A 56,576-nucleotide genomic window follows, 5' to 3' on the forward strand; every position below is an offset into this window, starting at 1 on the left:
TCACGTCCCCGAGCAACTCGCCCAGGGAGGCGTTATCGGCCTTCACATGCGCCGCGTTGTTGACATCCGCTGACCTGGGCGGCGTCCCAGGAAACTGGCTGCTCACAGCTGGCGTCCTTCCCTCGACCCTTCCGTGCCGTACGCCTGGGTGCCGAAGGTCTCCCCACCCGCAGCGTCGCCGGCGATCCCGCCGCGGTAGGGATCGTCCTCGTACCGCAGGGGAGTGTCTTCGGCGGTGCCCGCCGGGAGGGTCGTGGTGGACACCGGTGCGGCACGTCCGACCGTCGGCTCATCGAAGAGGTCGTCGGTCCCCGCCGCCCAGACGGTTTCGTTGTGGATCGGCGCGACCGGGGCAGAGTGCGTGGCCGGCTGCGGCCGCGAAGCGGGGACCTGGCCCTGCGCCTGGGTCTGGGAATCGGGTGCTCCTGCGGTGAGGCCGCGGGTGAGGCGGCCTGCCAGGACGCCGGCGCCGGCGGCCAGGAGCAGGAAGGTGCCGGGGCGGTTGCGGGCGAAGCGCTGGACCTCGTTGAGCAGGTCGCCGGGTTCACGGTTTTCCAGCCAGGTGGCCATGGAGGAGGTGCGCTCCGCTGCCTGCCGGATCAGGTCGCTGGCCACGCCCTGCTGGTCCGGGGCGCTGGCCATGCTGTGCAGCTGGCCGGAGATGCTGCGGATGCCTTCGGCTGCTTTCTGCTGCTGCGTGCCGGCCTGGCTGCTCAGGCCCGTCCTGGCCTGCTGGAGGAGATCCTGCGCGCTGGCCTTCGCCTCGGACGCAACGTTCGCGGCTTCGCCTTTCGCCGTGTGGGCAACGCCCTGGGCGGCGGATGCGGCTTCGCCGGCTACATTCGAGGCTTCCTCCTTGGCCGTCTGCGTCTTGGAGTTTCCGGCAGCATCGGCAGGGTAGGCGGTGTACTGCTGCGATCCCTCTGCTGCTCCGTAGGACTCAGTGCCGTACGGATCACTGGGAGCAGGGGTGGGAGTCTGGGGCCATTGGTTCTCTGTCATCTTCGCTCTCTTTCCGGAAGGGTTAGCTGGCGATCAAGAACCAGCAAAGCTGGCAACTTAGTAAGCAAGGTTACTAACTCGATACTAAGCACACTTCGCATTTTGTCCGCAAGGGGTGCCACGCTCTTTTGCCCTCGATGCGCCTTCTGGGATGGGTGCTCGGTCCAAAATAATAAGCCTGCTTGCAAAACACTTGCTAAGCATGCTTATTGTAGGAGGGTAGCGACGCATGAAAGGGATGAGACCCGCACTTCGCCACCTACAGGAAGGCTGCGGACGATGACCAGCAACCTCGATCCGGATGCCCGGAGCAGTTACCGCCTGATCACCTTGGCAGCCCGCCTGATCCAGCGGCGGCAGGATGACGCGTTGGCACCACTCGGCCTGACCCGCGCCGCTGTTATCGCCCTTGAGGGGCTCACTGACGGACCGCTGAACCAGGAACAACTGGCGGACGCCATCCGCGTGCAGAGCCAGACACTGGGCCGGGTGCTCACCCGGCTGGAGGCAACCGGACTAATTACCAGGACCCGCCACGCGACTGACAGGAGGCAGCTCAAGGTTGAGCTGACCGAGGCGGGCGTGTCCGCCGTCGACGCCGCCCGGCAGGCAGAGGTCAATGCCTATCCGGATGATCCGGATATCGCGTGGAAGGCCCTGCGTGATGAACTGACGAAGTTCGTTCGCGCCGTGCCGCCAAACCGGGATACCGGCGTGGTGCCGTTTGTTGCGCCGGAACACCGGGCCGTGCACCGGCCCCAACCCAGCCGGACAACCCAGCCCGGCCGGGCAAGCGGCCTGAGGGGCTGGGAGCACCCACACCAGGACTGAAGCCCGGACCGTTGGGGGGCTCAGTCCGGCTGCGTGCTGTGCTTCGGTGCGGCGCCTAGGACGTGGGCGCAGGTCCCGCGGACCACCGCAGCAGGGCTGCGGCCTCCGCACCCGCGGGCAGCACCGGTCCGGGAACGAGGATGACTTCGGCGTCGGTCAGCGCTGCCGCCCGCAGCAGGGCCGCCGGAGCGTCGACCATCCCCAGGACTCCTGCCGCCAGCTGCTCCTCGCCGGCCAGGGCAACCCAGGGTTCGGCATCCAGTGCCACGAGGGTCCGCCCGGACAGTGCGGCGTCGTCCATGATCAGGACCTCCACCTGGGCCTGCTGCAGCGCGTGGACCACGGCGCCGATGCCGACGGCGGACTCCGGGTTCCCTTGCCCCTCCTGCACGGCCAGCCGGTCAATCACGTCCTGCTGGCCGGCTGCCCACACTTCCGCCACGTGCCGGCTGACCTGTTCCTCCAGCAGTCCGCTCCCGGCGCCGGAGGTGTGGGTGTGGGAATCCACCTCCGCCACGAGTGCGCGGCTCGCTTCAGCGAGCTGCTGTTGGACCAGGCCCCGGGCGCGGATGTCCCCGGCGAGGACAATCAGGCGCGCGCCGCTGTCACGGACCACCCTGTCTATCTCGCCGGCCACCTCATCAGCGTTCCGGCGCCAGACGTCCTCGGTGTGGTGCTGGAACCTGAGCTGCGACCAGCCGCCGCCGTGGAACTTGTGCAGGTGTCCGGACTCGCCTTCCACCTCCTCCACCGATGCGGCACTGCCGGCCCCGGCGTGGTAGAGCCTGATTTCCCCATGGTCGCGGCTGACCTCCACCACCACGTATGGGAATCCGTCCGGGCGGTGCTTGACCAGGGGCAGCAGGTCCGGGACCGGTCCCACTGACACGCGCTCCGGCAGCACCTGTTCTCCGGGCAGCACTTCATTGAGGACAGCCTTGCCGTCGCGGACCAGGACAAACCGCGCTACGGGGGCGGGAACTCCCGCCGCGGGCCGGATGGCCTGTTCCATGGCGTCGAGGTCGGCCGCGGCTGCCCCCTGGGCTTCAAGCCGGGAGCGTACGTTGCCGGGCCTGACGTCGCCGGCTTCCAGCGTGTCCACTGTTCCGGTTCCGGCGTCCACGTACGCCGTGCACCAGGGGCCGGAAAGGCGGCACAGGTCCGCATAGGCTTTCAGGCTGGAGCTGCCGCCGGGGGTGCCTCGTTCTGCCATGACGATCTCCTTCGCGTGTGGGGGGTAGCACAGGCTGGTTGGTCCGTCATTTCACGGTAGTGCGAGCAGAGGGCGTGCCGAAGGGCCTTCCGGCCCCTCCTGCTCAGGCTTTGCAGGCGTCCTGGAGGGCCCGGACTGAGTCAGCAGGCACCTGGTCCCCGGATGCCGCGATCTCGCCCAACGGCGTCGTGATTTCCGCCGGCACGCCGGCCGTCCGGGCCGCGGAAACCAGCCCGGCCAGGACCTGCTTGTCCTCCACGCTGACCAGGCCGTCCTGGATCACCGCGCAAATCTGCCGGTTGACTTCCTGCGCCGCTGCCGAAGCGGCCTTCGAGGCGGCGTCGCTGGCGGCGTTCCCTGCAGCCTCGCCCACGGCGCCGCAGCCGGTCAGCAGCAGCAAAACGGACATGGCGGACAGGGCGGCGAGGCGGCGGGTCATGACCCCAGCCTACCGGGGGACGGCGACGCCCAGAATGCTGTCCAGCAGGCCGTTGCGGAACTTCCCTTCCGGATCCGTTGCCGCCGCAAGCGAGCGGAACTCAGTGAAGCGGGGGTAGAGCTTTTCCCAGTCGTAGCCGTCGGGGGAGAAGAGCTTGCCCCAGTGCGGACGGGCACCGAAGGGCCGCAAGGCGTCTTCCAGCTCCGGAAGGAAAGCCTCCACCTCGCGCTGCAGCGGCTTCCACGTGAAGTGCAGGGCGACGCTCTGCTGCCGGTAGAACGGGCTCAGCCAGAACTCATCCGCGGCTCCGGTACGGACCTCCGAAACGAACAGCAAAGGCGCCAGGCGGTCCGCCAGATCCCGGACCGCCTGCAGTGCCGCCGGGGCATGCGCCAGCGGAAGGATGTATTCGGTCTGCAGTTCTTCGCCCTTGCTCGGAGTGAACTCGTGGCGGAAGTGCGGCAGGCGGTCCAGCCACAGCCCGGGCTCGTCGAGCTGGAGGGTGCAGTTCTCCGCCGACATGTCGGGCAGGGGGTGCCGCGGACGCTCCGCGGCGGTGGCGCCGAAAAGGTTCTGCAGTGGCGGTTCCGCATCGAGGGCCTTGAGCCAGACCTGGCTGATCATCTCTCCGGCGTAGTCCGTGAACAGGCTGACGCTGTAGGCGCTGGAAAGGACGGCGTCGAGGTTTTCCAGGGCGCGGTCCCACGGCAGGTCCTCCAGGACGCGCTGGCGCATCCGGAAGCTCGGGCGCACCGCCAGTTCCAGGCCGGTGACAATGCCCAAGGCGCCCAGGCCCACCACGCTGGCGTCGAAGTCCGCGCCGTCCGTCCGGGACAGGGTTACCTGCTCTCCGGAAGCCCTGACCAGGTCGATTGACTCGACAGCTCCGGCCAGGGAGGGGTTGTTGACGCCCGAGCCGTGGGTGCCCGTCTGCACCGCCCCCGCCACCGAGATATGCGGCAATGAGGCCAGGTTGTGGATGGCAAATCCGGACTTCTCCAGGATCCGGCACAACGCCCCGTAGCTCACGCCGCCGCTGACGCGCACCGTTTGGCGCCCGGCATCAAGCTCCACCTGCTGTGGCAGGGCATCGAGCAGAACGTGCACCCCGTCCGTGTCGCCCACTGCGTTGAAGGAGTGCCGGGACCCCAGTGCCTTGATCCGGTCCGAGCGGGCCACCAGTTCCGCCAGCTCGGCGACGGACTCCGGCCGCTGGACGTCGGCCGAGGCGTATTCGAGGTTTCCTGCCCAGTTCTTCATTGAGTGCGGCTTTCGGTTCGGCGGTGCGGACCCTCCTATGTCAGCGCTCACACACGCGCCTGTCAAGGCGTTTCCGCCCTATGGGCGCACGTCCCGCCCATCTCCGGCGTCCGTGGTGCGCGGCGGCGGTATACGGCGGCTGCCGGTGGCTTCGAAGGCTGCCGCCAGCCGCAGCAGCTGCGTGTCGCTGTACGCCTTGCCCGCAATCGTCAGGCCCACGGGCATGCGGATGTCGCTGGCGGTGCCCATGGGAACGGTGACGGTGGGGATGCCGAGATGGCGGGGGACCAGGTTCCCGTTCGAGACCCAGACCCCGTTCCGCCATGCACGGTCCGCGGAGTGTTCATTGGTGTCGGCGTCGGCGGGGCCGATGTCCGCCGCCGCCGGAAACACCACGGCGTCCAGGCCCAGCCGGTCCATCCACTCCTCCAGATCCAGCCGGCGCGTCTCCTCAAGCCCGGCCAGGCCCTCTTCGATGTGGGGGATCCCGGCCAGCGACGGTACCCCGTTTACGCGGATCCATGCGGGGTAGTCGCTGATGTCGTCGTCGAACCCGTCATACCTGTCCGGCAGGGAACCATCGGGTGCCGGGAAGATCGCCGTGCCGTCCACGTCGGCGAGCCGGTTGAGCCGCGGATCCCCGTTGGCTTCCAGGAAGTCGTTCCACGCCCACGCCGAGAGGTCAACGATCTCGCGCCGCAGGTATTCGGGGGAAACCAGGCCGCGGGTGGCGATGGTTGGTGCGCCGGGCCGGTCGCCCTCGTAGTTGGTTACCACCGGGAAGTCGACCTCGACCACCTCGGCCCCGGCAGCTTCGAGGTCCCGCCGGGCCGCTTCCCAGAGTTCCAGGATGGAAGCGCGGGTTTCAATGCGTTGTCCTGTGGGGCCGCCGATGCCCGGGGCTGTTGCCGTGCCTGCTTCCGGGTCCGCGTTGATGTACATCCGGGGGACGCCCAGGCGTTTGCCGGCCAGCACATCCTTGGCCGCGGCACGGTTGGGGACCGCAAGGTCCATATACGACGGCGGCCGGACAGCGGATGCCTTGGGCAGTTGGATCCAGGGCTGCACCCGCCAGAAGTCGCCGCGGGTTTCGGGATCGTCCGCCACCACCACATCCAGGACCTCCAGCAGGTCCGCCATGATGCGGGTGTGCGGCACCACCACGTCCATGGTGGGCACCAGCGGCCAGTTGCCGCGCACGGAGATGACGCCCCGCGAAGGGGTGTAGGCGCACAGGGCGTTGTTCGACGCCGGGGCGCGGCCGGAGGACCAGGTTTCCTCAGCGAGGCCAAAGGCGGCGAAGCTGGCAGCGGTGGCGGTCCCGGAACCGTTGGAGGAGCCGGAGGCGAACGCCGCCGTGAGGAAAGCGGCGTTGTAGGGGCTCTCAGCCCGTCCATATACCCCCCGCTGCATACCTCCATTGGCCATGGGCGGCATGTTGGTCAGGCCGAGAAGGACAGCCCCGCCGGCGCGCAGCCGCTCGATGGTGAAGGCGTCGTTCTGTGCCACCAGGTCCTTGAAGGCCGGGGAGCCGGCGGCCACGGTAAGGCCCCGCGCCTGGTAGCTGTCCTTGGCGGTGTACGGGATGCCGTCCAGCGGTCCGAGCGTGAAGCCGGCGGCGCGGCGCCGGTCGGATGCCCGCGCGTCGGCGACGGCCTCCGGATTCCTGACCACCACCGCCTTCAGGCACATGCCTGAAGAGTCATATTTCTGGACGCGTTCGAGGTACAGGCGGACCAGCTCCTCACTGGTCACTTCACCCGATTCCAGCGCCGTCCGGAGCCGTGCGATCCCTGCCTCCACCACGTCGAACGCGGACGGGGCGGGTTGATGCCCGGCGTGCTCTGCACGTTTCATGCTGCGCCTCCTGCCGCGGCGGCGGGCTGCTGCTGGGTGATGCAGTGGATGCCGCCGCCGAACGCGAAGATGTCGCGGGCGTCCACGGGCTCCACGGTCCGGCCCGGGTAGGCGCGCTCAAGAATGCCCTGGGCGATGGCGTCGTTGGGGTCGCCAAAACTGCACAGCACCACCACGCCGTTGGCCACGTAGTGGTTGATGTAGGACCAGTCCACAAAGCCTTCGTCGTCCTTCAGGACCGTGGGCGCCGGCACGTCGATAATCCGCAGCGGCCGGCCCTGCGCGTCCAGCTGGCCGTGAAGCACGGCCCGGAGCTGCAGGTAGACGGCATGGTCGGGGTGCGCGGGGTCGTCCTGGCGGTGCAGCAGGATGGTGCCGGGCCCGGCGAAGGCGGCCACGATGTCCACATGCCCGCGGGTGCCGAACTCGTCGTAGTCGCGGGTGAGCCCGCGCGGGAGCCAGATGGCCTTGGTGGTTCCGAGCGCGGCATGGACTTCCGCTTCGACCGATGCCTTGGTGGCACCAGGGTTCCGCCCGGGATCGAGCTGGACCGTCTCGGTCAGGAGCACCGTCCCCTCGCCATCGACATGGAACCCGCCGCCCTCGTTGACCAAGGTGCTGGAGCGTATGGTCGCCCCGGTGTGTGCGGCAACCAGGGAAGCCACGGCCTGGTCCTTGTCCCAGGCCGCCCATTCCTGGGCCCCCCAGCCGTTGAAGATCCAGTCGACGGCGGCCAGCGAACCGTCATCGCGACGCGTGAACGTGGGGCCGCTGTCCCGCAGCCAGGCGTCGTCCAGGGGGACCTCGAGCACGGTGATGCCATCGCCCAGCCACTCCCGTGCGGCGGTGGCATCCCGCGGATCCGCGACGACGGTAACCCGCTCGTAGCGCGCAATCGTCCGGGCTACCCTGGTCCAGGCCGCCCGGGCCCGGTCCAGCGCGGGGCTTCCCACCGGGCCAAAGGTCTCGTTGGGCGGCGGGAACGCCATCCAGGTGCGCTGGTGGGTGTCCCATTCGGCGGGCATGCGGCCCGCGGGGTGCGCAGGAACCAGGTCAGGGGCCACGTTGTCCCCAACGGTGTTCGATAAAATGAATGCCATTCATTTAGTATGACGGGGAGCCTGCCGCCGCGCAAGAGGAGGTCGGCGATTCAGTCCATCCCGGGGCGGTCCACTGCTTGGAGGATGGCGCGGGCAAGTTGGTGCGGCCTGGTGAACTGCGGCCAGTGCCCCGTGGGCAGGTCGATGTATTCAACGTCGCGGATCTTTGCCAGCTCCGCGACGTAGGGGCTGCCGGCGGCGATCCATTCCCGGAGCATGGCGGACGGGAATTCGCAGGCGATCACCGTGGCGGGCACGCCATAGCGCCGCTCGTCATGCAGGTGCTGCTTGCCGTAAGCCACCCCCGCGGCTCGGGGACGGCCCGGGCCCGGAATGCCTGGCGGAGCCCGTCGTCAAGGTCCACCAGGTCGGCGTCGTCAAAATCGTCCCACTGAGGCAGCGGGACGTCGTCCCCGACCGAGGGCAACTCATCGTTGATCACCCCGTCTTCGCCCAGCGGTCCGCTGTCCACGTAGATGGCCCGTTCCACCTTGTCCGGCCGCGTGTCCACCGCCCCATGGATGATGGCTCCGCCGCCGGAATGCCCCACCAGGGCCGCCTTGCCGGGCAGGCGGTCCAGGACCTCCACCACCGCGTCAATGTGGTCCTGGAGGCTAATCCCGGCCCGGCTGGCGTCCACAGACTCCTTGCCCGGAAGAGTCAGGGGGTGGGGGTGGTGTCCGGCGGCTTCCAGGGCGGGCGTCACCTCCTCCCACGACGAGGCGTCCAACCAGAATCCGGGTACCAGGATGATGTCCATGACCGAACCCTACTCCCCGGCCCCGACGCGGAGTACGGGCGCTGCTACCGCTTCCGGTTCCGGTCTTTCCCGCCGTTCCGTTCCTGGCGTTCAACCCCCTCCCGTTCGGCCCAGCGCTGCGATTTTCCGGCGGACACCACTTTCTGGTGCCATTCGCGCTGGTACGCCCGTTGGGCCGCGGCGTCGGACCGGCGTGCCAGGGCGGCCAGTTCACGCTGCATCTTCAGGTAGGAGTTCCAGCGGCGCTCCGCGAGGAGCCCGGCGTCAATGGCTTCCCGGACGGCGCATTCGGGCTCGCTGCGGTGCGCGCAGTCGGCGAACCGGCAGTGCGCGGCCAGTTCCTCCACGTCCCCGAACATGCCGCCCAGGCCGTCCTCGGCGTCGAACAGTCCGAAGCCGCGCACTCCCGGTGTATCCATCAGCACCGTCCCGTTGGCCAGCGGCACGAGTTCCCGCGACGTGGTGGTGTGCTTGCCCTTGAAGTCACCGGACCGGACTTCGCCGGTATCCTGGACGCCACGGCCCACCAGGGCGTTGATCAGCGTGGACTTTCCGGCTCCCGACGGGCCGAGGAACACAATGGTGCCGCGGGGCGGGATGCGTCCGAGCAGTTCGTCGATGCCGTCACGGTGTTCGGCCGAGGTGGTGACCACATCGACACCGGCCGCCTGCAGGATGACTTTCCCGACGACGTCGTCCGCCACCCGGGCAAGGTCGGCCTTGGTGATGATCACCAGCGGTGTGGCGCCGGAGTCCCAGGCGGCCACGAGGGTGCGTTCCAGCCGGTTATGCGTCAGCGGCCGGTCCACGGGCACCACCACGCCCACCGTGTCCATGTTCGCCGCCAGGACCTGTTCAGCGGACGAGTCCTCGAACGCGCGCTTGCGGCTAAGCTCCGACCGGCGCGGCAGGACGGCAAGGATCTGCCGGTCGCCGGCGCGGTTGGGCCCGATCCACACCCAGTCGCCGGTGACGGCGACCTCGCCGCTGAGCGGATAGGGAAGGTGGAGCAGCCCGTCCGCGGCCGCCACGAGCAGCAGGTTGCGGTCCACCCGGACCACCCGTCCGGGAGAGGTGGCACCCGGGCAGCGCTGCCGCTGGAAAAGCTCAGCAACGGCGGGGGTAAACCCGTAGGCGGCAGGGCCTTCGGCGGGTAGGGGATTGCTGGGGTTTGTACTGTCCAGGGCTTGGCCTGAAGAAGAGTTCACGATGGTTCCTCGGGAAGGGGTTCCCGGTGCGACCGCGCGTATCAGGCAGCGATGCGGGCCGGGGGAAGGATGGGGTTGATGGGTGCGGGGCGCCCGTGGCGCGCGGCAACAGCAGTCATCAAAACCACCTCCATTCCCTCGTAGCGGTTCCCGCAGACCTGCCGGGGACGGCAGATGGGGAACGGGTCCTACTCTAGCCCCGGCCGCCGTCGGAGGCTATGGGTACCGGCAAAAGGCCGGTTTGCCGCGGTGGAAATGCTTCTGCACGCCGTGGTTGGAATGCGATACTTGCCGGGGCGGCATACGGGCTTTTGGGGGGACTTGCGGAGATGCTTCTGGATACGGCAACCCTGCGCTTTGCCTTTGCCCTGATGGCCCTGGTGCTCGTGGTTCTCTTCTACTTTTCCGCCTACCGGGTGACGCGCTCGCCGTATGCCGCCTGGTGGTGCGGTGCGCTCCTGTTTTTCCTCACCGGGTCCGGGTGTTTTCTGCTGAACGGCACGGCCCACCAGGTCTGGGCCAACCCGTTGGGGAACACGCTGCTGGTCCACGGCGCGGTGGCGGTCTGGGCCGGTGCCCGGTCGCTGCGGAACGAGAGGCCGCCCAGGTGGGCCTTCACCGGCATTTCCCTGGTGACGCTGGTGGCGTCCCTGCTGGACAGCCCCGCCACCAATACCTGGTCCGGCGGGGCAGTCTTCCTCGCCGCCATGAGCCTGACCATAGGGCTGGCTTCGCGGGAACTGTGGCGCCTGGAACCGGGCTACTCCCGGGTCCGCATTCCCATGGCCGTGGCAGCCGGCGGCCTGGCCGTCTTCTACTTCTTCCGCTGGCTGGCCTTCCTGGTGGAAGGCCAGGACGGTTCGGTCTTTTCCACCGTCTTCGGTTCTGCCGTGACCACGCTGGTGACCATGGTGCTGCTGGTGGTGGTGTCTTTCAGCATGGCGGCATTAAGCAGCGAACAGCAGACCAGGGCGCTTCGTGTGGTGGCCAGCCGCGATGACCTGACCGGCCTGCTGAACCGCAAGGCGTTCCTGGACCTGGCGGCGGAGCAGCTGGCCGACCTGAGCACTACCGGCGGCTCCGGCGCGCTGATCCTTGCGGATCTCGACCACTTCAAACGCGTCAACGACACATACGGGCACGCGGCCGGAGACTTCGCCCTGCAGGCCTTCGCCGACGCCTGTACCGCCACGGTGCGTTCCACCGACCTGACCGGGCGGTATGGCGGTGAGGAGTTCGTCATCCTGGTCCCCGGGGCCAGCGCTGAACGGGCCGAGACGATCACAGAGGAAATCAGCAGGCGGCTGGCCGCGGCGGAAACGCCGGCCGGCATGGAGATGCCCACGGTGAGCTACGGCATTTCAACGTACGACGGCGGAACCTCCAATGTGGACAGGCTCGTCGCGTCAGCGGACGCGGCTTTGTACGTGGCCAAGTCCCGGGGCAGGAACCGGGCCGCCCGCAGCGACGAACTGCTGTAGCGGCGCGGTTCCTGCCAGCCGGCTACTGCGACTGGAGTGCTTCTGCCTCTTTGGCCAAGGTGGTCAGCGGCACGCTCTCCGGACGGTCAACGGTGCTCTGGATTGCTACCGTCATGCCGCTGTGCGCGGATTTCAGGACAGATTCCATGACCTCCAGGACGTGGTAGGCCAGGGCGCCGCCGGCGCGGGGTTCCTTGCCCTCGGCGGTTGCTGCGAGGTCGGCGATGCCGAAGCCGCGTCCGGCATCGACATAGCCGGCGGAGGCAGGAAGCGTCTCCCAGTCTTCGGCGCCGAGGGCGAACAGCTGCACGTCGCCGTCGAAGTGGTTGGGGTCCGGCACCACCAGGGATCCGCGCTCACCGTGGATCTCAATGTTCGGCGACTTGGACTTCACGGCGTCGAAGCTCATGAAGAGGGTGGAGAGGGCACCGGAGGCGTGGACGAGGACGCCGGTGACGTGCGAGTCGATGTTTACCGGCACCTTTTCATCTTTCCGCGGCCCGGAGCCGATGGTCCGTTCGTTGCGCGTATGGCTCGCCGCGCCCAGCACCGACACCACCGGGCCCAGCAGGGTCACCAGGGCGGTGACGTAGTAGGGCCCCATGTCCAGCAGGGGGCCGCCGCCGGGCTGGTAATAGAAGTCCGGGTTCGGATGCCAGCGCTCGTGGCCCGGGGTCACCATGGTGGCCGACGCGGAGATGGGGGCGCCGATGAGCCCGTCGTCGATCGCCTTGCGTGCGGTCTGGATCCCGGTGCCCAGCACGGTGTCGGGGGCACAGCCGACGACGACGCCCGCCTGGCGTGCCGCGTCCAGCACCTTGCGTGCCTCCTCGGTGGTGGCTGCAAGGGGCTTTTCGCCGTAGACGCCCTTCCGTGCGGCGATCGCCTTCAGGGCGACCTCCGCATGCGCCGCGGGGATGGTGAGGTTCAGGACCAGGTCGATATCGTCAGCGGCGAGGAGGTCGTCGACGGACACGGCGCGGACGCCGTCGCAGTCATCCGCAACGGCCCGCGCCCGGGCGGGATCGAGGTCCGCGACGGCCACCAGGTTGACCTGGTCGAGCCGGCGGAAGTTGGTGAGGTACTGCGCGATGATGGCTCCGCAGCCAATGATTCCGACGTTCAACGGCTTGCCCACAGCAGGCCCCTTTCGATGATGGTGCGTACGTTCCGGTCCTGCAGGATCTCCACCCGGTGCCCGGGCGTGCAGACGAAGATGCGGCCCTTGCCCCACTGGCGGGTCCAGATGGCCGGGGAGGTGACTTCCCGGTGCCAGGGGTCCCACTCCCGGACTTTCTGGGTGGTGGTGGCGAGGACGTCGATGTAGTCGTCCGCGAGGACCCAGTACTGCTCCGTGACCAGGTCGAAGTCCTTGATGCCTGTGGTGATGGGGTGCTCGGCGGCCGCCGGCAGCATGTTGACCGTGTACGGGACGTAGTTGTCCGACTGCCCGCCGACGCACTGGTCCGGATGCTTGCCGGGGTGGCAGGCGAACTGGCCGCCGATCAGGTGCAGGTAGTCGGAGGTGTTCCGGTAGGAATCGGCGATGCCGCCGTGCCAGCCGGCCAGTCCGGTGCCGTTTTCGACGGCGGCGCGCAGTCCGGCGAATTCGTCCTTTTCGATGGTGCTCATGGTCATGCACTGCATGATGAGGTCCACACCTGCCATGTATTCGGCGTCGGCATAGACCTTGGGCGACTCCTCCACCCGGACGTCGTAGCCGTTGTCCTTGAGGTGGGGAATGAAGAGCTCGGTGGCCTCGTAGGGCTGGTGGCCGTCCCAGCCGCCGCGGACGACCAGCGCATTCTTGCGATCTGTCATTGAAGTTTCCTTTTGGTTGGCTCCCGGCCTTCGCCGGGAAAGTGTGGGGTCAGCGGCTGGCAAAGGCGGCGTCGAAGGCAGCTGCTGGCGGGGCAATCCGGGCCAGTTCCTGCACCATTGCCAGCGCCTGCGGGGCGCCGATAAGCCGGTCCATGCCGGCGTCCTCCCATTCGATGCTGGTGGGTCCTTCGTAGCCGATGGCGTTCAGGGTCCGGAAGATCCGGTTCCACTGCACATCCCCGTGGCCTGCGGTTACGAAGTCCCAGCCGCGCCGGGGGTCCGCCCAGGCAAGGTGCGAGCCGAGGCGGCCGTTGCGGCCATCGAGCTGGCGGACGGATTCCTTGACGTGGACGTGGAAGATTTTGTCCGCGAAGTCCTGCAGGAACATCACGGGGTCCAGGTCCTGCCAGATGAAGTGGGAGGGATCGAAATTCAGGCCGAAGTTCTCGCGGTGCCCGATGGCTTCGAGCGTGCGCTTGGCGGTCCAGTAGTCGTAGGCGATTTCGGACGGGTGGACCTCCAGCGCGAACCGGACCCCTACCTCGTCGAAGACATCGAGGATTGGGTTCCAGCGGTCGGCGAAGTCCCGGTAGCCGGCATCGATCATGGCCTGGGACGCGGGCGGGAACATTGCGACAGCCTTCCAGATGGAGGAGCCGGTGAAACCCGTTACGGTCTTCACACCCAGGCGGGCCGCTGCCCGCGCGGTGTCCTTCATGGCGTCCGCTGCCCTGCGCCGGACGCCTTCCGGCTCGCCGTCGCCCCAGGTCTCCGCTGACAGGATGTCCCGGTGGCGCTCGTCGATGGGGTCGTCGCATACAGCCTGGCCGGTGAGGTGGTTGGCGATGGCAAACACCTTGAGGTTGTTCTTTTCGAGGATGTCCAGCCGGCCCTGGAGGTAGTTGTCGTCCTCCGCTGCCCGGCGGGGGTCCAGGTGGTCGCCCCAGCAGGCGATTTCCAGCCCGTCAAAGCCCCACTCGCCGGCCAGCCGGGCCACTTCCTCGAAGGGCAGGTCGGCCCATTGGCCGGTGAACAGCGTGATTGGTCGTGTCATTGGGTGGTCCTTGGGTTCTTGGAGCTGTGGATCGCTCAGACTTTTTGCCATTGGCTCGAATTCGCGGCGCTGGACTCCACGGCGGCGAGGACCCGCTGTACCTGCAGGGCATCCGCGAAGGACGGTTCAGGCTGCCGCCCTTCGCCGATGGCGGTGACAAGGTCCACCACCTGGTGGGTGAAGCCGTGTTCGTATCCGAGGCCGTGACCGGTGGGCCACCAGTTTCCGACGTACGGGTGCTCGGGCTCGGTGACGAAGATCCGGCGGAATCCTGCATCGGGCGATTCGGCCGCGTCGTAGAAGGAGAGGACGTTCATGTCCTCGAAGTCAAAGGCGAGGGACCCCTTGGTGCCGTTCACCTCCAGCCGCATGGCGTTCTTCCGGCCCAGGGCGTACCGCGTTGCTTCAAAGACGCCGATCGCGCCTCCGGAGGCGCCGCCGTCGAACCTTGCGCTGAAGATGGCCGCATCATCGACGGTGACCCTCCCCCGCGGGGCCTCGCTGCTGACGTCGCCGTGGCCGCCCAGGCCCACCAGGTCCCCGGCGAGCGGGCGTTCGGGGACGAAGGTTTCCAGCAGCGCCGAAACGCCGCCGATGTTTTGTCCCGTGACCCATTGGGCGGCATCGATGCTGTGTGCTCCGATGTCGCCCAGGGACCCGGATCCGGACTTGGCCTTGTCCAGCCGCCAGGTCATGGGGGCGTTGGCGTCGGAAAGCCAGTCCTGCAGGTATTGGGCCCGGACGTGCCGGATGTCGCCGATCCGTCCCTGCTCCACGAACCGCCTGGCCAGTGCCAGGGCCGGGGTGCGGCGGTAGCTGAAGCCGCACATGGAGAAGACGCCGTGGTTCGCCGCTGTCTCCGCGGCGAGCGTCATCCGCTCGGCTTCCTCCACGGAGTTGGCCAGCGGCTTCTCGCACAGCACGTGCTTGCCGGCTTCCAGGGCGGCGATGGCAATTTCTGCGTGGGTGTCGCCGGGGGTGCAGATGTCGATGAGGTCGATGTCGTCGCGCTCGATCAGGCGGCGCCAGTCCGTCTCCACCGAGTCCCAACCGAGCTTGTCTGCCGCCGCGCGGACGCCGTCAGCGTTCCTGCCGGCAACTGCGGTGAGCTGCGGCTGCAGCGGCAGGTCGAAGAAGCGCGGCGCGGTCCGCCAGGCGTGGGAGTGGGCTGCCCCCATGAAGGCGTAGCCCACCATGCCGACCCGCAGGGGTTTGGCCGTGGTCATGTCGAGGTCCTTTCTACTTGCTGAAGCCGGCGGTCAGGCCTGCGAGCAGCTGGCGCCGGCCGATGACGTACAGCACCAGGATGGGCAGGGTGCTGAGCACCACGGAGGCGAGCACCGCAGGAATGTTGACGCTGAACTCACCCTGGAAGGTCCACAGGCCCAGGGGAAGGACCCGCAGGCCGGGGCTCTGGGTGAGGACAAGCGGCAGCAGGAACCCGTTCCACACGTGCAGGCCGTTGTAGATGGCAACGGTGACAATCGCCGGGCGGGTGAGGGGCAGGGCCAGCCGCCACATGGTCTGCCATTCGCTGCACCCGTCCAGGCGCATGGACTCGAACAGTTCGTTAGGGACGTCGCGGATGAAGTTGGACAGGATCAGCACCGTCAGCGGGATGGCAAAGGCGATGGACGGCAGCATGAGCGCCAGCAGGCTGTCGTACAGGTTGAGCCGGATGATCATCAGGTAGATGGGGATGATCGTTGCCTGGAGCGGAATGGCCAGCCCCATGAGGAACATTCCGTTGACCAGCCTGAGGAACCTGCCTCCGCCGCGGACGATGGCGAAGGAGGCCATGAAGGAAATGAGCACGGTGGGGATCACGGAACCGAGCGTGACGATGGCACTGTTCATGAAGTACGTGGCAAAGTCCGCCTCGAGGACCATCTGGTAGTTCTCCAGCGTGGGCTCGGTGGGCAGGGCCAGCGGGTTCTGGCCGAAGTAGCCTGCCTGCGTCTTCAGGCTGGTGATCACCACGTAATAGACCGGCACGATGATGATGGCCAGCCAGAGCCAGCCGCCCAGGCCGCCGGGAATGTTGAGCCGCCGCAACCGCGGGCCGAACCCCCGGCTGGCCGGAGTAGCCCCGCCAAGGGACGCGGCCCGGGCCTGCTGTGTGCTGCTTTTCAGGACGGTGCTCACCTTACAAACCTTCCAGTTGGCTGCCCTGCTTGTCCTTGCCCCCAAGGCGCTGGAGGAACAAGGCGAGTGCGAGGCCGATGATGACGAGAATGACCGCGATGACGCTGGCCGGACCCATGAGGTTGGCCCGGAAGCCCCGCAGGTACATGTCCAGGGCCAGGATCCGGGTGGAGTTTCCCGGTCCGCCGCCGGTGAGGACGAAGATCAGGTCGAAGTAGGTCAGCGAACCCACCACCATGAGCGTGGACGAAGTGATGATGGTGTACTTAAGCTGCGGCAGCGTGATGTGGAAGAACTGCTTGATGGTGCCGGCGCCGTCAATCTGCGCCGCCTCATACAGCGATTTGGGGATCTGCCGCACGCCGCCCTGGTAAATGAGCGTATGGAAGGGCACGAACTGCCAGGCGATGACGAAGATGACCAGGCCCAGCGCCAGGTGCGGCACACCCAGCCAGTCCTGCGCCAGGAACGGCAGTCCCAGGCCGGTGGCCAGGCCGAAATTGGGATCCAGCAAGGCTTTGAAGGCAATGGCGACGGCGGCGGAGGACAGCAGCAGCGGCAGGAAGTACAGCACGGCCAGGGCAGCCCGGTACTTCTGGCTGCCCGCGGTGAAGACGCCCAGCAGGAGGCTGATGGGCGTCTGGACCAGCCACGAGACGATCATGATCAGGAAGGTCAGGCCCAGGGCGTTGTACAGGCCAGGATCGGCCAGCACGGAGAACCAGTTGTCCAGCCCCGCTGCCCCGATGGCCCCAATACCGTCCCAGCTGGTGAAGCTGAGGATGAGCACTCCGGCCAGCGGGATGACGGCGAACACCAGGAAGAAGAACAGCGCAGGGACAGTCAGCCATGCCAGGGCGGCCTTGCGCTGTTCCGTAGGCCTGGAATTGTTGACCCCGACGGCGGCCCTGGGGGCGGTGGAGACGGCGTTGGTCATTTCCCGAGGGTGCCGTTCATGTTCTCGGCGAACTGCTGCGGCGTGATCGACTTCAGGAACAGCTGGTCGATGTTGTTCAGCAGCGCTTCGGCGGCGGTGGGGCTCAGCGCCTGGTCCCAGGACTGCTGGAAGTTCGGCGCGTTCTTGGCCAGGTCATAGACAAAGTTCAGGAACTCCTTATCCGGCGATCCGTTCAGCTTGTCTTCGATGCCGTTGACGATCGGCACGGAGCCGGAGTTGATGTACGCGTCGATGACCGTGTCGGTCATGATGCCGTCCTTGAAGAACTTCTTGGCGGACTCCTTTTCCTTGTCGCTGGCCTTGGACGAGATCGACATGTAGGCGGCAGGGTTTCCGACACCGTTCTTCGGGTCGCCCTTGCCGCCGGCAATGGTGGGGAAGGGGACGAAGCCCAGTTTGCCGTCCTGGACGAAGTTTTGGCCGGCCTTCTTCATGGCGCCGTAGGTCCAGGATCCGTGCAGCATCATGGCTGCCTTGCCGGAGAACAGCAGTGCCTGGTCCGCCTGGGAGTCCGCGGTGATGGAGGAGAAGCCCTTGATGAAGCCGTCGGCGGAGACGAGCTCCTGGATTTTGGTGCCGGTTTCGATCACGGCGGGGTCCATCCAGGCGTTGGGCTTGCCTTCGAAGATGGCCTTGAACACCTCGGAGCCGCCGATGCGGTCCAGCAGGTATTCCAGCCACATCATGGAGGTCCAGCGTGACTGGCCGCCCAGGGAGAAGGGCGCAATCCCCATGCCGTTGAAGGTCTTCACCAGCGACATGATGTCGTCCCAGGTCTTGGGCGGCTGCACACCGGCTTTCTGGAAGAGCTCCTTGTTGTAGAACAGGACAATCGGCGCGACGTACTGGTTGGGCAGGGCGTAGATTTTGCCGTTCACGGTGGCGGCACCAAAAACGGAGGGGAAGAACTTCTTCTTCAGGTCCGGATTCTGGTCGAACCAGCCGGTCAGGTCCTCCACCTGGCTGGCCTCGGCGTAGGTCTTCAGGCCGCCGCCGCCCCACCCGTAGATGATGGTGGGGGCCTGGTTGGCGCCGATGGCGGTCTTGATCTTGGTCTTGTAGGCGTCGTTCTGGAAATAGGTGACGCTGATCTTGTCGGCGGAGTTGGCCGAATTGAAGGCATCGACGGCCTTCTGCATGGTGGTCTGGTTGGGCTCACCGGACAGGTACCACATGCTGGCGCCGCCTCCGCCGCTGGAAGCGCCCGGACCTGACGTGCCGCAGGCGGAGGTGGCTGCGACGGCGAAGGGAGTAAGGGCGGCGAGGGCGAGGAAAGAGCGGCGCGAGGTCTGGGGTTGCTTCATTGCTTCTCCATTGGTTCTGCTGAGGGGATCCGACGGCGGATATCACGCTCGGTGATTCGAAACTTTTCGAAACCGTGATTTAAGTCACGCTCTAAACTAAAGACCTAAAGATTGACTGAGTCAAGGGATCTTAGAGGATTCTTTCGGTCCCGCCGGCGTTCGTGAAGGATGCTTGACGCCATGACGGCGCCCTCTGCACAATGAATGCACGTCACATCTATCGAAAGATTGCGAACCCGATGACAACGAAATCGCCGGCGCGGGCAAAGGCCACGCTCGCCACCGTGGCCAGGCAGGCAGGGGTCTCGGCGCCGACAGTGTCCAAGGTAGTGAACGGCCGCGAGGACGTCGCACCGGAAACCAGGGCCCGCATCCTCGCCGCCCTGGAGCAGGCGGGATACCAGTCACCCGTGCAGCGCCGTGCCGCCGAGGGCGGGACCGTGGTTGAAGTGGTGATCGACGTCCTCGAGTCCGCCTATACCATCGAGGTCCTGAACGGTATCCTCCAGTACGCCGCCGGCGCCGACGTCGAAATCATGGTGAGCGTGACCGGCCAGACCAGCCAGCCCGCCCGCAGTCCCGAGCGCCGGGCCCAGCGGATGCTGGAGGAAGGACGGGCGGGGATGATCGTCATCACCTCTGCCTTCAGCGAAGCGCAACTGCAGGCCTTCCGCCGCCGCAAGATTCCCGTCGTCGTGATTGATCCGCTCAACCCGCCGCCCGCCGACGTTGTCAGCGTCGGCGCCACCAACTGGGCCGGCGGCAAGGCCGCCACGGAGCACCTGCTCGCACTGGGGCATCGCCGGATTGCCTACATCGGCGGGATTGAAGGAGCCGAATGCAACCAGGCGCGGCTGCACGGCTACATGGCGGCCCTGATGGCTGCGGGTGTCCCGGTGGATCCCGACTACATCGTCTCCGGCGGCCGGTTCCGGACCGAGAGCGGAGTGAACGGCCTCAAAGCCCTGCTGAAGCTCAAGCGCCGCCCCACGGCGATCTTCGCCGGAAGCGACACGATTGCGCTCGGCGTCCTGAGCGAAGCACGCCATCACGGGATCCGGGTTCCGGAGGACATCAGCCTCATCGGTTTTGACGGTACTAACCAGGGTGAGCAGTCAGTCCCCTCGCTGAGTTCGGTGGCCCAGCCCCTGGAGGAGATGGGGCGGGCAGCGCTGAGGTCCCTGCTGCGCCAGGCGAACGGGGAAGTCCTGGATTCCCACCGCGTGGAGCTGGCCACCCACGTGATCGTCCGCGAATCCACCGCGCCGCCCGCCGGCTGACCGCCCGGCCGGCCACCAAGGCGGCGACTGGCCCTTAGAGCAAAGGCGGCTGCCGCCCCGCCCGAAGGGACAGGTGCGGCAGCCGCCTTTGCAGGGGATACGCGTTAGCGCTTCACTGCCTCCAGCTTGAGCATCTTGGCGATGACGTTGTCGAGCTCGGAGTCGTCGAAGATCTTCTTCCAATCGTCCTTGATGATGGTGTCCTTGCCGTACTGGATGGCGATTTCGCAGGCCTCCGAGAACGGGTTGGAGCCGCGCAGGGCGTTCGTCAGGGCGATCTGGACGTGGCCGAACAGCATGGCCTTCGCGGCGGCCTCGGGAACGCCCACGGTGTGGACGGTCTCGTGCAGGGCCTCGTTGAGCAGGGTGCCGATCATGCAGGCGACGGTTTCCACGAGGGTGGGTTCGAGTACGGCGAGCTGGTAGACGGTGACCCAGTGGACGTCGATGACGGGCGCGTAAATGGTGCGGATCACGGCTTCGGCGTTGTCGCGGGTGGCGGCCGGGGCGTCGTCGTCGATCGCGGCGACCACGTTCTGGGGTGCGCCTTCGCCGCCGAAGGTGTCGGCCCATTCTTCCTTGGTGGTGCGCTCCAGGAACACCGACGGGTGGCAGGGGTGGGCAACGGCCTGGACGACGTCGTCGCGCTTGGCCAGCAGGCCGGCGTAGGCGGCGGCGGGGTCCAGGGTGAGCAGGATGGATCCCGCCTTCATCTGCGGGACGACGCCCTCGGACACGATGCCCAGGACGGTGTCCGGGACGGCGAGGATGACCACGTCGGCGTCCTTCACGGCGTCGTCCGTGGCGGTGATGCCGCGGCCTTCGGCGTTGACGCGGTCCTGGCCAGCGGGGGAGTTCTCGCTGTAGAAGACGGTGTGGCCGGACTTCTGGAGGTTACGGGAGACCCGCATACCCATCTTGCCCCCGGCTCCGATGACGGCGACGGTCAAAGTTTCTGCTGACATTTCACTTGCTCCTTAGGAATTCGATGCTTTGCCGGGTCCACTGGTTCTCGAGGCGGATCGTTTCCGCTTCGGTGTCCTGCCAGGGCAGCCAGTGTTCGACGATCTGGTTGATGTTTCTTTCGTGCGGCCGGATCTTGTCGGCCATGTACCCGTAGTCGAGCAGGCCTTCGCCGAGCGGGGCGCCGGAGTAGGTGAAGCCCACCCATCCGTCCTTGCGGCTGAAGGCAAAGTCCTTGATGTGCATGTTCAGGACATAGGGCGCGACGGCGTCAATCACCTCGCGCGGCATTTCCAGCGCCGCGACGGTGTTGGCGGGGTCGCTGCAGATCCCCAGGTACGGGCTGTCGACGCCGCGGACCACGTCCAGGACCCGGGAGGTGGGAACCTGCTCGTAGGTTTCCACCGCGATCTTCACCCCTGCGGCCTCGAACTCCGGCAGCATCTCCTTGAAGATGGCCACCGCTTCCTCCGTGCCGGGGGTGTGGCCGGGGGTGTTGAACATGGTGCGCAGCAGCGGCGAGCCCAGGATTCCCGCGATGTGCAGGAACTTGCGCAGGTGTTCCGGGCGGATGCCCTTGGTGCCCAGCTCAAGGCTGATCCCCAGGGAGTCCGCTGTGGCACGTACGGCGGCAAGGTCGGCGTCGTCCATGTCCTCCAGGGGTGCATAGTCGCAGACCTGGAAGAGGTCGACGCCCAGTTCCGCCGTCCGTTCCAGGGCATCGTGGATGCTGAGGGGCCGGGAGACCTTGTCCGAGAGCTGCCAGAAAAACGCGTAGCTGCTGAGCCCAATTCTGCTGGTCATGCCGCCACCCCCACTGCCGCAAGCCGGGCCGCGGTTTCGTCGAGGATGGTCTTCAGCGCTTGCGGGTCGTGGGCGAAGCGTCCCAGGAACAGGCCCGCGACGGCGGGATCGAGCTGGGTGATCAGGCCGGGTCCGGCGCTGCCGCCGTAGATCACCCGGCTGTCCTCCTGGCCGGGCAGGCTGCGCAGGTGTGCGTCCAGGCCGGTGATGACGGCGCTGATGTACTCAGGCGAAGCGGGTTCAGGAGCACCGATGGCCCACTGCGGCTCGTACGCGACGATGGTCCGGCCGGCGGGCGCCAGCGACTGCGCACGGTTGAGGACGCCGTCGATTTCCGCGGTGCACCGCGCGACGGCTTCCTCGACGGACCCCTGCTGGAGTTCGCCGACGCACAGGACGGGCGTGAGCCCGTTCCGGTAGGCGGCGGCGGTCTTCAGCCCGATGACCCGGTCATCCTCGCCGAAGATCCGGCGGCGTTCCGCGTGTCCCACTTCGGCGTAGCGGCCGCCGAGTTCGGCGATGGTTTTGCCGCCGACTTCGCCGGTGAACGCGCCTTCGTCCTCCCAGAAAATGTCCTGGGCCCCACTGGCAGCACCGGCCGGCCCGAGGATCCGAGCGGCCTCGGGCAGGGCCGGCAGGACGGGCAGGACGAACAGTTCGATGTCGCCGTTCTGCACCGCGGGGTGGGCGAATGCGATGGCGGCGACGTCGCGGGCGTAGTCCACCGAGCGGGAGTAGCCGAAGTACATCTTCAGGCTGACGCCGATGACGGCCCTGGGGCGGGCGCTGGCGGCGGGATTAGCAGGAAGTGACACCCTCGTAGTCCTTAATCAGGGAGACTTTCTCTGCCGAGGCGGAGGTTTCGTCGAAGGTGTAGGTGAGCCATTCCCTGGCCAGGCGGCGGGCGAGTTCCAGGCCGACGACGCGTTGGCCGAAGGTGAGGACCTGGGCGTTGTTGGAGAGGATGGCACGCTCCACGGAGAAGGAATCGTGGGCGGTGACGGCGCGCACGCCCGGGACCTTGTTCGCCGCGATCGCAACGCCGAGCCCGGTGCCGCAGACCAGCAGGGCGCGGTCGGCCTTCCCGGCGGCGATGAGTTCCGCGGCGGCGATGGCCACGGACGGGTAGGGGGTGTGGCTGGTCGCGTCAACCCCGACGTCGGTGACGGACTCGACCAGTTCGGAGGCTTCCAGGTCGGCCTTGAGGGCTTCCTTGTAGTCGAAACCGGCGTCGTCGGCTCCAATGACCAGGCGCAGCTTGGTGCTCATGCGTTCTCCTTGATGGGGGTGTTCTGGCTGAGGGTGTTGTGGATGGCCCGGACCACCAGGGCCATGGACACGGCGCCGGCGTCCGGGGTGCCCAGGCTCTTCTCGGCGTGCGGGCGGGCGCGGCCCATGAGGGGCAGCAGGTTGGCGGTCTCTTCAGCGGCCCGTTGGGCTGCGGTGGCGGCGGCGTCCCACGCCGCGGCGAGGGACTTGCCGGCGTCAACGCCGGCGGTGAGGGCGTCGCGGAACGGGACGAGCACGTCCACCAGCGTCTTGTCGCCCACCCTGGCCTTGCCGAAGTCCATGATCTCGGCGGCGGCGCCGGCAACTCCGGTGGCGACAGCACCGGCGTCGGGCGCGTTGCTGTCTCCCACGGCGTCGCCGACGGCGCGCAGGGCCATGCCCCACAGCGCGCCGGACGTGCCGCCTGCCTTGTCAGCCCAGGCGTCGGCGGCGAAATACAAGGTGGTGGCAGCGCCGGCGCCGCGGGCGACGGCGTCTGCCGCGGCTTCCACCGCGGCGCGGACGCCGCGCTCCATGCCGATGCCGTGGTCGCCGTCGCCGGCAATCGCGTCGATCCGGCCCAGTTCGGCGGCGTTGGCGTCCACCACATCCTTGGCCGCACCGAGCGCTGCGAGGACACGGACGGCGCCGGCACGTGACGCGGGAGTCGCGTCGGGAATGGAAAGTTCGACGTCGGCCGCCTCGCCTGCCGTCTCCTCCAGGGGCTCGGCGGTGACGGCGCCGCGGCGGAAAGCCGGGGCATCGGCGGGTGCGTTCCAGAGGGTTTCGAGTTCGTCGTCGAGCCAGAACAGGGTCAGTGAGGTGCCGGCCATGTCGAAGCTGGTGACCAGCTCGCCCACCTGCGGGTCCACCGCCTGCAGGCCGGCCTCGGCGAGCAGCTGCGCCACGCGTCGGTAGACCACGAACAGCTCCTCGTACTTGACGCTGCCCAGGCCGTTGAGGATGGGGACCACGCGGGCGCCGTTTGCGTCGGTGCCCTCGGGCACCTCGGTGAGGAGCTTGCCCACGAGCAGCTCGGCGAGCCCGTCCGCCGTCGGAATGTCGGTCTCGTCGATGCCGGGCTCGCCGTGGATGCCCATGCCCACGGCCATGCGGCCCTGCGGGACGGAGAACAACGGGGTCTCTGCGCCGGGGAGGGTGCAGCCGCTGAAGGCGACGCCGAAGGAGCGGGTGCGGTGGTTGGCGCGTTTGGCAATCTCCACCACCTGGTCCATGGAATAGCCGGCCTCGGCAGCCGCCGCGGCGACCTTGAAAACGGTGAGGTCCCCGGCGATGCCGCGGCGCTTGGTGTGTTCCTCGATCGGCGCGGAGGAGACGTCGTCGGTGACGGCGATGCTGCGGCAGTCGATGCCTTCGCGGCGGAGCTTTTCCTGGGCCTGGGTGAAGTGCAGGACGTCGCCGGCGTAGTTGCCGTAGCCCAGGAGCACGCCGGCGCTGTTGTTGGCGGCCTTGGCCACGTTGTAGACCTGCTGGGCCGACGGCGACGCGAAGAGGTTGCCCATGGCAGCACCGTGCGCCAGGCCCTGGCCCACCAGACCGGCGAAGGCCGGGTAGTGGCCGGAGCCGCCGCCGATCACCAGCGCCACCGTATCCGGGGTGCTCCTGGTGCTGCGGACAACGCCGCCGGACACGCGCTTCACCCAGCGTCCGTGGGAGGCGGCGAAGCCTTCGATCATCTCGTCAGCAAAGGCTGCGGGCTCATTGAACAGGCGGGTCATGGGAAAAGCTCCTGGGCCTAACGGGGGATGTATGTGCGGTCTTTTGGGGCGTGGGGTGGTGCTTACCCAACTGACTGGCAGTTGTTGTCGTTGTGGCCGTCCAAAACGACAACAACTGCGAGTCAGTTCGGCGTGCTTGCGGTCCTACGGCTCGGCGTGCTGTCCGGCGCCCGCGGGGTCCAGGGCCTCGGCGCGGACGCCGGCGGTGACGCGGCCGGAGCGGCTCAGGGTAACCATCAGGACGGCGGACAGGAGCATGAAGCCACCCACCACGAACATCGGCACTGTGTAGTCGCCGGTCCAGTCCTTGAGCCAGCCGGTGATGTAGCCGGCGCTGAAGCCTGCCAGGTTGCCCACCGTGTTGATCAGGGCGATGCCGGCTGCGGCGGCCGCGCCGGTCAGGAACTGGGTGGGGACGGTCCAGAAGTTGGGCAGGGCCGCGAATATGGCCATGGCCGTGATGGTGATGACGGCGATGGTGGCTGCGGGGGAGCCGGCGAACAGGGCGAGCGGGATGCTCAGGCCGCCCACGAGGGCGGGGACGGCGATGTGCCAGGTTCTCACGCCGCGCTTGGTGGCGTCCTTGGACCAGAAGTACAGGGCGACGGCGGCCGGCAGGTACGGGATGGCGGTGATCAGGCCCTTCTGGAAGACGTCGAACTTGGTGCCGTAGATGCCTTCGAAGCCGGAGATGATGGTCGGCAGGAAGAAGCCGAGTGCGTACAGGCCGTAGATGAAGCCGAAGTAGATGAGGGAGAGCATCCAGACGCGGCCGTTGCCGAAGACGGTGCGGACGCTGACGTGCTTGTTGCCCGCGGTGGTTTCGTTCTTTTCCTTCTCCAGGGCGCCGGTCAGCCAGGTCTTTTCCTCGGCGGTGAGCCACTTGGCCTTCGCAGGGTTGTCGGCGAGGTAGAACCACGAGATGACGCCAATGACGATGGCGGGAATGGCAACGCCGAGGAACATGACGCGCCAGCCTTCGAGCCCGAAGAGGCCGTGCTGCTGGATCAGGATGCCCGCCAGCGGGGCGCCGATCACGGTGGTCAGCGGCTGGGCCAGGTAGAACAGGGCCAGGATCTTGCTGCGGTGGCGCGCAGGGACCCAGAGGCTCAGGAAGAGGATGGCGCCGGGGAAGAAGCCGGCTTCGGCCACGCCCAGGATGAAGCGCAGGATGTACAGCTGCTCAACGTTGGCCACCCACGTGAACAGCAGGGAGACGATGCCCCAGCTGACCATGATGCGGGCCAGCCAGCGGCGGGCGCCGAACTTGTGCAGGGCCAGGTTGGAGGGGACCTCGAGCAGGATGTAGCCGATGAAGAAGACGCCGGACGCGAAGCCGAACTGGGCGGCGTTCAGTGCCAGGTCCTTGTTCATGCCGTTGGGGCCGGCAAAGGAGATGGCGGTGCGGTCGAGGTAGTTGATGAAGAACATCAGGGCAACGAACGGAACGAGCCGGATCGCCACCTTCCTGATTGCGGATTTTTCGACCACCGATTGTGTGGTGTCCACATTGACTCCTAGATGTTGGTGTCCCGGCCGCATCCGTCACTGGAGGCGCTGGGCTGTCTCATAGGCGCGCGGCTTTGGGGTCCTGCGCACGGTGAAGCTGTGAGTTCCACCATAGGACCGAAATCGGAATTGGTCAACCGGTTGACTTCTTACTGACGCTGGCTGGCGATGCCGCGATGGGCGCGGGACGTGGTCAACCAGTTGTTACGCTTGTGGGATGTCCGTAGATTCCGCCGCCTCGACCGCCAAGATCAGCGCTGCGCTCGGTTCCGTGGGGCAGGGTTCCGTGGTGTCGGAAGTGGCGGAGCGGCTGCTTGCCTTCTTCACCAGCGGTGACATCGCCCCCGGAACCAGGCTTCCGGCGGAACGCCAGCTTGCCGCTTCGCTGGGTGTCGGCCGGTCTGCCGTGCGCGAGGCGCTCGCCGCCCTGGAGATTCTTGGCGTTGTGGTTGTCCGGCCCGGGTCCGGCACATACCTTCGCGACGGCGTCTCCGAACTGCTGCCCCGGACCCTCAGTTGGGGCATGATGCTGGGGGCACCCCGGACGCGTGAACTGGTCGAACTGCGCAGCGGGCTGGAGGTGCAGGCCGCGCAACTTGCCGCCGGGCGCATCACCGATGAGGCGCTGGCGCGGATGCGGGCCAACCTGGACACCATGGAGCGCAGCCTGGATGACCTCGCGGCCTTCGTGGAGGCCGACGCGTCTTTCCACCGCGAGATTGCCGCGGCGTCGGGGAACCAGGTCCTCCAGGAACTCCTGCAGAGCATCCGGTCGCTCCTGCGGATCTGGGTGGACCGCGCGCTCACGGACGAAGGGCACGCGGCTGCTGCCCTGAAGGAGCACACGAAAATTTATGAGGCCCTGGCCGCCCGGGACGCTGCCGCCGTCACCGGCACGATGCACTCGCACATGCAAACGGCGTCCCGGCGCCTGCTGGCCGGGTTCGACGCAGCCCAGTAGTCCTTGCCGGCGCCTTGGTGAACCGGGCCTGACCCGTGCGGGCGCAGGCAGGGATTCGCCTCCCTCAAGCCCCCAAATGCCCGCTCAGCCGGCGGTGGAACCCGGCACTGCGTTCGTCGAGGCCAACGATGACCACCGTCACTCCGTGCTGCCCGTATTTCGTTTCGATGGAATCGAGGGCGGCAACGGTGGATGCGTCCCAGATCTGGGCGCGGGTGAGGTCGATGGTCACGGATGCCGGATCGTCGGCGTACGCGAAGTGCTCTACGAGGTCGTTGCTGCTCCCGAAGAACAGCGGCCCCACCACTTGGTAGCGGACGCTGCCGCCATCGCCTGACAGGGTGCGCTCGACGCTGATGACGTGGGCCACCCGCCGGGCGAACAGCACCATGGCCAGGACCACGCCCACCAGCACGCCGTACGCCAGGTTCCCGGTCAGGACCACGACGGCGACCGTGACAACCATGACCAGCGTCTCCGGAACGGGCATCCGCTTCAGGGTGGACGGCTTCACGCTGTGCCAGTCGACGGTGGTGACGGCGACCACCATCATCACCGCTGCCAGGGCAACCATGGGGATCTGGCCCATGATCGAACTGAGCCCCGTCACCAGGGCCAGCAGGAACACCCCGGCCACGAACGTCGAAATGCGCGTGCGGGCCTGGCCGGTCTTCACGTTCAGGACGGTCTGGCCGATCATGGCACATCCCGCGATGCCGCCGTAGAACCCGGCGAGGATGTTCGAAACGCCCAGGGCCCAGGACTCGCGCCCCTTGTGCGAAGGCGTCCCGGTGATGTCATCGACGAGTTTCGCCGTGAGCAGGGTTTCCATGAGGCCGACAAACGCCACGCTCAAGGCAGTCGGCAGGACCAGCTGGAAGGTCTCCAGGGTGGCCGGGAAAAGGAACGGGGTGATCCCGGGCATCGTACCGGTGAGTGGTCCTTCGTCCAGCACGTCCGGGACGTTGAGGCCCGCGATGATCACTATGGCCGTGACGGCGACGATGGCCACCAGGGGCGACGGCACTGCCTTGGTGAAGCGCGGCAGGATGAAGATGATGGCGAAGGTCAGGGCGAACAGGGCGTAGGCGAGCCAGGGGACATTGAGGACATGGGGAACCTGGGCCATGAAGATCAGCACGCCGAGGGCGTTGACGAACCCGATCATCACCGACCGGGGGATGAAGCGCATCAGGCGGGCCAGGCCGGCCAGTCCGAAGACCACCTGGATGACGCCGGCCAGGAGCACCGCCGGAAGGACGTACTGCACACCGTGGGCATGAACCAGCGGGGCGATGACCAGGGCCACGGAGCCGGCCGCCGCAGTCACCACACCCGGCCGTCCGCCCAGGAACGACATTGCCAGCGTCAGCACGATGGAGGATACAAGGCTCACCATCGGATCGACGCCGGCGACGATGGAGAACGAAATCACTTCCGGCACCAGGGCCAGGGTGGTGACCATGCCCGCAAGGACCTCCCGGGACAGCTGCCGGGGAGAGCGCAGCGCCGTGCGGACGGTGATCGGTTGCCGGGTCAGGCGGGGGTCGGCGACGGCCATGGAGCGGCTCCGGTGACTGGGCTCTCCTGGAGAGCGGGTGGGCAAGGTTACGCGCGCCACGGTGCGCACGGGTCCAGCCCCGTCACGAAAAAGGGGGGGGCGGAAGAGAGGGTGCCGGTAACACCCGGCTGCGTATGCAAGACTACCTTGACGTGACGTCCGGTGCGGCTGGGGCCCCGGGCGGCGGTAAAGCCGGCTGATAAAATGGCCGGGTTGCGCAGGGCGGCCGGTTGCTGGCCTGGCCAGCGCCGTATCAAGGCAGGGGACCAGACAAATCATGACGGCAGGCGGGTCACACCTCGGGACTTCGGAGAGCCAGGCCGGCACGCCGGCTGCAGGCTCCGCGAGCCCGAAACGCCGCGCCTACGTGGCCGTCATCGAAGGCTTCATCGGTTCCCTCATGATATTCGTCGGCTCCATCGGGACCGGCTGGATCGCCAACGGCTCGCCCATGATCCGCCAGCCCGTGGTGATCGCGCTCCGCACCGAGGGGTGGGGCGTGGCCGTCTCCACGGTCCTCCTCACCGCAGGTGCCATGCTCCTGATCCGTTCCTGGCTGCGGCTGGGGCAGCGCCTGGCCGATTGGGGGGCGTCCGCGCTGCGCGCCGTGGTGATTGCCGTGTCCGCATGGTCGCTGCCGCTGATGTTCTGCGTCCCGGTCTTCTCCCGCGACGTCTATGCCTACACGGGCCAGGGCCGGCTGGTGATGGAAGGCCAGAACCCCTACCAGGCGGGCATCTCCACCCTCAGCAACTGGTTCTCGCTGGGCGCCGACCCGGCGTGGGCCGAGGCCAGGACCCCCTACGGACCCTACTTCCTCTGGCTGGCGCGCGCCGTCGTCGGCATCACCGGCGCCCAGCCCGACGCCTCCGTCCTGCTGTTCCGCCTGCTGGCCGGCATCGGCGTCCTGCTGTGCGTCATTTTCATCCCCAGGCTCGCCGAACTCCACGGCATCAACGGCGCGCGGGCACTCTGGGTCTCCGTGGCCAACCCGCTGTTCCTGATCAGCTTCATCGCCAGCGCGCACAACGACGCCCTCATGGTCGGGCTCGCCGTCGCCGGCGTCTACGCGGCAGCCACCCGCCGCCACCTGCTGGGCATCCTCCTGGTAACGGCGTCCATCGGCATCAAGCCCATCACCGTGCTCCTGCTGCCGTTCATCGGCCTCATGTGGGCAGGACCGTCCGCCTCGTGGCTGCGCCGCTTCCTGACGTGGGGGGCGACGGCGGGCATCAGCCTGGGCGTGCTGGCGCTCAGCGGCGTGCCGTACAACCTGGGCATGGGCTGGACCTGGGCGATCATGGACCCCACCCCCGGCTACACGGGCTACTCGCCGTCCGGTTTCCTGGGCCAGCAGGTGGAGGTCCTGGCCAATGCGCTGGGGCTGCCCGGCGGGACGCTTGCCACGTGGCTGCGGACCGGCATGAAGTGGACGGCCATCGGGCTGGTGCTGCTGCTGATGTTCCGCGGCGACTACCCCCGGGTGGTGCGCCGGATGGCCCTGGCGTTCACCGCCGTCGTGATGCTGTCGCCCATCATCCAGCCCTGGTACATCCTGTGGTTCCTGCCGTTCCTGGCCGTGACGGGTATCCGGGACGACTGGCAGATCCGGTCGCTGTACGTGGGCGTGACGTTCTTCGTGGTGTTCGGCGCCCAGGACCAGCTCTCGGTCTGGTCTTTCGTGGAGCTGCCGGTGGACGCCTCGTCGCTGGCGTTCTTCACCGCGCTGGCCTTCACGTTCTACCTGCTGGTCCTGGACGTGCACACCCGCAAGCTGCTCATGGAAGGCAAGCCGCTGGACTTGGCCCGCCGGGGCTGGCGTTGGGCGGTGGACTACGCCGCGGCGCGCCGCGCTGAGTCGGCGCGGGCCGCCGTCGACCGTTCCGAAAGCCGCTAGGCTCCCGCTGCCACCCGCGCCGGAGACTTCCGGCCGAGTTCCGCCGTCCGCTTCACCGACCACCACAGCAGCACCACCAGCAGGACGTTGCGGGTGGTGAGGATGGCGGCCATGACCGGGTGGGCGTGGATGAGCGGGGTGTAGAACAGCGGGTAGATCACGAAGGTGGTCATTGCGATGCCCATCAGCAGGGCCGCGGGGACCTTCCAGCGCTCCCAGTCGTGCGTCAGGCCGGCGATGATCACCGGCGCCAGCCAGATGATGAACTGCGGCGAGCCCACCTTGTTGAACACGATGAACGCGGTGACCATCATAAGCGAGCCCTCGAGGAACAGTTCCTCCCGCTCGGCGCCGCGGCGCATGGCGCGCACCAGCAGGATGGCGGCGGTGATGGCGGCGAGGACCAGCAGCGGCTGCATCAGGAACGCTGCAGTACTGGCTCCGGGACCGTACACCTCGGTGGAGTTGATGGCCGTGTTGTCCGCCATCTTCGAGCCGGCGATGTGGAACACGCTCAGCCACACCCAGGGCGTGGAGAAGGTGGCCTCGAGCTGCATGCCGCGCTCGCCCTGGTTCAGCAGGAAGTCCATGATGTGCGGCAGGCCGCCGGTCAGCCAGGTCCCCAGGACCACGACGGCGGTGACGGCGGCACCGGCGAGCAGCACCTGGACCCGCTTGTGGCTGGCGATGACGATGGGTACCAGGACGGCGGCGGGCCAGACCTTGATCCAGGTGGCGATGCTGAGCAGGGTTCCGGCCACGACGGGCCGCTCGGCGGCGTACAGCAGGGCGATCAGCACGATGGGTGCGGTGATGCCCTCCACGCGGGCGAAGCTGAGGTAGCCCATGAAGACGGTGAAGAACAGCCACCACCAGGCCGGGGCGATACCGGTCACTTTCCGCGGGCCGCGCGTCAGGTAGAGCAGGCCGACGGCGTTGAGCGCCGTAATGATCAGGAACCACACCAGCAGGTAGGGGCCGGGCCCGGCGATGTTCGCGAGGAAGATGGGGATCTGCGCCAGGACCGGGTAGACCCAGGGGCTGATCTTGCCGGTCAGGTCCGCCGGGTTGTAGCCGGCCATGGCCCACTGCCGGTACTGCTCGGTGTCGCTGAAGGTGTCACCGTTCAGGAAGAAGGACGCCATCCAGCCCAGGAAGTACAGATGGACGACGGCGAAGCCCCACCACACGCTGGAGGGGCGGGCGAACCAGTCCACCGCTTTTGCCGGGAGCAGTTTGGTGCGGACCGTCACCAGGCGGTCAAAGAACCTCGTGGAAATCTCAGGACTCCTTGAGCGCGGGGGCGGGTGCGGCGGTCTTCTTGCCGAGGGAGTACAGCCGCCGGACGCTCCACAGGAACAGCACCACCAGCAGGACGTTGCGGATGGTCAGCACCAGCGCCATCCACGGGTTGTTGTGGCTGAGGGCGTCGTAGAAGAGCGGGTAGATGAAGTATGTGGCCACTGCGATGGCGATCAGCATCGCGGCCGGAACCCGCCATTCACGCCAGCTGTGTGCCAGGCCCACGGCGACTGCCGGGCCCAGCCACACCATGAACTGCGGCGAGCCCACCTTGTTGAACACCACGAATGCGGTGGCCAGGGTCAGGGCGCCGGCCAGGAGCAGTTCCGCGCGGTCCACGCCGCCGGCCACTTTGTGCTGCTTGCCGTTGTGCAGCGCCCAGAAGGTCAATCCGGCCACCAACACGGCGGCCAGGACCAGCAGCGGCTGCATCAGCACGGACATGGTGGCGGTGCCGGGCCCGTCCACCTGCATGGAGTTGATGTCCGTGTTCATGTACATGCGGGAGCCGCCCACGTTCAGGACAGAGAGCCAGAGCCAGGGGGTAGTGAAGGTGGCCTCGAGCTGCATGCCGCGGCCGCCCTGCTGGGTGAGGAAGTCCAGCAGCCTGGGAACGCTGCCCACCGCGGCTGCCAGCGCAACGACGACGGCCGTCGTCGCAATGCCTGCCAGCACCACCTGCAGGCGGTTCTTCACGACGGCGAAGAGGGCCAGCATGATGGCCGCCGGCCAGACCTTCACCCAGGTGCCGATGGCCAGCAGGACCGAGGCGATGAAAGGGCGTCCCACACCGTAGGCCAGGGCCACCAGGACCAGCGGGGCGGTCAGGCCGTCAACGCGGGCGAATCCCAGCCAGCCCATGAGGAAGGTGAAGGCCAGCCACCACCAGCCGGCGGGGATGGCGTTGGCGTTCCGGCCGCGTTCCGTGAGCTTCAGGAGCGCCCAGCCGTTGAGCAGGGTGGTCATGAGGACCCAGAGGAAGAAGAACGGTCCCGGTCCGGCCATGCCGGCGATGGCCATGGGGATGAGTGCCAGGATGGGGTAGACCCAGGGGCTGGGGCCGCCGGTCAGGTTCGCGTCGTTGAAGCCGGCCACCGCCCACTCGCGGTAGATGAAGGTGTCGCTGAACGCTTCGCCGCGCAGCGAGAGCGAGGCTGCGAAGACCAGGAAAACCAGGTGCACCACGATGAAGCCGGCCAGCAGGCCGCGGCCGGTATTCATGCCGGCGCGGAGTTTCGCGGGGATGATGACGTTGCGGATCCGGGTCAGATTGCCGAAGAAAGCGTCGGTGGAAATGGCGGAATCCTTGTCAGGTCGTTGCACAGTCAGCGGTCGCGCAATAGTGGCTCGGGTCATGCCGCGAAGCGGGTTTTGGGGTCATGGGAAGCCTAAAATATTGGCTTCCACTCCACTTCAACTCTAATTGACGGCGCCTTCCCGCAAGTAATTGTCAGGACAAAGTGCCACCGCAGGCCGCTGACCTGCGCGTTTTATCTAAAGTTGCTGGCAGTTAATTGTTCAGGCACCATGATCCGAGGCACTAAGATGCCTCACCGCCTAAGCAGCCAGGGGGAGCGCGTGGCGGCGACCTGCCCACATATCCCCTGACAGAAACAAGGCAAGACCCATGAACTTCCCCCTCAGCCTGACCGTGTCCGACCGCCAGAGCATGGACAGCGAGCTCGACGCCGCCGTCTCCGCCGCAAAGGCCCATGCCCTGACCGGCAAGCGCCACGGAATCCTGGTGACCCGCCATGGCGCCAACCACTTCACAGTGGACCTCAGCGACGCCGTGCCCTTCGGCCTCACCCGCGAACACCAGGCCTGGTAGGGCGTTCTCCTCCGGCACTGCCGCCGGAGGAGTTTCCTTTCCCGTCCGCATCGAACCCCAGCGCCTGCCGCCCTTGATCTGAGAGGGTGGCAGGCGCTTTTTCGTATTGCCGCGGAGGGTTCGCGGGCGGTTGGGATAGCGCTTGCCATTGACGTAATGCACATCACCTTCTATATTTAGTGAATCGATTCAAGATCTGTTGCTCCGGTCCTTCGGGAACCTCGTCCTCCGGGCATCCGGGCGCAGACACCGCCACGAACGTCTGCTGGCTCCAGCGGTTCCGGTTCCTTGCCAATGAAGACGAAGGACAAGCATCATGAGCACCACCCAAACCCGCGTCGTCCATCCCCTGCAGGAAGCCGGGAGCGGTCCGCGGGATCCGAAGAAAGCAGCCATGAGCGGCTGGATCGGCAGCGCCCTTGAGTACTACGACTTCGCTCTGTACTCGCTGGCTGCCACCCTGATCTTCCCCACGATCTTCTTCCCGTCCGAGAACCCCACGGTCGGCATCATCGCCTCGTTGGCGACCTACGCCGTCGGCTATGTTTCCCGGCCCGTTGGCGCAGTGGTCCTTGGTGCCTATGGCGACCGGCACGGGCGCAAGAAGGTGCTCGTGTTCGCGATGCTGCTCATGGGCTTTGCAACCTTCGCCGTGGGGCTGCTGCCCACGTACGGCCAGGTTGGCCTGCTGGCCCCCTCGCTTCTGGTGCTCCTCCGCCTGATCCAGGGCTTCGCTGTGGCCGGCGAGCTCGGCGGCGCCAGTGCCATGATCGTCGAACACTCTCCCGATGCCAGGCGCGGCTTCTTCGCGAGCTTCAGCCTGCAGGGCACCCAGGTGGGCTCCATCCTGGCCACCGCCGTGCTGCTCCCGCTCGCCGCACTCCTGCCCTCCGAGCAGTTCGGGGCCTGGGGCTGGCGCATCCCGTTCCTGCTGAGCGCCGTCGTGATCCTGGCCGGGTACTTCATCCGCCGCCGCGTGCAGGAGCCGCCCGCCTATGTGGCGAAGTCGGGAGCTGCCGAAACCGCGCGCCGCTTTCCGCTCGTGGAACTCCTGCGCAGCCGGCCCGGAGTCCTGGTCCGCTGCATCCTCATGACCTTCACCAACGTCATCGGCATGGCCACCCTGGTCTTCGGCGTCTCCTACGCCACCCAGAAGGGCTACGGCAACGGCTTCTCCAGCAGCGAGTTCCTGTGGGTGACCCTGGTGGCCAACATCGCGGCGGTCGTGACCATCCCGCTGTTTGGCGCACTGTCGGACCGCATCGGCCGGCGCACGCTCATGGCGGCCGGCGGCGTGGTGGGCGGCCTGCTGGTGACCGGGTACCTGTGGGCCATCGAGCAGGGCAGCCTGCCGCTGGTGTTCGTCTGCGTCGTGGTTGTGCAGGGCATCTTCTTCCAAATGTGGAATGCCACGTTCGCCACCTTCTTCCAGGAGCAGTTCCCCATGCGGATCCGCGTGACCGGCTTCGCGGTGTCACAGAACATCGGGCTCATGATCGCCTCGTTCTTCCCGAGCATCTTCACCGCGATCGCCCCTCCGGGCTCCGCCAACGTGCCGCTCACCATCGGGCTGGTTACCCTCGGCATCTGCCTCGTCTCCGCCGTGGCCACCCTGATGTCGGCCGACACCAGGGGGAAGTCGCTGGAGGACCTCGAGGCCAGGAAGACCGGGACCGGCGTGTAGCGCAGGCCGGACAGCGCAGCAGGAGGGGACAGCAGCCTGTCCCCTCCTTTGTCTGTCTGCTGCGCCGGAGAGCAACTGTATAGATGTATACAAGTATGATTCTGCGTGGAGGTACATCATGCCGGAATCACCCACCCGGAACACCGGGGCCCACGTTGTCTACGCCGAACTGAAGCGGCGGATCCTCAACCTTGAGCTGAAGCCGGGGGAGCGGATCTACGAACCTGCCATGGCCACGGCGCTGCAGGTCAGCCGCACGCCGTTGCGGGAGGCCATCCGCCGCCTCATCTCGGAGGGCCTCCTGGAACAGCAGCCCACCGGCGGGGTGCTGGTGCCCGCGCTGGACGAGGCAGCGATTTCAGAACTGTACGAGGTCCGCGCAGCCTTGGAATCGCTCATGGCGCGCAACGCCTGCCTGAACGCGGCACCGGAAGACATCGAAGCGCTCGAGGCAATCCTCGACCGGAATGCCGCCTTGGTGAAATTCGCCGATGATGCGATGAAACAGGGCATGGCGCTGCACGCGAAGATCGCCGCGATCGCCGGAAATTCCTGGGCCCGCCGCTTCCACGACCAGATCTCCAGCCACATGGAGCGGTACCGCCACTTCACCAACAGCACGCAGGAACGCAGGGACCAGGCGCTGGCCCAGCACCGGGCCCTGGTCGAAGCCCTGTCCGGCGGTGACCCGGACAAGGCCGCCAAACTGGCCTTCGACCACGTCATGGGCGCCCGCGACGCTGCGGTCCGTGCCATGTCCGGCGACACCGCGGCGAGCTCATGATCGGCGAACTCGGGCGCCGATCGGCTACCGCCCTCCTGGTCCATTCCGCGCTGATCCAGGCCGTCACTTTCCTGGTCCGGCCCGCCGCCACCTACCGGGCCCTCGAACTGGACGTCCCCGGCTTCGCCCTCGGCCTGCTGGCTGCCAGCTACGCGGTCTTTCCCCTGCTGCTCGCCGTTCCCACGGGCGGCCTGGTGGACCGCCTGGGTGAGCGCCGGCTCATGGCGATCGGATCCGCCGTCGTCCTTGCCTGCTCCGCCTTCCTGCTGCTGTGGGGCTCATCGATCACGGCCCTGGTCATCGGCACTGCGCTGCTGGGCGCCGGGCAGCTGGCGTGCGTGGTGGGGCAGCAGGCGGTGGTTGCCAACAATGCGGCCTCATCCCGGATGGACTCCGCCTTCGGCTACCTGACCTTCGCCGCTTCCCTGGGGCAGGCGCTCGGCCCGTTGGCGATTTCGCTGGTGGGAGGGGCCACGGTCCGTCCCGATACGCAGGCGATCTTCCTGCTCTCCGTCGTCATGAGCCTGGTGCTCTTCGCCACCACCTTCCTTGTGTCTGCCCAGGTCGGCGGCGGGAACAAGGCTGTTGCGGCTGTGGGCAAAGGCAGCGCTGTGTCGCTGCTGAAGGCTCCCGGCGTCGCCCGGGCACTCGCCACCAGCGCTACCGTCCTGGCCGTGGTGGACCTGACCATGGTCTACCTTCCCGCACTCGGCACCGACCGCGGCCTCACCGCGGCCACCGTGGGCGCCATGCTGACCGTCCGCGCCGTGTTCTCCATGGTTTCCCGGCTCCTGCTGGGCCGGGTCTCACGGAGGATCGGCCGGATGAGGCTGCTGGTGGTGAGCCTCGCGCTGTCCACCGTGGCGCTTGCCGTGGCCGCGATCCCGATGCCTGCCTGGCTGCTTTTTGTCGTCATGGCGGTGCTAGGACTGGGGCTCGGCATCGGCCAGCCCCTGACGATGTCCTGGCTTTCCGCGCAGGCCCCCGCCGGCCAGCGTGGACGTGCGTTGGCCCTGCGGCTCGCCGGGAACCGGGTGGGCCAGGTGGTCCTGCCCAGTGCCATCGGCGGCGTCGCTGCCGGACTTGGTGCAGGCGGCGTCTTCCTGGCCTCGGCTGCAGTGGTGGGCGGGACGCTCCTGCTGCTACGGGGCGTGCAGCTGGACTGATTCGTGCCCCGCGTCAGGCAGGGCACGCTTTCAGGGAGAGTACGACGGCGGGACCCCGGGTTTCCGGGGCTTCCCCACCCCAGCTGGGCCGAAAGCGTGCCGTGCGTGACGCCGTCGTGCGCTCCGCCGCCTCCGGCGGGTGGGGCTCAGTAGACGGAGCCCTCGAGCAGTTCGGAGAGTCGGCTGGCGGCACGGCGCAGTTCTGGGACGTTGGCTTTGATCTTCTCCTCGGTCGTCGCCTCCGCTGGGCAGTTCAAGGCCATTGATTCGTTGGCGCGGCCGGCTCTGTTCGTCAATGCCACCCCTACGGAAAGCACGCCAACCACGCGCTCATTCGCAGAATAGGCGTAGTCACATCCAGGCTCGGGCAGCCGTGATTTCAGTTCCTCAACCGTGAATCCCTGCTCCTCGTGGCCGGAGGCGATAGCGGCCGCTACCACCTGCTGGAGTTCGGCATCAGTGGCGCCCGCGATCAGGATCTTTCCGGCCGCGCCACGAGTAAGGGGCAGGCGTTTACCCAGGGGCAGGTCATACTGCATGGGCGCTTTGCCCTGAACCCGCGCTACCAGGATCCGCTCAAACCCGAGGCGGGTGTGCAGGGAAACAGACATTCCGGTCTGGGCCGCGAGCTGCTGCAGAACCGGTCGTCCCGCGACCGCCAAGGGATCGTTTTCCAGGAAACTCTTTGCCGCCGGCAGGACGGCGGGGCCGATCCGGTAGGACTTGTCCTTCTGGCTGACCATCCCGAAGTCCTGGAGCACCCGGAGGATCCGCAGCGTGGTGGGCAGGCTCATACCGCAATTCCGCGCCAGGTCGCTGAGCCGCTGCGGCCGTTCTGCCCTCTGCAGTTCCGCGAAGACCTCCATGGCCCTTGAGAGGGAGCGCATGTTCGAGGACTTGGCGCCCTCTTCTGCCGGACCGGCCGTGGTGGAAGTCGTCGTCGCCATTCTTCCATTCTATGTAAGTTCCTTGCGCTTGACAGCTCCTGTGTCTCCTGTCACTATTTCTCAGTACGCAATATAGTTTCATTCTGTGAAATGCAATGACGCGCTGTGAAAAGGAAAACCATGACAACGGAGTCAGTCACGACGACAACAGGGAGCCCCACCCGGATCGCTCCCGGGGTGTTGGCGGGAATCGGCGCCTTCGCCGCCGTCGGCATCTACGTCCTGGTCAGTTCGGTCAGCCTGGGGCTCTGGACGTCCCTGGGCCCGGGCGCCGGACTATTCCCCTTCGCTATGGGGGCGCTCCTGGTCGCGATGTCGGCAGTCTGGCTCCTCCAGGAACTGCGCCGGCCCAGCGCCAAAGGTGAAGGCGTGGACAAGGGCGTGGTCATCTCCGTCGTGGCCAGCCTGGTCATCCTGGCGTCCGTCATGGACCTGCTGGGCTTCCAGTTGAGCATGTTCGCGTTCCTGCTCTACCACCTGAAAATCCGCGGACGCCGGGCGTGGGTCCCCTCCCTGATCATCGCCCTGGCGGGGAGCGTCGGAGCCTTTTACGCCTTCAACTACGGCCTCAACGTGGCCCTTCCCGTGTCGGCATTCACCCCGCTGAAACTGATCGGACTCTAGGCATGGAAACCCTCAATGAACTGCTTGGCGGCTTTGCCACCGCCATGACCTGGCAGAACCTGCTGTTTGCCTTCCTCGGGTGCCTGCTCGGCACCATCATCGGCGTCCTGCCCGGCGTCGGACCCGTCGCGGGCGTCGCACTGCTCATTCCGCTGACACTCAACCTGGACCCCGCCGGGTCCATCATCATGCTCTGTGCCATCTTCTACGGCACCCAGTACGGCGGCACCATCACCAGCGTCCTGCTGAACACCCCCGGTGAAGCGTCATCGGCCATCACCACCATCGACGGCTACGCCATGACCAGGATGGGGAGGGCCGGAGCGGCACTGACGCTGGCCGCCGTCGGCTCCTTCATCGGCGGCACCATCGCCACGGTGGGCCTCGTGGCCGCCGCCAAGCCGCTGGGTGAGATGGGCCTCCTGGTGGGGCCGCCGGAATTCTTCGCGCTCATGGTGGTGGGCATCTCGCTGCTGGTCGCCCTGGCCGGAAAGTCCATGGTCAAGGCCCTGATCTCCGGCGCCCTGGGCCTGCTGATCTCCATGGTGGGCATCGATCCCGTGGCCGGGGCTCCGCGGTTCACTTTCGGCATCGACAACCTGATGGACGGCGTCAGCTTCGTGGCCGTCATCGTCGGTGTCTTCGGGCTCTCCGAAATCCTCTCCTTCCGCCGGAACGAGCCCACCCCGGTGGTCCACGCCCCCGGGTTCCGGCAGCTCTTTCCGTCCCGAACCGAATGGCGCCGCAGCGCACCTTCCATGGCGCGGGGGACCGGCGTCGGCTTTGGCCTTGGCCTCATCCCCGGCATGACCGGATCCGTGTCCTCGCTCCTTTCCTACGCCACGGAAAAGCGGTTCTCCCGCTTCCGCCACGAGCTGGGCAAGGGGGCCGTGGAAGGCGTCGCCGGCCCGGAGACAGCCAACAACGCGCACGCCAATGCCGCCCTCATCCCGCTGTTCACCCTCGGCATCCCCGCCTCGCCTACCATCGCGGTGCTGATGGGCGCCTTCCTGCAGCAGGGCCTCACCCCGGGGCCCAGCCTGTTCACGGAGCACTCGGAGATCGCTTGGGCCATCATCGCCAGCCTCTTCATCGGAAACGTCCTCCTGCTGCTGCTCAACGTCCCGCTCGTGGGTCTGTGGACCTCCATCCTCCGGGTGCCCACGCCCATCCTGACCGCAGTAATCCTCGTCTTCATGGTCATCGGCGCCTACACCATCAACTTCAGCGTCTTCGATGTCTACGTCATGATCGGGTTCGGCCTCCTGGGCCTGGCGCTGCGGAACCTTGACATTCCGCTGGCACCCATGGTCCTGACCCTGGTGCTGGGACCGCTCATGGAGCGCTCCCTGCGCGAATCGCTGGAAATCTCGCAAGGCGATTTCACCGTCTTCACGAGCCGTCCCATCTCCGCGGTGCTGATCGCCGTTGGCCTGCTCATCATCTGCAGCCCCCTGCTCAAGCTCCGCAAGCCCAAGGCCCTCATGGAGGACCCGGAAGCCTGATCCCCATACCCGCATTTCCCGCACCACTTCAAAGGAGAAGACCCATGTCACGCAAAAAGATTTTCGCAGCGGTAGCGGCTGCGTCCCTGCTCGCCCTCACAGGCTGCGGCGCCAACGCCGGCGCAAGTAATTCCGGTGCAGCCGCCGGCGACTTTCCCAAGAAGGGCAAGTCCATCGACCTGATCGTCGCCTTCTCGTCCGGCGGGGCCGTGGACACCGCGGCCAGGCTCATCCAGCCGGTCCTCGAAAAGGAACTCGGCACCAACGTGGAGGTCATCAACAAGCCCGGCGCCGGCGGCCAGATCGGCTACACGGCCCTGACCAGCGCCAAGCCTGACGGCTACACCATCGGCGCCACCGGATCCCCCTCGGTGGTGGTCTCGCCCCTGGACCCCGCCCGCGGAGCGAAGTACACCCGCGAGAGCTTCCAGCCGCTGGGCCGGCAGGTCATCGACCCCACCGTCATCGCCGTCCAGCCGGACAGCCCCTACCGGACCCTGAAGGAGCTGCTGGACGCCGTCAAGGCCAAGCCGAAGTCATTGACCGCCAGCACCACCGGCATCCAGACCGGGGAGCACTTTGCCCTGGCCCAGATCCAGGAAAACACCGGCTCGGAATTTGCGCCGGTCCACTTCTCCGAGGGTGCCTCGCAGGCCACCACAGCATTCCTTGGCAAGCACGTGGACGTCCTGGTGGCCAACGTCAGCGACGTGAACGACCTCAGCAAGCAGGGCAAGGCGCGGGTACTGGGCGTCATGTCCGGCGAACGCGTTCCGTCCCTGCCGGACATCCCCACGTTCAAGGAATCCGGCTACGACCTGACGGCCGGGACCGCACGCGGATACTCCGCTCCCGCGGGGCTGCCGGATGACGTAGCCAAGAAGCTGGAGGCCGCGATTGAAAAGGCCATCGAGGACCCTGCCGTGGTCCAGAAGATGAAAGACCTCGGCCTGCAGACCAGCTACCTCAACAGCACCGACTACCAGAAGTTCTGGGCAGGCCAGGAAGACGACTTCAAGAAGGTCCTTCCCCAGGTCCAGAAAAAAGACTGACCCCCGCCCTACCTGAACGGAAAGATCCATCATGACGACTCCAGCCCTTGACGCCACCGGCGCGGACTTTGCACGCCCCGAACGGGACATCATCGAACGGCTCGCCAAGCTGCCCGCAGCCAACATCGGCGATGCCATGGACCGCCTAGGCGTTGCGGACTCCGCCATCCAGGCTGTCTGGCCGGGAGCGAAGCTCGCCGGGCCTGCGTTCACTGTGTGGACCCGGCCCGGCGACAACAAGGGGATCCACCAGGCCCTGCAGCAGGTCCGTCCCGGAGACGTCATCGTGGTGGCCGGCGGCGGCGATGAATCCCGCGCCCTCCTCGGCGAACTGATCGGCGAGCGTGCCATCAACCTCGGCGTCGCGGGTTTCGCCCTGGACGGAGCAGCGCGCGACGCCGAGGCGCTGGGTGAGATTGGCATGCCGGTCTTCGCGAGGGCTACTTCGCCCGCCGGCCCCTACAAGGATGGCCCGTTCAGGCTGGGGACCGCCGTCGCCTTCGGCGGGGTACCCGTCCTGCCCGGCGATGTCATTGTCGGCGATTCGGACGGCGTGGTGGTCATCCCGCGGGAGCAGGCCGCCGCCGTCGCCGAGGCTGCCGAAGCAGTCTTCGCGGACGAGACAAACCGCCGCCAGGCCATCGTCGCCGCCCGCAATTGAACCTGAACAGTTCCAGAGAAAGAACAGAGCAAACCATGACAGCGTGCACCGTCATCGGCCTCGGCGAAGCCGGAGCCACCTACGCCGCGGCGCTGACCGCGGCAGGCCACACAGTCACGGGCTTCGACCCGGTAGCCCCTAGCACCCCGGAGGGAGTCACCCGGGCAGCAACCGCAGCCGAAGCCTGCACCGGAGCCGAGATCGTCCTGGTGATGACGGGAGCCGCCGCAGCCCGCAGCGTGGCCCGGGAGTGCCTGCCGGTCCTCGCCGCCGGCAGCGTCTACGCCGACTTCACATCCTCGTCTCCTGGCGCCATGCAGGAACTCGGCCAGCTGCCGAGCAAAGCCAGCTTCGCCGACGTCGCCATCCTCGGGCCGGTCTCGGCGCTCGGGGAAAAGACGCCGCTGATGGTCAGCGGCCCGGGCGCGCAGGCGGTGGCAGACCTGCTTCGCCCGCTGGGTGTCGACGTCGAAATCACCGAAGGCGGGCCCGGCGCTGCCATGGCGCACAAGCTGCTCCGAAGCGTCCTGATGAAGGGACTTGCCGCCGTGGTTGTCGAGGCGGTCAATGCCGGGAAAGCCGCAGGACTCGAAGACTGGATCCGCGGCCAGATCGCCAACCAGCTCGCCGGCGACGGCCAGGCCGTCATCGACCGGTTCCTGGCCGGCACCCCCAAGCACGCGCTCCGCCGGTCACGGGAGATGCAGGAAACTGCCGCCTACCTTTCCGAGCTCGGGGTGCCCTCGGAAATGACCGCCGCGTCTGCGGCCGCCCATGCGCGCATCGCTGAGCAGGACTCCGAGCCGGTGTTGCGCTGACCCCAAGGTCGGACAGAATCAATGAAGAGGACTGTTTTGGCTAACCGCGCAAAGAACCGCACCGCAACGTCAGGAGCATGGACATGATCGGCGTCTGGGCCCTGGGGGCATACCTGGCCGTCATCCTGCTCTGGACCACTCTGATCAAGCGCAGCGTGGGCGAGGCCATGATCCTGGGATTCCTGGTGGTGCTCCCGTTCACCGGTTCCGCCGCCGCGCAGGTCGGCTGGTCGGCGCTCTACTCGGCGGCCACCGACGAAATTGTGTACGCCACCATGGCATTCGTGTTCATGGGCTACCTCCTGGACAAGGGCGGCGTCCTGGACCGGCTGATCGACCTGCTGAACTCCCTCATCGGCGGGGTTAAGGGCGGCCCGGCCTGGGTTTCCACGGTTGCCTCCGCAGGCCTCGGCGGGGTGGTGCACAACCAGGCCGCCATCGCCGCCACGGTGGGCTCCGTGACCATCCCCTGGATGGAAAAGTCCAAACTGGACAAGCCGGCCGCGGCCACGCTGGTGGCAGGCAACGCCGGGATGGGCATTACCTTCCCGTTCAGCGCCTCCATGTTCGTCCTGGTGGGCTCCGCCACGGTGGGGCCCCTGCTGAACATCAACGACCTCGTCATCCCCCTGTTGTTCGGCGGCCTCTGGTGCTTCCTACACCGCCTCATCGTCACCTGGCTGCTGATCCGCAAGAGCGGAATGGCCCCCCTCGACCCGGCCCACCGGCTGTCCGTTCGGGCCGCCTTTGGCCAGGGCTGGGCCACGCTCCTGCTGTTCGTCGTCGTCGCCATCCCCCTGGTCATCACCTCCGGCTTCCTCACGTCGGCATTCTCGGACTGGACCGGCGGCGACGTCAGCAAGTCCGTTAGCGTGATCGTCTGGATTCCGGTGGTCCTTCTCATCACGGGTGCACTGCTGGGCCGGAAACGACTGCCCCGCACCGGCCGCGCCTGGGGCGACCTGCTGCAGGGTTCGGCCCCGCGGTTCGGAATCGTCGGCGTCACGGTGCTCTTCGCCTTCGCCGGAGCCAACGCGCTCGCCGCTACGGGCCTCCCCAAGCAAATGACGGCCCTGCTGAACGGGATGAACCTTCCCCTCTGGCTGCTCGCCATCCTGGTCGGGCTGATCGTCGTCGCGGTCGCGGCCCCCCTGTCTGCCACGGCCACCATGGCTGCCGTTGGAACGGTGGGCGTCGCGGCCCTGGTCGCTGCCGGCGTGCCGGCCACCACCGCAGCCGTTGCCGTCCTGGTCTTCTCCTCCTGTGAGGCAGCGGTCCCACCCGGCGGTGCGCCGCTCTACGTTGCCTGCGGCATCGCCGACGTCAACCCCATCAAGACCTTCGCCCGCCTGCTCACCCACTATGCCCTGCCCCTGCTGGTCATCGGCGTGCTGATCATCCTCGGCATTCTGCCGATCTAAGGACCCATCATGAACACACCCCGAAGGTTCACCGAAACCGTCTTCACCCTTACGCTCGGAGCCCTCCTTCTCGGCGGCGTCCTGTTCGTTGCCGGACAGGCCGCCGGCCTGGTGGCCGGGCAAAACGGCTGGCTGGAGTTCTTCAACACGTACATCAAACCGCCCATGTGCATCGCGGCCTCAGTGTGTGCCATCGCCGGTTTCCTGCTCAGCTACAACCGCCCCCGCAAGCAGGCCACGCAGCAGCAGGAAGCAACCACCCGATGACTGGCCGCGGAACGTTTCCCACCTTCGCCGATCTCCTCCAACGGGAGGGTGACCTGTCAGGGACATCCTGGGGGCTGTTCCCGGAACCAGGCCGGGGCACACCGTCCTTCATCACCGCCGATACCGTTCTGGCCGCCAGGAACAGCATCCGGACCGGGACCGTGTTCGGCCTCGACTATCCGGCCGACGCGTTCGATCCCGGCATGTCACTCAAACGCAGTGCGCCGCGGCACACCATCTACTCCTCGCATCCGGCGCATCGCGACGACTTCCTGGACGGCTACTACCTGCAGGGATCCACGCAGATTGACGGGCTCCGGCATCGCCGCGCCGACGACGTGGGGTTCTACAACGGCACACCCGATGACCTGATCACTGAGGGCACGCCGGACCTCGGTATCCAGGAATGGGCCGAACACCCGATCACGGGCCGGGGCATCCTGGTGGACCTCGACGGCTTCCGGAACGGCCTGGGGGAGCCCATCGACCACGCAGCCGGGGAACCCCTCACCGTGGACCTGGTCCACGCGGCCATGGAATCCCAGTCCCTTACTGCCCTCCCCGGAGACATCCTCATGCTCCACACCGGGTGGTGCGAGTGGTTCCTTGCCCTTGGTCCTGCCGAAAAGCAGCGAGTCCGTGAGAGCCGCAGGGCTTCCGGCGTGGCCCAGTCGCAGGAGTTCGTGGCTTGGGCCTGGGACACCCGGTTCGCGGTGGTCGCCGCCGACAACTTCGCGTTCGAGTGCCTGCCCGTAGTCCCCGAAAGCCCCTACCGGTCGACGGCCATCAACGACCACGGCATGATGCACCAGCAGCTCCTGGCCAAGCTCGGCATGCCCCTGGGTGAGCTGTGGAAACTCGGGCCCCTTGCCCGGCACATGCGGACCAGCGGCAGGTGGGACTCTTTCATCAGCATCAAGCCGCTGAATATCACCGGCGGCACCGGCTCCCCGGCCAACGCCACCGCCATCGTGTGACCTGGAGACGGGAGCGTCACGCGGGGCACGCTTTAAGGCAGCGGACGACGGCGGGACCCCGGGTTTCCGGGGCATCCCCGCCTCAGGCGTGCCGAAAGCGTGCCGTGCGTGACGCCGTCGTACGTCCTCCTAGGGCAGCCGGGAAGGCCGCAGCAGGCTCGCCTCACCGGCCCGGGCCGGGTCCAGCGGCACCGGGCTGACCAGCACGGCCGGCCCCCGGTGCAGGAAGCCGCCGGAGAGAGCCCGGCAGCGGATGCCGCCCCGCCCCCGCATCGCCGGGTGCGCACCGGGGGCCAGCATTTCGTTCATCCACGCGCAGGGCTGGGCGTGCCGGCCGCCGTGGAAGGACACCGCGGAACCGCCGGATTCCAGCATGAAGTCCTGCCCCAGCAGCGGGGCCAGCTGCGCTCCCCGAAGGATCACGTTCCGGCGGCTCAGCAGGGGGTCGAAGGGTGCGGCGCCGAGTTCGGCGGCGATGGCCTCGAGGGATTCGACGGCGAACAGGGTCACCGCAGCGTCCATATGCGCGGCCTTGCCGAAGAACCGGTCGCCCACGATGCCCTTGCCGGCCACCACCTCGGCCTGCTCGGCATCGGTTGTGGGAACGTTGGCCGCACCATCCCGGGCGCGGCCAAAGTAGGCGTGCGCCGGAGACACCAGCAGGTGCAGGATCTCGACGTCGTACCGGTAGTTTTCGGACATACCACCTACCGTAAGCGCGGACTCAGGCGCCGACATATGCCGCCAGGTGCTGCCCGGTGAGTGTGGCGCGCCCGGCCACCAGCTCGGCCGGCGTGCCCTCGAAGACGATGCTGCCGCCGTCGTGGCCTGCTCCCGGGCCGATGTCGATGATCCAGTCGCCGTGCGCCATCACCGCCTGGTGGTGCTCGATGACGATGACCGACTTCCCGGAGTCCACCAGCCGGTCCAGCAGCCCCAGCAACTGTTCGACGTCGGCCAGGTGCAGGCCCACGGTGGGCTCGTCGAGGATGTAGACGTCCCCTGCTTCGGCCATCTGCGTGGCCAGCTTGAGCCGCTGGCGCTCGCCGCCGGACAGGGTGGTCAGCGGCTGGCCCAGGGAGATATAGCCGAGGCCCACGTCCGCCAGTCGCTCAAGGATCTTGTGCGCCGCCGGCGTCTTGGCCTCACCCTCGGCGAAGTAGGTGAGCGCCGCCTCCACCGACATGTCCAGCACGTCCGCGATGTTCTGCCCGCCCAGGGTGTACTCGAGGACGGCGGCCTGGAACCGGCGCCCCTCGCAGTCCTCGCAGGTGGACTCGACCGTTGCCATCACGCCGAGCTCGGTGAAGATGACGCCGGCGCCGTTGCAGGTGGGGCAGGCGCCCTCCGAGTTGGAGCTGAAGAGCGCAGGCTTCACGCCGTTGGCCTTGGCGAAGGCCTTGCGGATGGGCTCGAGCAGGCCGGTGTAGGTGGCGGGGTTGCTGCGGCGGGAGCCCTTGATGGCGCCCTGGTCGATGACGATGACGCCGTCCCGCTTGGCCAGTGAGCCGTGGATCAGCGAGCTCTTGCCGGACCCGGCAACGCCCGTGACCACGCAGAGCACACCCAGCGGCACGTCAACGTCCACGTCGCGCAGGTTGTTCGTTGACGCACCGCGGACCTCGAGCGCCCCGGTGGCACTGCGAACCGAGTCCTTGAGCCGGGCGCGGTCGTCCAGGTGCCGGCCCGTGATGGTGCCGCTGGAACGCAGCCCGTCGACGTCGCCCTCGAAGACGATCTCGCCGCCGCCGGTGCCGGCGCCCGGGCCGAGGTCGACGACGTGATCGGCGATGGCGATCATCTCAGGTTTGTGCTCCACCACCAGGACGGTGTTGCCTTTGTCCCGCAGCTGCAGCAGGAGCGTGTTCATACGCTCGATGTCGTGCGGGTGCAGGCCGATGCTGGGCTCATCGAAGACATAGGTGACATCGGTGAGGGAGGAGCCCAGGTGCCGGATCATCTTGGTCCGCTGCGCTTCGCCGCCGGAGAGGGTGCCGGCCGGGCGGTCCAGGGAAAGGTAGCCCAGGCCGATCTCGGCGAAGGAATCCAGCAGGTCCCGCAGCCCGGCCAGGAGCGGCCGGACGGAGGGCTCGTCGAGGTCCCGGATCCACTGCGCAAGGTCGCTGATCTGCATGGTGCACAGGTCGGCGATGTTCTTGCCGTTGATCCGTGAGTTGAGCACCTCCGGGGTCAGCCGGGTCCCTCCGCAGTCCGGGCACACGGCGAACGTGACGGCGCGTTCCACGAACCGCTTCACGTGCGGCTGCATCGCCTCCACGTCCTTGGACAGCATGGACTTCTGGATCTTCGGGATGATGCCCTCGAAGGTGAGGTTGACGCCCTCGACTTTGATCTTGGTGGGCTCGGCGTACAGCATCGTGTCCAGCTGCTTCGCGGTGAACTTCGCGATCGGCTTGTCCATCGGCAGGCCCATGCCCTGGAACAGGCGGCCGTACCAGCCGTCCATGGAATAGCCGGGGACGGTGAGGGCGCCCTCGTTCAGGGATTTCGAGTCGTCATACAGCGCAGCCCGGTCGATGTCGCTGATGTTGCCCATGCCCTCGCAGCGCGGGCACATGCCGCCCAGGTACGTCACCTGCCGGACCACGTTCTTTTCCACCCGGCCGCCCTTTTCCGTGCTCATGATGCCGCTGGCCTTGCGGGTGGGCACGTTGAAGGAGAAGGCGGTGGGCGGCCCCACGTACGGCTTGCCGAGCCGGCTGAACAGGATGCGCAGCATGGCGTTGGCATCGGTGGCGGTGCCGACGGTGGAGCGCGGGTTGGCGCCCATCCGTTCCTGGTCCACGATGATGGCCGTGGTCAGTCCCTCCAGCCGGTCCACGTCCGGACGGGCCAGGCTGGGCATGAAGCCCTGGACGAAGGCGCTGTAGGTTTCGTTGATCATGCGCTGCGACTCGGCGGCAATGGTGGCGAACACCAGGGAGCTCTTTCCCGAGCCGGACACGCCCGTGAAGGCGGTGAGACGGCGCTTGGGCAGCTCCAGGCTGACGTCTTTGAGGTTGTTCTCGCGCGCGCCTTGGACCCGGATCCGGTCATGGGTGTCGGCGATGTGCACCTGCTTGGTCTCCAGGTCTGCGTCCGTGCTCATAAAAGTCCCCCTCCTCGTGGGCGGCACCGACGGAAGGCTGCGCTCGCAGCCTGCCGTCGGCGTCGTCCGTTATATACGTTGCTGTTATATGCCTAGGGCTGCTGGTTGATTCGGACGGTGTTGCCGGCCGGGTCGCGGAAGGCGCAGTCGCGGATGCCGTAGGGCTGGTCGATGGGTTCCTGCACGACGTCGGCCCCGCTTGCCTCCACTTTCGCGAAGGCGGCGTCCACGTCGGGGGAGGAGAGGACGATGGTGGCGTAGGTGCCCTTGGCCATCATCTCGGTGATGGTGCGGCGTTCGTCATCGGTGATGCCGGGGTCCACGGCCGGCGGGTGCAGGACGATGGAGACGTCTGTCTGGCCTGCCGGGCCCACCGTGATCCAGCGCATGGTGCCCCTGCCGACGTCGTTGCGGACTTCGAAGCCCAGGGCGTCCCGGTAGAAGGCCAGCGACGCGTCCGGATCAGTGGCGGGAAGGAAGGTTGAGGAAATGTTGATGTCCATGGCAGTCATGCTAGTAACGGCTCAGGGGCGGGCGCTTCTCGATTCCTGACCGGTCTGGTGACCTGTTTTGCCACGCATGCCGGGATGCCCGCCACGGACGCCGCGGCCTCCTGCTTGTAGACGCTGGGCGGCATGCCCACCAGTTCGCTGAACCGGGTACTGAAGGTTCCCAGCGAGGAGCAGCCGACGGCGAAGCACACCTCCGTGACGCTGAGGTCGCCTTTCCGGAGGAGCGCCATGGCCCGTTCGATCCGGCGGGTCATGAGGTAGCTGTACGGCGATTCGCCGTAGGCCAGTTTGAAGCGGCGGCTGAAGTGCCCGGCCGACATGTGGACATCCCTGGCCAGCGACTCCACGTCCAGCGGCTGCGCGTACTCCCGGTCCATCCGGTCCTTGACGCGCCGCAGCTGGGTCAGCTCGCGGAGGTAGGGGTCGGTGGGTGGGCTGCTGGTCACAGCTCTGATCGTGCTACGCGGTGCGGGAGTTGTCCAGACGTGCCCGGGATCACGGCCCAGCGGGCAAAATCCGGCAGGCGCGCAAGATATGATTGTCCTGCCGGACAGCATGACGTCCTCGCCCTGTCAGGGCTCGAGTAAACGCCGTTCCCGGCACACAACACAACCTCAATTACTTGCCTTACCCCTGCCCAATTGCTGTGCGGGAGCCATCTTGAAAGGGACGCCATGGAACTGCTGTGGGAAATCGCCGGCTGGGCTGGAGCGGTTGCGATTCTCAGTGCATATCTCGCTGTTTCCATGGGGTGGTTGAAGGCCGGGAAGGGCTTCCAGACGGCCAACCTGTTCGGCTCCGTGGCATTCATCATCAACGGAACGCTGCACGGAGCCTGGCCTTCCGTGGTCACCAACGTCGCCTGGTTCATCATCTCGGCTGTGGCGCTGGTCCGGATGCGCTCGGTGGATGGGCCTGCCGAGCCCGCCGAGGCCACCCATGTTCAGTACCCCGGCGTACCGGATTCGACCGGACAGATGGCCGTCGTCGAGGCGGTTGAAGCGCTCACGGGTTCGATCCCCGTGGTGGCGCCCATATCCTCGGCAGCAGACGCCACCCTCGCGGCGTAGTCCTTCCGCAACACGTACGACGTCGGACCGGCGCCTTGGTGCGCATGTCCCCGCTTTATCCTATTGACAGGACAAAGCGCGGGCCCGTACTTTCTTTAGAGCGCTCCACTTCTTGTATGGGGGCTTTTTCAAAGGAGAGAACCGCATGCGCCTGGGCGTCTACAACGCAATCCTGCACGACCGTCCCCTGTCGGAAGCTTTGAAGGTCATTGCCGATCTCGGCCTGACCGGCATTGAGATAAACACCGGCGGCTTCCTTCCCGCGGTGCACGTGCCGAACTTTGATGAGATCCTCGCCAGCGACGCTGCGCGAGATGAGTACCTCGCGCTGTTCGAGGGCTCTGGAGTCTCCATCGCCGGGCTGAACTGCAACGGCAACCCGCTGCACCCCAACCGGGAGATCGGCGAAAAGCACGCCGAGGACGTCCGCCGGTCAATCCGCCTCGCGCACCGCCTGGGCCAGAACCGCGTGGTCACCATGTCCGGCCTGCCCGGCGGCGAGCCCGGCGCCACCGTGCCCAACTGGATCGTCAACGCCTGGAACTCCGCTGCGCTCGATGTCCTGGACTACCAGTGGGACATTGCCGCAAAGTTCTGGAAGGAGATCGACCAGCTGGCCCGGGAACTCGACGTCAAGGTCGCCCTGGAACTTCACCCGCAGAACCTGGTCTTCAACACCGCCGACGTCCGCAAGCTCATCGAACTGACCGGCGCCACCCACGTGGGCGTTGAGCTGGACGCCTCGCACCTGTTCTGGCAGCAGATGGATCCGGTAGCGGTGGTCCGTGAACTGGGTCCGCTGGTGTTCCAGGCAGCTGCCAAGGACGTGCGGGTGAATCCGCGAAACGCGGCGCGGTACGGGGTGCTGGACAACAGCTTCCGCCGGCTTTCCCCGGACGAGGACCGCACCAACCTGGGCGGCGACGAATGGGTCAACGAATGGCCCAGGGACTCCGCCTGGGATTTCGTTGCCCTGGGACGCGGGCATGACACCGCCTACTGGACCGAGTTCCTGCGGGCGCTGTACGAGGTGGACCCGGAGATGCTGGTGAACATCGAGCACGAGGACGTGTCCCTGGGGCGCATCGAAGGGCTCCAGGTGGCGGCGAAGGTCCTGCGGGACGCTGATGCCGCGCTGCGGGAGTCCCTGGTCTCGGGCTAACTCCCTCCTTTTGACTGCGGCCCGGCAATACCCCAGGGATGCCGGGTCGCGCCGTTCGGTGACTTCCCATTACGCCGCACGCGTGTTGCGCTGGTCACATCCATTTGCTTCTTGGGCGCACTCCTGACCAACCTTGCATCACATCTTTTACAGCGCTTGTCAGCGCGTGCCCAACGGAGGAGCACCACCTATGACTGACGTTCTCTGGTTTTCTGACCTCGGCCTGTCCGACCTTGACCAGGTTGGCGGCAAGAACGCATCGCTCGGAGAAATGGTCCGGAATCTTGCCTCAGCAGGGGTTAAGGTACCGGGCGGTTTCGCCACCACAGCAGACGCTTACCGACGGTTCCTTGGCGAGTCCGGCCTCGACAGCCGGATTGAAGGCATCCTCGACGGCCTGGACAGCGGCGATGTGGCCGCTTTGACCGTGGCCGGGAAGCAGATCCGCGACCTCATCCGCAACACCCCCTTCCAGCCCGGCTTCGAGGAGCAGATCCGGTCCGCCTACGACCGCCTCACCGCCGAGCACGGCGGGGATGTGTCCTGGGCGGTGCGTTCCAGCGCCACGGCCGAGGACCTGCCGGACGCTTCTTTCGCGGGGCAGCAGGAGACGTTCCTGAACATCCGCGGCGTGGAGAACATCCTGCTTGCCATCAAGGACGTCTTCGCCTCGCTCTACAACGACCGGGCCATCGCCTACCGCGTACACCACGGCTTCACGCACTCGGAAGTGGCACTCTCGGCCGGCATCCAGCGCATGGTGCGTTCCGACGTCGGCGCTTCCGGCGTGATGTTCACCATGGATACCGAATCCGGCTTCAACGACGCCGTCTTCATCACCTCGTCCTACGGCCTCGGCGAGGCTGTGGTCCAGGGTGCCGTGAACCCGGACGAGTTCTACGTGCACAAGCCGGCCCTCGCGGCCGGGCGCCCTGCCGTGCTCAAGCGGGGCCTGGGCGAGAAGGCCGTGCAGATGACTTACACGGACTCCAGTGAAGTGGGCAGGACCGTGGACTTCGTCCCCGTCCCGCAGGATCTGCGCCGCCGCTTCAGCCTGACGGACGCCGAGGTTGAGCAGCTTGCCCGGCATGCGCTGGCCATTGAGGCCCACTACGGCCGCCCGATGGACATCGAGTGGGGCAAGGACGGCGTGGACGGCGAGCTGTACATCCTGCAGGCCCGCCCCGAGACCGTGGAGTCCCGCAAGGCCTCCGGCACCATCTCCCGCTACACCCTTACCGAGCGCTCGAACGTCCTCGCCGAGGGCCGTGCCATTGGCCAGCGCATCGGCGCCGGGCAGGTCCGCGTGCTCACCTCGATCGACCAGATGGCCTCCTTCCAGGCCGGCGACGTCCTGGTGGCCAACATGACCGACCCGGACTGGGAACCGATCATGAAGAAGGCCGCAGCGATCGTGACGGACCGCGGCGGACGTACCTGCCACGCGGCGATCATTGCTCGCGAACTGGGGATTCCCGCCGTCGTCGGCACCGGCAAGGCCTCCCAGGTGCTCAAGGACGGCACGCCGGTCACCGTGTCCTGCGCCGAGGGCGAGGCGGGCTTCGTCTACGAGGGGCTGCTGGACTACACGCTGCAGGAAACCAGCCTGGACACCATGCCCGAAGCGCCGGTCAAGATCATGATGAACGTGGGTACTCCGGAGCAGGCGTTCAGCTTCGCCAAGCTGCCGAACCACGGCGTGGGCCTGGCCCGCCTGGAGTTCATCATCAACCGCCAGATCGGCATCCACCCGAACGCGCTGCTGGCCGTGGCCGGCGAAGTGGAGCGTCCGGCGTCGCTTTCGGACTACACGGTGCGGCAGATCCGCGAGAAGACCGCAGCCTACGACGGGCCGCGGGACTACTACGTGAAGCGCCTGGCCGAGGGCATCTCCACGATCGCCGCGGCCTTCGCCCCGGAACCGGTGATTATCCGGATGTCCGACTTCAAGTCCAACGAGTACGCCAACCTGCTGGGCGGCCCGGCGTTCGAACCGTCGGAGGAGAACCCGATGATCGGGTACCGGGGTGCCTCCCGGTACCTGTCGGAGTCGTTCCGCCAGGCGTTCGAGCTGGAATGCGAAGCGCTGAAGTTTGTGCGCAACGAGATGGGCCTGACCAATATCAAGCTCATGGTCCCGTTCGTCCGCACCCTCGACGAGGCCCGCGGCGTCACCGAGCTGCTCGCCGCCAACGGCCTGCGCCGGGGCGAGAACGGCCTGGAGATCGTGATGATGTGCGAGCTGCCCGCCAACGCGCTGCTGGCCGACGAGTTCCTGGAGTACTTCGACGGTTTCTCCATCGGCTCCAACGACCTGACCCAGCTCACCTTGGGCCTGGACCGCGACTCGGCACTGGTGGCCGACGGCTTCGACGAGCGGAACCCGGCCGTCACCAAGCTCCTGGAGATGGCCATTTCCGCCTGCCGTGCCAAGGGCCGGTACGTGGGGATCTGCGGGCAGGGCCCCAGCGACCACCCGGACTTCGCCGAGTGGCTCCTGGGCCAGGGCATCAGCTCCATCTCGCTGAACCCGGACGCGGTGACAGAAACCTGGCTCCGCCTGGCACGCTCCGGCACCCGCTCAGCGGTCTAATGCCGGACGCCTCCTGGCGGGACACCACGGGGGCGGGCAGCACGTCCGCCCCCGTGGTGTTCTTCCTTTCGGACAGCACGGGCATCACCGCCGAGACGCTGGGCAACACCCTGCTGACGCAGTTCCCGGCCCAGCACCTGGAACGCCGGAGCATCCCTTTCATCACCACCGTGGACCAGGCGGAGGAGGTGGTGGCCGTCATCAATCAGCTGGCCGCCGCCGGCCCCCGGCCCATCGTCTTTTCCACCACCGTGGGCCGGGACATCCGCGCGGTCCTGGCCCGGAGCCGCGGTCATTTCTTCGACCTGATCGGTGCGCACATCGGCCAGCTGGAGCAGGCTCTCCACGCGTCCGCCAGCGGCCAGCCGGGCAAGGCGCACGGCCTTGGGGATGCCGTGCGCTATCAGTCGCGCATGGCCGCCGTCGAATACGCCATAGAGCACGACGACGGCCAGTCGCTGCGTGCGCTGGAACGCGCCGAACTGATCCTGATCGCTCCCTCGCGCTGCGGCAAGACTCCCACCACCATGTACCTGGCCCTGCAGCACGGCATCCTGGCGGCCAACTTCCCGCTGGTGGAGGAAGACTTCGAAAGCCTCTCCCTGCCCAAACCCCTGCGGCCGTTCTCGCACAAGTGCTTCGGGCTGACGTCGGTGCCGGTGCGGTTGAGCCAGATCCGCCAGGAACGGCGCCCCGGGAGTAACTACGCCTCGCTGTCCCAATGCACGTTCGAATTACGCAACGCTGAGGACATGTACCGGGTGAACAAGGTGCCGTACGTGAACTCCGCGTCCATGTCGGTGGAGGAGATCTCCGCAACCGTCCTGCAGAGGATGCAGCTGCACCACTGAGGGTGTGCCTCTCTTAGCGTGCGGGCCTCGGCATGTCAGGTTGGGGTCTATGGCTTTTCCAGGTCCCCTGTCTGGGAACGGCAAATTGGACCCTGATCTGACGCTCTCTCAGCTGGTTCCTGACGTCAGTTTGGGGTGTACTTCAACAGGCAATTGTGGCCCCTCAACTCGCGCACCTTGCGGCTACTTGGGGGCAGGAATGTCGAGCAGGGTTTTGTATCCGTCGATGTGGTGGAACATGCGTCGCCCTGCTGGCCCTTTTTGCACTAGCCACAGTATTGACCCGTCTGAAGAGACTGCGTCGACGGTTCCTGAAATGGGGTCATCGTGACTGTCCGGGAGGAGCAGGGAGATGCTGTCCCCTTCAACCAGTTCACGCCAGTCCGGTACAACCGGTGGACGCTAGCCGTAGTGGGGGAGTGCCTGTGAGGTGTGGGGCGATTCGTTTTTCGGCTTAAGTCGCATGGCGTCTTTCCTTTAGTGGTTGTGGAGGACAACGTAAATGGCGGCGGGACCGTGGTCGTGGTCCCGCCGCCGTTTCGCGCGTTTTTCCTCCGGGGTTAGGAGGCTGTGAGGTGGATCAGTGATGCGGCGGAGATGACGGTGGTGACGCCGCCGATGCGGGTGGAGATTTGGGCGAACGGCATGAGGTTCATGCGGTTGGAGGCGGAGAGGATCGCGACGTCCCCAGTGCCGCCGAGGCCGCTGTGGCAGACGGTGACCAAGGACGCGTCAACTGGGTACATGCCGAGTGCTTTGCCGACGTAGAAGCCCACGACTGCCATGGTGATCACGACGGCCATGCAGGTGATGACGTAGCCGATGGAGAGGACGCTGATGACGTCGGCCATGGGGACGTAGAGCATGCCCAGTCCGATCATGGTGGGGTAGATCAGGTGTTTGGAAACGATGGCGTACACCGCGCGGGCTGAGCCTTCGACGCTGGCGGGGACGATGCCGGCGACCTTTAGGATGACGGAGAAGACGATCACCAGGACAGGGGCGGGCAGGTGCAGGAAGGGTTCGGCCAGGCAGGCCAGGACGTACATGCCGCAGATCAGCAGGATGCCCATGGCGTAGTTGGGGTTGGTCGGAACGTCGTGGCTGGTGTCCTGGACGATGTCGGCCTTGGTTCCGGCTTTGGGTTTGACGAGCATTCCGCCGCCGTCGAGTTCGGCTCTGCGTTCGCCGAGGCGGCGGAGCAGGCCGGCGAGGATGATGGCGACGATGTTGCCGATTACGGCTGCCGGAATGAGCTGGGCGATGAAGTCTTTTGGTGTTCCTCCCAGCGCGTTGGAGTAGGCCGCTGAGAGCGGGATGACGCCTTCGCCGATGCCGCCGCCGATGATGGGGACCACGATGTAGAAGAGGGCCCGTTGGAAGCTGTAGCCGAAGAGCATGGCGACGCCGATGCCTGCGGCAACGGCTGCGGCTGTTCCTGCCACGAGGGGCGGGAAAATGCGGACCAGTGCGCGGAGCATCGTGGTCCGGTGCATGCCGAGGATGCTTCCGACGACGAGGGTGGCGATGACGAAGTAGAGGAAGTTGGCGTTTTTCATCAATGCTGTCGTGGCGTCGAGGATGTTGCTGTTGAATACGCCGAAGTAGACGAGCAGTGATGGGACCATCAGGCAGACGAGGGCGCCGCCCCCGATCTTGGAGATGATCGGGAGTTTGTTGCCCAGGGGGCCGAGGAGCATCCCGAAGGCGGTGATGACGGCGAGGCCGCCGATCATGTCTTTGGGGATTAAACCGAGGGCGCCTGCGGTAATGACGATGCCTGCCAGCAGGACGGGAACGATCAGCGGAACACCGCCGAGGGTG

At 67.0% G+C, this 56,576-nt stretch carries 50 protein-coding genes and 1 pseudogene (1 of these 51 running past the window's edge); 21 read left to right on the forward strand and 30 right to left on the reverse strand.

The genetic code is table 11. The features are described from left to right. Positions 1-102: 102 nt before the first annotated feature. On the reverse strand, positions 103-1,002 hold the full coding sequence (locus tag ACYSM9_RS14940) for a hypothetical protein (protein ID WP_461857736.1): 900 nt from the start codon (positions 1,000-1,002) through the stop codon (positions 103-105). Positions 1,003-1,281: 279 nt separating this feature from the next. On the opposite strand from ACYSM9_RS14940, the gene ACYSM9_RS14945 reads away from it, so the two are divergent. Then, positions 1,282-1,833 carry a MarR family winged helix-turn-helix transcriptional regulator gene (locus ACYSM9_RS14945; RefSeq protein ID WP_461857737.1) on the forward strand — a complete coding sequence of 184 codons (552 nt, stop codon included), beginning with the start codon at positions 1,282-1,284 and terminating at the stop codon, positions 1,831-1,833. Positions 1,834-1,888: 55 nt separating this feature from the next. On the opposite strand, the gene ACYSM9_RS14950 is transcribed toward ACYSM9_RS14945, so the two are convergent. The 7 genes and pseudogenes from ACYSM9_RS14950 to rsgA form a co-directional block, all read right to left on the reverse strand. After that, a complete protein-coding gene (locus ACYSM9_RS14950; RefSeq protein ID WP_461857738.1) occupies positions 1,889-3,046 on the reverse strand; it encodes a baeRF2 domain-containing protein in 1,158 nt (385 codons plus the stop codon). Positions 3,047-3,149: 103 nt separating this feature from the next. Then, on the reverse strand, positions 3,150-3,485 hold the full coding sequence (locus tag ACYSM9_RS14955) for a hypothetical protein (RefSeq protein ID WP_461857739.1): 336 nt from the start codon (positions 3,483-3,485) through the stop codon (positions 3,150-3,152). Positions 3,486-3,494: 9 nt separating this feature from the next. Further along, on the reverse strand, positions 3,495-4,745 hold the full coding sequence (locus ACYSM9_RS14960) for a D-arabinono-1,4-lactone oxidase (protein ID WP_461857740.1): 1,251 nt from the start codon (positions 4,743-4,745) through the stop codon (positions 3,495-3,497). Positions 4,746-4,823: 78 nt separating this feature from the next. Continuing rightward, positions 4,824-6,602: an amidase gene (locus ACYSM9_RS14965; protein ID WP_461857741.1), complete on the reverse strand. Its 1,779-nt coding sequence runs from the start codon at positions 6,600-6,602 to the stop codon at positions 4,824-4,826. Next, on the reverse strand, positions 6,599-7,702 hold the full coding sequence (locus ACYSM9_RS14970) for an agmatine deiminase family protein (RefSeq protein WP_461857742.1): 1,104 nt from the start codon (positions 7,700-7,702) through the stop codon (positions 6,599-6,601). The genes ACYSM9_RS14965 and ACYSM9_RS14970 overlap by 4 nt, the downstream gene beginning before the upstream one ends. Before the next feature lie 50 nt (positions 7,703-7,752). Beyond that, positions 7,753-8,462: pseudogene (locus tag ACYSM9_RS14975) on the reverse strand (alpha/beta fold hydrolase). Positions 8,463-8,506: 44 nt separating this feature from the next. Further along, positions 8,507-9,670, reverse strand: coding sequence for a ribosome small subunit-dependent GTPase A (rsgA, locus tag ACYSM9_RS14980; RefSeq protein WP_461857743.1), 1,164 nt, complete (start codon positions 9,668-9,670; stop codon positions 8,507-8,509). A gap of 329 nt (positions 9,671-9,999) precedes the next feature. Between rsgA and ACYSM9_RS14985 the strand changes: the two genes are divergently transcribed. Continuing rightward, a complete protein-coding gene (locus tag ACYSM9_RS14985; RefSeq protein WP_461857744.1) occupies positions 10,000-11,151 on the forward strand; it encodes a GGDEF domain-containing protein in 1,152 nt (383 codons plus the stop codon). Positions 11,152-11,173: 22 nt separating this feature from the next. Here the strand turns inward: ACYSM9_RS14985 and ACYSM9_RS14990 are convergent, their stop codons facing one another. Genes ACYSM9_RS14990 through ACYSM9_RS15020 form a run of 7 tightly spaced genes read right to left on the reverse strand, consistent with a single transcriptional unit; the run spans position 11,174 to position 18,433 of the window. Next, entirely contained in the window at positions 11,174-12,289 is a 1,116-nt protein-coding gene (locus ACYSM9_RS14990; RefSeq protein ID WP_461857745.1) for a Gfo/Idh/MocA family protein, read from the reverse strand. Next, complete coding sequence (locus ACYSM9_RS14995) at positions 12,274-12,972, reverse strand: ThuA domain-containing protein (RefSeq protein WP_461857746.1); 699 nt, start codon at positions 12,970-12,972, stop codon at positions 12,274-12,276. Before ACYSM9_RS14995 ends, ACYSM9_RS14990 begins: the two co-directional genes overlap by 16 nt. A 49-nt stretch (positions 12,973-13,021) precedes the next feature. Continuing rightward, positions 13,022-14,026, reverse strand: a complete 1,005-nt coding sequence (locus ACYSM9_RS15000) for a sugar phosphate isomerase/epimerase family protein (protein ID WP_461857747.1) — start codon at positions 14,024-14,026, stop codon at positions 13,022-13,024. Positions 14,027-14,061: 35 nt separating this feature from the next. Continuing rightward, positions 14,062-15,252 (reverse strand): Gfo/Idh/MocA family protein, encoded by a 1,191-nt coding sequence (locus tag ACYSM9_RS15005; protein ID WP_461857748.1) that lies wholly within the window; start codon positions 15,250-15,252, stop codon positions 14,062-14,064. Positions 15,253-15,265: 13 nt separating this feature from the next. Next, entirely contained in the window at positions 15,266-16,171 is a 906-nt protein-coding gene (locus ACYSM9_RS15010; protein WP_461857749.1) for a carbohydrate ABC transporter permease, read from the reverse strand. 1 nt (position 16,172) lies between these two features. Beyond that, entirely contained in the window at positions 16,173-17,108 is a 936-nt protein-coding gene (locus tag ACYSM9_RS15015; protein ID WP_461857750.1) for a carbohydrate ABC transporter permease, read from the reverse strand. After that, positions 17,105-18,433, reverse strand: a complete 1,329-nt coding sequence (locus tag ACYSM9_RS15020; protein WP_461857751.1) for an extracellular solute-binding protein — start codon at positions 18,431-18,433, stop codon at positions 17,105-17,107. The genes ACYSM9_RS15015 and ACYSM9_RS15020 overlap by 4 nt, the downstream gene beginning before the upstream one ends. A gap of 239 nt (positions 18,434-18,672) precedes the next feature. Here ACYSM9_RS15020 and ACYSM9_RS15025 point away from each other — a divergent pair, with 239 nt between their 5' ends. Beyond that, a complete protein-coding gene (locus ACYSM9_RS15025; protein ID WP_461857752.1) occupies positions 18,673-19,713 on the forward strand; it encodes a LacI family DNA-binding transcriptional regulator in 1,041 nt (346 codons plus the stop codon). A 104-nt stretch (positions 19,714-19,817) separates the two neighbouring features. Here the strand turns inward: ACYSM9_RS15025 and ACYSM9_RS15030 are convergent, their stop codons facing one another. From ACYSM9_RS15030 to ACYSM9_RS15055, 6 genes are all read right to left on the reverse strand, one after another. Further along, complete coding sequence (locus ACYSM9_RS15030) at positions 19,818-20,678, reverse strand: phosphogluconate dehydrogenase C-terminal domain-containing protein (protein ID WP_461857753.1); 861 nt, start codon at positions 20,676-20,678, stop codon at positions 19,818-19,820. 1 nt (position 20,679) lies between these two features. Next, entirely contained in the window at positions 20,680-21,480 is an 801-nt protein-coding gene (locus ACYSM9_RS15035; RefSeq protein ID WP_461857754.1) for a sugar phosphate isomerase/epimerase family protein, read from the reverse strand. Continuing rightward, positions 21,477-22,295: a triose-phosphate isomerase family protein gene (locus tag ACYSM9_RS15040; RefSeq protein WP_461857755.1), complete on the reverse strand. Its 819-nt coding sequence runs from the start codon at positions 22,293-22,295 to the stop codon at positions 21,477-21,479. The genes ACYSM9_RS15035 and ACYSM9_RS15040 overlap by 4 nt, the downstream gene beginning before the upstream one ends. Next, positions 22,279-22,749, reverse strand: coding sequence for a ribose-5-phosphate isomerase (locus ACYSM9_RS15045; RefSeq protein WP_142029632.1), 471 nt, complete (start codon positions 22,747-22,749; stop codon positions 22,279-22,281). Before ACYSM9_RS15045 ends, ACYSM9_RS15040 begins: the two co-directional genes overlap by 17 nt. Continuing rightward, positions 22,746-24,488: a dihydroxyacetone kinase family protein gene (locus ACYSM9_RS15050; protein WP_461857756.1), complete on the reverse strand. Its 1,743-nt coding sequence runs from the start codon at positions 24,486-24,488 to the stop codon at positions 22,746-22,748. Before ACYSM9_RS15050 ends, ACYSM9_RS15045 begins: the two co-directional genes overlap by 4 nt. A 144-nt stretch (positions 24,489-24,632) precedes the next feature. Continuing rightward, positions 24,633-25,997: an MFS transporter gene (locus ACYSM9_RS15055; RefSeq protein ID WP_461857757.1), complete on the reverse strand. Its 1,365-nt coding sequence runs from the start codon at positions 25,995-25,997 to the stop codon at positions 24,633-24,635. 217 nt (positions 25,998-26,214) lie between these two features. On the opposite strand from ACYSM9_RS15055, the gene ACYSM9_RS15060 reads away from it, so the two are divergent. Next, positions 26,215-26,958, forward strand: a complete 744-nt coding sequence (locus ACYSM9_RS15060; protein ID WP_461857758.1) for a FadR/GntR family transcriptional regulator — start codon at positions 26,215-26,217, stop codon at positions 26,956-26,958. Between the two features lie 64 nt (positions 26,959-27,022). On the opposite strand, the gene ACYSM9_RS15065 is transcribed toward ACYSM9_RS15060, so the two are convergent. Further along, on the reverse strand, positions 27,023-28,519 hold the full coding sequence (locus tag ACYSM9_RS15065) for a SulP family inorganic anion transporter (RefSeq protein ID WP_461857759.1): 1,497 nt from the start codon (positions 28,517-28,519) through the stop codon (positions 27,023-27,025). Between the two features lie 277 nt (positions 28,520-28,796). On the opposite strand from ACYSM9_RS15065, the gene mptB reads away from it, so the two are divergent. After that, a complete protein-coding gene (mptB, locus tag ACYSM9_RS15070; RefSeq protein WP_461857760.1) occupies positions 28,797-30,416 on the forward strand; it encodes a polyprenol phosphomannose-dependent alpha 1,6 mannosyltransferase MptB in 1,620 nt (539 codons plus the stop codon). On the opposite strand, the gene ACYSM9_RS15075 is transcribed toward mptB, so the two are convergent. Both ACYSM9_RS15075 and ACYSM9_RS15080 read right to left on the reverse strand, forming a co-directional pair. Beyond that, positions 30,413-31,669 carry a glycosyltransferase 87 family protein gene (locus tag ACYSM9_RS15075; protein WP_461857761.1) on the reverse strand — a complete coding sequence of 419 codons (1,257 nt, stop codon included), beginning with the start codon at positions 31,667-31,669 and terminating at the stop codon, positions 30,413-30,415. The genes mptB and ACYSM9_RS15075 overlap by 4 nt on opposite strands. A gap of 28 nt (positions 31,670-31,697) precedes the next feature. Beyond that, positions 31,698-33,041: a glycosyltransferase family 87 protein gene (locus ACYSM9_RS15080; RefSeq protein ID WP_461857762.1), complete on the reverse strand. Its 1,344-nt coding sequence runs from the start codon at positions 33,039-33,041 to the stop codon at positions 31,698-31,700. A gap of 304 nt (positions 33,042-33,345) precedes the next feature. Here ACYSM9_RS15080 and ACYSM9_RS15085 point away from each other — a divergent pair, with 304 nt between their 5' ends. From ACYSM9_RS15085 to ACYSM9_RS15100, 4 genes are all read left to right on the forward strand, one after another. After that, positions 33,346-33,549, forward strand: a complete 204-nt coding sequence (locus ACYSM9_RS15085) for a hypothetical protein (protein WP_461857763.1) — start codon at positions 33,346-33,348, stop codon at positions 33,547-33,549. Between the two features lie 316 nt (positions 33,550-33,865). Beyond that, the gene (locus tag ACYSM9_RS15090) at positions 33,866-35,233 is read left to right on the forward strand and encodes an MFS transporter (protein WP_461857764.1); all 1,368 of its coding nucleotides are present in this window, start codon (positions 33,866-33,868) and stop codon (positions 35,231-35,233) included. A gap of 118 nt (positions 35,234-35,351) precedes the next feature. Continuing rightward, positions 35,352-36,017 (forward strand): GntR family transcriptional regulator, encoded by a 666-nt coding sequence (locus ACYSM9_RS15095; protein WP_461857765.1) that lies wholly within the window; start codon positions 35,352-35,354, stop codon positions 36,015-36,017. Further along, a complete protein-coding gene (locus tag ACYSM9_RS15100; RefSeq protein ID WP_461857767.1) occupies positions 36,014-37,183 on the forward strand; it encodes an MFS transporter in 1,170 nt (389 codons plus the stop codon). Before ACYSM9_RS15095 ends, ACYSM9_RS15100 begins: the two co-directional genes overlap by 4 nt. A 146-nt stretch (positions 37,184-37,329) precedes the next feature. Here the strand turns inward: ACYSM9_RS15100 and ACYSM9_RS15105 are convergent, their stop codons facing one another. Then, positions 37,330-38,130, reverse strand: coding sequence for an IclR family transcriptional regulator (locus ACYSM9_RS15105; protein WP_461857768.1), 801 nt, complete (start codon positions 38,128-38,130; stop codon positions 37,330-37,332). A 120-nt stretch (positions 38,131-38,250) separates the two neighbouring features. Here ACYSM9_RS15105 and ACYSM9_RS15110 point away from each other — a divergent pair, with 120 nt between their 5' ends. The 8 genes from ACYSM9_RS15110 to ACYSM9_RS15145 all read left to right on the forward strand — a co-directional run bounded on the left by ACYSM9_RS15110 (position 38,251) and on the right by ACYSM9_RS15145 (position 45,455). Beyond that, positions 38,251-38,754: a tripartite tricarboxylate transporter TctB family protein gene (locus ACYSM9_RS15110; RefSeq protein WP_461857769.1), complete on the forward strand. Its 504-nt coding sequence runs from the start codon at positions 38,251-38,253 to the stop codon at positions 38,752-38,754. A 2-nt stretch (positions 38,755-38,756) separates the two neighbouring features. Continuing rightward, entirely contained in the window at positions 38,757-40,259 is a 1,503-nt protein-coding gene (locus ACYSM9_RS15115) for a tripartite tricarboxylate transporter permease (protein WP_461857770.1), read from the forward strand. Between the two features lie 44 nt (positions 40,260-40,303). Next, positions 40,304-41,311, forward strand: a complete 1,008-nt coding sequence (locus ACYSM9_RS15120) for a tripartite tricarboxylate transporter substrate binding protein (protein ID WP_461857771.1) — start codon at positions 40,304-40,306, stop codon at positions 41,309-41,311. A 31-nt stretch (positions 41,312-41,342) separates the two neighbouring features. Next, a complete protein-coding gene (locus ACYSM9_RS15125; RefSeq protein ID WP_461857772.1) occupies positions 41,343-41,972 on the forward strand; it encodes an RraA family protein in 630 nt (209 codons plus the stop codon). 35 nt (positions 41,973-42,007) lie between these two features. Next, positions 42,008-42,790 carry an NAD(P)-dependent oxidoreductase gene (locus ACYSM9_RS15130; RefSeq protein ID WP_461857773.1) on the forward strand — a complete coding sequence of 261 codons (783 nt, stop codon included), beginning with the start codon at positions 42,008-42,010 and terminating at the stop codon, positions 42,788-42,790. Between the two features lie 83 nt (positions 42,791-42,873). Next, on the forward strand, positions 42,874-44,211 hold the full coding sequence (locus ACYSM9_RS15135) for a TRAP transporter large permease subunit (protein WP_461857774.1): 1,338 nt from the start codon (positions 42,874-42,876) through the stop codon (positions 44,209-44,211). 9 nt (positions 44,212-44,220) lie between these two features. Then, positions 44,221-44,478, forward strand: a complete 258-nt coding sequence (locus ACYSM9_RS15140; RefSeq protein ID WP_461857775.1) for a hypothetical protein — start codon at positions 44,221-44,223, stop codon at positions 44,476-44,478. After that, positions 44,475-45,455: a cyclase family protein gene (locus tag ACYSM9_RS15145; RefSeq protein ID WP_461857776.1), complete on the forward strand. Its 981-nt coding sequence runs from the start codon at positions 44,475-44,477 to the stop codon at positions 45,453-45,455. Before ACYSM9_RS15140 ends, ACYSM9_RS15145 begins: the two co-directional genes overlap by 4 nt. A gap of 129 nt (positions 45,456-45,584) precedes the next feature. Here the strand turns inward: ACYSM9_RS15145 and ACYSM9_RS15150 are convergent, their stop codons facing one another. From ACYSM9_RS15150 to ACYSM9_RS15165, 4 genes are all read right to left on the reverse strand, one after another. Then, on the reverse strand, positions 45,585-46,157 hold the full coding sequence (locus ACYSM9_RS15150) for an MOSC domain-containing protein (protein WP_461857777.1): 573 nt from the start codon (positions 46,155-46,157) through the stop codon (positions 45,585-45,587). Between the two features lie 22 nt (positions 46,158-46,179). Next, a complete protein-coding gene (locus ACYSM9_RS15155; protein WP_461857778.1) occupies positions 46,180-48,564 on the reverse strand; it encodes an ATP-binding cassette domain-containing protein in 2,385 nt (794 codons plus the stop codon). Between the two features lie 92 nt (positions 48,565-48,656). Beyond that, on the reverse strand, positions 48,657-49,076 hold the full coding sequence (locus ACYSM9_RS15160) for a VOC family protein (RefSeq protein WP_461857779.1): 420 nt from the start codon (positions 49,074-49,076) through the stop codon (positions 48,657-48,659). After that, entirely contained in the window at positions 49,073-49,522 is a 450-nt protein-coding gene (locus ACYSM9_RS15165) for a helix-turn-helix transcriptional regulator (RefSeq protein ID WP_461857780.1), read from the reverse strand. The genes ACYSM9_RS15160 and ACYSM9_RS15165 overlap by 4 nt, the downstream gene beginning before the upstream one ends. Positions 49,523-49,750: 228 nt before the next feature. Between ACYSM9_RS15165 and ACYSM9_RS15170 the strand changes: the two genes are divergently transcribed. From ACYSM9_RS15170 to ACYSM9_RS15185, 4 genes are all read left to right on the forward strand, one after another. Beyond that, positions 49,751-50,146 carry a CBU_0592 family membrane protein gene (locus ACYSM9_RS15170; RefSeq protein WP_461857781.1) on the forward strand — a complete coding sequence of 132 codons (396 nt, stop codon included), beginning with the start codon at positions 49,751-49,753 and terminating at the stop codon, positions 50,144-50,146. Positions 50,147-50,291: 145 nt separating this feature from the next. Continuing rightward, entirely contained in the window at positions 50,292-51,308 is a 1,017-nt protein-coding gene (locus tag ACYSM9_RS15175; protein ID WP_461857782.1) for a sugar phosphate isomerase/epimerase family protein, read from the forward strand. Positions 51,309-51,498: 190 nt separating this feature from the next. After that, on the forward strand, positions 51,499-53,901 hold the full coding sequence (gene ppsA, locus ACYSM9_RS15180; protein WP_461857783.1) for a phosphoenolpyruvate synthase: 2,403 nt from the start codon (positions 51,499-51,501) through the stop codon (positions 53,899-53,901). Next, positions 53,901-54,752 carry a pyruvate, water dikinase regulatory protein gene (locus ACYSM9_RS15185; protein ID WP_461857784.1) on the forward strand — a complete coding sequence of 284 codons (852 nt, stop codon included), beginning with the start codon at positions 53,901-53,903 and terminating at the stop codon, positions 54,750-54,752. Before ppsA ends, ACYSM9_RS15185 begins: the two co-directional genes overlap by 1 nt. A 560-nt stretch (positions 54,753-55,312) precedes the next feature. Here ACYSM9_RS15185 and ACYSM9_RS15190 read toward each other — a convergent pair. Further along, a protein-coding gene (locus ACYSM9_RS15190) for a 2-hydroxycarboxylate transporter family protein (protein WP_461857785.1) crosses the window boundary here: on the reverse strand, positions 55,313-56,576 show its 3' portion. It continues 50 nt past the right edge of the window; 1,264 of the gene's 1,314 nt are visible here — the last part of the coding sequence; its start codon lies off the right edge, out of view — the gene reads right to left on this strand; the stop codon is at positions 55,313-55,315.

The organism is Arthrobacter sp. C152 (assembly GCF_054890965.1).

Excerpts from the sequence above, each read along its gene's own strand:
- ACYSM9_RS15175 (WP_461857782.1), top strand. The coding sequence starts at position 50,292 with ATGCGCCTGGGCGTCTACAACGCAATCCTGCACGACCGTCCCCTGTCG.
- mptB (WP_461857760.1), top strand. The coding sequence starts at position 28,797 with ATGACGGCAGGCGGGTCACACCTCGGGACTTCGGAGAGCCAGGCCGGC.
- ACYSM9_RS15125 (WP_461857772.1), top strand. The coding sequence starts at position 41,343 with ATGACGACTCCAGCCCTTGACGCCACCGGCGCGGACTTTGCACGCCCC.
- ACYSM9_RS15150 (WP_461857777.1), bottom strand. The coding sequence starts at position 46,157 with ATGTCCGAAAACTACCGGTACGACGTCGAGATCCTGCACCTGCTGGTG.
- ACYSM9_RS14950 (WP_461857738.1), bottom strand. The coding sequence starts at position 3,046 with ATGGCAGAACGAGGCACCCCCGGCGGCAGCTCCAGCCTGAAAGCCTAT.
- ACYSM9_RS15000 (WP_461857747.1), bottom strand. The coding sequence starts at position 14,026 with ATGACACGACCAATCACGCTGTTCACCGGCCAATGGGCCGACCTGCCC.
- ACYSM9_RS15105 (WP_461857768.1), bottom strand. The coding sequence starts at position 38,130 with ATGGCGACGACGACTTCCACCACGGCCGGTCCGGCAGAAGAGGGCGCC.
- ACYSM9_RS15020 (WP_461857751.1), bottom strand. The coding sequence starts at position 18,433 with ATGAAGCAACCCCAGACCTCGCGCCGCTCTTTCCTCGCCCTCGCCGCC.
- ACYSM9_RS15130 (WP_461857773.1), top strand. The coding sequence starts at position 42,008 with ATGACAGCGTGCACCGTCATCGGCCTCGGCGAAGCCGGAGCCACCTAC.
- ACYSM9_RS15120 (WP_461857771.1), top strand. The coding sequence starts at position 40,304 with ATGTCACGCAAAAAGATTTTCGCAGCGGTAGCGGCTGCGTCCCTGCTC.
- ACYSM9_RS15155 (WP_461857778.1), bottom strand. The coding sequence starts at position 48,564 with ATGAGCACGGACGCAGACCTGGAGACCAAGCAGGTGCACATCGCCGAC.
- ACYSM9_RS15170 (WP_461857781.1), top strand. The coding sequence starts at position 49,751 with ATGGAACTGCTGTGGGAAATCGCCGGCTGGGCTGGAGCGGTTGCGATT.
- ACYSM9_RS15090 (WP_461857764.1), top strand. The coding sequence starts at position 33,866 with ATGAGCACCACCCAAACCCGCGTCGTCCATCCCCTGCAGGAAGCCGGG.
- ACYSM9_RS15095 (WP_461857765.1), top strand. The coding sequence starts at position 35,352 with ATGCCGGAATCACCCACCCGGAACACCGGGGCCCACGTTGTCTACGCC.
- ACYSM9_RS15100 (WP_461857767.1), top strand. The coding sequence starts at position 36,014 with ATGATCGGCGAACTCGGGCGCCGATCGGCTACCGCCCTCCTGGTCCAT.
- ACYSM9_RS15135 (WP_461857774.1), top strand. The coding sequence starts at position 42,874 with ATGATCGGCGTCTGGGCCCTGGGGGCATACCTGGCCGTCATCCTGCTC.
- ACYSM9_RS15065 (WP_461857759.1), bottom strand. The coding sequence starts at position 28,519 with ATGGCCGTCGCCGACCCCCGCCTGACCCGGCAACCGATCACCGTCCGC.
- ACYSM9_RS15030 (WP_461857753.1), bottom strand. The coding sequence starts at position 20,678 with ATGTCAGCAGAAACTTTGACCGTCGCCGTCATCGGAGCCGGGGGCAAG.
- ACYSM9_RS15085 (WP_461857763.1), top strand. The coding sequence starts at position 33,346 with ATGAACTTCCCCCTCAGCCTGACCGTGTCCGACCGCCAGAGCATGGAC.
- ACYSM9_RS14960 (WP_461857740.1), bottom strand. The coding sequence starts at position 4,745 with ATGAAGAACTGGGCAGGAAACCTCGAATACGCCTCGGCCGACGTCCAG.
- ACYSM9_RS15015 (WP_461857750.1), bottom strand. The coding sequence starts at position 17,108 with ATGACCAACGCCGTCTCCACCGCCCCCAGGGCCGCCGTCGGGGTCAAC.
- ACYSM9_RS15045 (WP_142029632.1), bottom strand. The coding sequence starts at position 22,749 with ATGAGCACCAAGCTGCGCCTGGTCATTGGAGCCGACGACGCCGGTTTC.
- ACYSM9_RS15160 (WP_461857779.1), bottom strand. The coding sequence starts at position 49,076 with ATGACTGCCATGGACATCAACATTTCCTCAACCTTCCTTCCCGCCACT.
- ppsA (WP_461857783.1), top strand. The coding sequence starts at position 51,499 with ATGACTGACGTTCTCTGGTTTTCTGACCTCGGCCTGTCCGACCTTGAC.
- ACYSM9_RS15050 (WP_461857756.1), bottom strand. The coding sequence starts at position 24,488 with ATGACCCGCCTGTTCAATGAGCCCGCAGCCTTTGCTGACGAGATGATC.
- ACYSM9_RS14995 (WP_461857746.1), bottom strand. The coding sequence starts at position 12,972 with ATGACAGATCGCAAGAATGCGCTGGTCGTCCGCGGCGGCTGGGACGGC.
- ACYSM9_RS15115 (WP_461857770.1), top strand. The coding sequence starts at position 38,757 with ATGGAAACCCTCAATGAACTGCTTGGCGGCTTTGCCACCGCCATGACC.
- ACYSM9_RS14965 (WP_461857741.1), bottom strand. The coding sequence starts at position 6,602 with ATGAAACGTGCAGAGCACGCCGGGCATCAACCCGCCCCGTCCGCGTTC.
- ACYSM9_RS14985 (WP_461857744.1), top strand. The coding sequence starts at position 10,000 with ATGCTTCTGGATACGGCAACCCTGCGCTTTGCCTTTGCCCTGATGGCC.
- ACYSM9_RS15145 (WP_461857776.1), top strand. The coding sequence starts at position 44,475 with ATGACTGGCCGCGGAACGTTTCCCACCTTCGCCGATCTCCTCCAACGG.
- ACYSM9_RS15185 (WP_461857784.1), top strand. The coding sequence starts at position 53,901 with ATGCCGGACGCCTCCTGGCGGGACACCACGGGGGCGGGCAGCACGTCC.
- ACYSM9_RS15140 (WP_461857775.1), top strand. The coding sequence starts at position 44,221 with ATGAACACACCCCGAAGGTTCACCGAAACCGTCTTCACCCTTACGCTC.
- ACYSM9_RS15060 (WP_461857758.1), top strand. The coding sequence starts at position 26,215 with ATGTCCGTAGATTCCGCCGCCTCGACCGCCAAGATCAGCGCTGCGCTC.
- ACYSM9_RS14955 (WP_461857739.1), bottom strand. The coding sequence starts at position 3,485 with ATGACCCGCCGCCTCGCCGCCCTGTCCGCCATGTCCGTTTTGCTGCTG.
- ACYSM9_RS15035 (WP_461857754.1), bottom strand. The coding sequence starts at position 21,480 with ATGACCAGCAGAATTGGGCTCAGCAGCTACGCGTTTTTCTGGCAGCTC.
- ACYSM9_RS15110 (WP_461857769.1), top strand. The coding sequence starts at position 38,251 with ATGACAACGGAGTCAGTCACGACGACAACAGGGAGCCCCACCCGGATC.
- ACYSM9_RS14970 (WP_461857742.1), bottom strand. The coding sequence starts at position 7,702 with ATGGCATTCATTTTATCGAACACCGTTGGGGACAACGTGGCCCCTGAC.
- ACYSM9_RS14945 (WP_461857737.1), top strand. The coding sequence starts at position 1,282 with ATGACCAGCAACCTCGATCCGGATGCCCGGAGCAGTTACCGCCTGATC.
- ACYSM9_RS14940 (WP_461857736.1), bottom strand. The coding sequence starts at position 1,002 with ATGACAGAGAACCAATGGCCCCAGACTCCCACCCCTGCTCCCAGTGAT.
- ACYSM9_RS15005 (WP_461857748.1), bottom strand. The coding sequence starts at position 15,252 with ATGACCACGGCCAAACCCCTGCGGGTCGGCATGGTGGGCTACGCCTTC.
- ACYSM9_RS15025 (WP_461857752.1), top strand. The coding sequence starts at position 18,673 with ATGACAACGAAATCGCCGGCGCGGGCAAAGGCCACGCTCGCCACCGTG.